The following is a 57671-nucleotide window of genomic DNA, read 5'->3' as shown; positions in this document are numbered from 1 at the left end:
GCTGAACACACAGGCTGGCGATGCATGGCCGACGCGGATGACCTGGTTCGGTTCGCCCTTGCCGCAGTTCGGCGTGCCAAGGACTTGCGAGGTGCTGGCGTCGCCCACGGCGCGCAGGCTTTTCCAGAATTGCGCGGAAATGCCTCGGTAGTTGGGGTTCTTCACCACGCCCTTGAGCTCGCCGTTCTCGATCAACTGGCCCCATTCGCAGCCGAACTGGAATTTGTTGCGGGCATCATCGATGGACCAGGAGCGGTTGGTGCGCATCAGCACGCCGTGCTCGATGCCCTGGATCAATTGTTCCAGGGATTGGTCGCCGGGCTCGATGTTCAGGTTCGCCATGCGGTCGATGGGCGGCCGATTCCAGCCGCAGGCGCGGCTGTTGGCGACACCGTCCAGGCCGGCACGGAATTGCGACAGTGCCCCGCCCAATGGACGCAGCAGCAGGCCTTCGCGAATCAGGAACTGCTTGCTGGCGGCGCTGCCGTCGTCGTCATGGCTGTAGCTTGCCAGTTCTTCGGGAATGTCCGGGTCGAAGGTTACGTTTAGCAGATCGGAGCCGTATTGCAGGTGGCCGAAATCGCTGGCCTTGACGAAGCTGGTACCGGCGTAATTGCGCTCATCCCCGAGGATGCGGTCCAGTTCCAGCGGATGGCCGATGGACTCGTGGATTTGCAGCATCATCTGGTCGGGCATCAGCAGCAGGTCGCGGGGACCTTGCGGGGTGTTCGGCGCCATCAGCAATTGCAAGGCCTGGTCGGCGATTTTCGGCCCGGCGCCGATCAGGCCGCAGCGGCTGATCACGTCGAAGCCGCCTTGTTGGCCGAAATTCTCCCGACCCAGGGTGCGGGTCTGGCTGTCGTGACCGTCGAAGGCGGTGACGTCCAGGGCCGGGTAGATGAAGCGTTGGGCCTGGCGCAGTTCAGCGCCGGCGCTGTTGAGGTAGATCTGCTCGACCTGGGTCAGGCCGATGCTGGCTTGCCAGTTCACCAGGCGTTCGTCCCGGGGCACCGCGGCCGATTCGTCGCCGAGCAGTTGGTAGCAGTCGCTCAACGGCGGGAAGGCCTGGTCGAAATGCGGCGAGAAGTAATCGGCGCGGTCGCTGGACACTGCTTGCCCGCGCAGGTCGAGCAGGGCATGGGGCTTGAGCTGGCGCGCGTGGTGCTCGGCGCGTTGCAGTGCTGCTTGCAGGCCGGCCTGGGACAGGTCGTTGGTGGCGGCATAGGCTTCGACCCCGTTGACCCGCACGGTGAGCATCGCACCTTCATCACGGTTCAGGCTGGGCGGTTCGGCGACGTTCTTGCGCACGGACAAATGCTGGCCGGATTCGCGCACATAACGCAGGGAAAAGAATTCGGCGCCCGTGCGCAAGGCAGCGAACCGCTGCTTGAGCCGGGGGTGGAAGTCGAACATGAAACCTCCTTGTCTGGAGTGGCGATGCAGCGAGGTGCGGCGCAGTGACGCGGTGGCTCTAGAGTAGGCCTGGGGTGGGGGAGGGATCAAGGCAGATGGGAATTTTGCGGTGTGGCAGTCAGAAAAAATAGGCTGAATGGGCTGGCCCCTTCGCGAGCAGGCTCGCTCTCACAGTGGGATTTTCAGTGGTCACAAAATCTGTGTTCGCCTCAGAACCCCTGTGGGAGCGGGCTTGCTCGCGAAGACGGCGGTACATTCAACATTGATGCAAGCTGACCCACCGCTTTCGCGAGCAAGCCCGCTCCCACAGTGGGTTTTTCAGTGGTCACAAAATCTGTGTCCACCACCCAACCCTTGTGGGAGCGAGCCTGCTCGCGAAGGCCGCGCCGCGGTCATGAGTCTTACTGCGTAGCGGTCGTCACTTCACGCAACGGCTTGCCGCGCACCGGCGCATTACCGGCCACGTAGTAAGGTGCGGTGCTGCGTGGCAGGGGCTTGCGACCGCGGATCTTGTCGGCGATTTTCTCGGCCATCATGATCGTCGGTGCGTTGAGGTTGCCGGTGGTGATGATCGGCATGATCGAGGCGTCGACCACGCGCAACCCTTCCATACCGTGCACGCGGCCTTCGCTGTCCACCACGGCCATGTCGTCGGTGCCCATCTTGCACGAGCAGGACGGGTGGAACGCGGTTTCGGCGTGCTCGCGAATGAACTGGTCCAGTTGTTCGTCCGTCTGCACCTCAATACCCGGGCTGATCTCGCGACCACGGAACGGATCGAGCGCCGGTTGCTGCATGATCTCGCGGGTCAGGCGGATGCCATCGCGAAATTCCTGCCAGTCCTGCTCGGTCGCCATGTAGTTGAACAGGATGCTCGGGTGCTGGCGCGGGTCCTTGGACTTGGCCTGGATCCGACCACGGCTGGGCGAACGCATGGAACCCATGTGTGCCTGGAAACCATGCTCCTTCACGCCATTGCTGCCGTTGTAGTTGATCGCCACCGGCAGGAAGTGGTACTGGATGTTCGGCCATTCGAAATCCGGGCGCGTGCGGATGAAACCGCCAGCCTCGAACTGGTTGCTGGCGCCGATGCCGGTGCCGTTGAACAGCCATTCGGCACCGATGGCTGGCTGGTTGTACCAGAGCAGCGACGGGTACAGCGAGACCGGTTGGGTGCAAGCGTATTGCAGGTACAACTCCAGGTGATCCTGGAGGTTTTCACCGACGCCCGGCAGATCGTGGACGACCGGGATGTCGAGGTTTTCCAGCAGCTTGGCCGGGCCGACGCCGGAGCGTTGCAGGATCTGCGGCGAGGCGATGGCGCCGGAGCACAGCAGCACTTCCTTGCGGGCCCGGGCTTCGACGCGCTCTTCAGCGGCGCCCACCAGGTAACGCACGCCGACCGCGCGCTTGCCTTCGAACAGGATCTTGTCGGTCAAGGCATGGGTGACAATGGTCAGTGTCGAGCGTTTCTTGGCGACGTCCAGGTAACCGCGGGCGGTGCTGGCGCGACGGCCGTTGGGCGTGACGGTACGGTCCATCGGGCCGAAACCTTCCTGCTGGTAGCCGTTGAGGTCCTCGGTACGGGGGTAACCGGCCTGCACGCCGGCTTCGACCATGGCGTGGAACAACGGGTTGTTGCCAGCCTTGGGCGTGGTCACGCTGACCGGGCCGTCGCCACCGTGGTAATCGTTCGGGCCGATGTCGCGGGTTTCGGCCTTGCGGAAATACGGCAGGCAATCGAGGTAGGTCCAGTCTTCCAGGCCCGGCAGCTTGGCCCAGTTGTCATAGTCCAGGGCGTTGCCGCGGATGTAGCACATGCCGTTGATCAGCGAAGAACCGCCCAGGCCCTTGCCGCGACCGCACTCCATGCGGCGGCCGTTCATGTGCGGCTCCGGGTCGGTCTCGTAGGCCCAGTTGTAGCGACGGCCCTGCAGGGGGAACGCCAGGGCAGCGGGCATTTGCGTGCGGAAGTCCAGGCGATAGTCCGGGCCGCCGGCTTCGAGCAGCAGGACGGTGACGCCTTCGTCTTCGGTCAGGCGGGTGGCCAGGGTATTACCGGCCGAGCCGGCACCGATGATGATGTAATCGAATTCTTGGGACATGAAATGCACCCTCTTTTTGAATTGGGTTCAGGTCGCGGTCATCGAGTGCCATATTCTCTGTGGCGAGGGAGCTTGCTCCCGCTCGGCTGCGTAGCAGTCGCAAACTGGGCGACCGTGTTCTATCTGGATGACCTTGAGGCCTGAGTCGGGGCCGCTTCGCGGCCCAGCGGGAGCAAGCTCCCTCGCCACAAAGGCCCCGGCCTCAGGCTCGGTGTCAGATCAGAACACCGACGTGTAATCGCCCAACTCGACCTGTACCGACTTGATGCGGGTGAAGTTGTTCAGCGAGCTGATACCGTTCTCACGGCCCACACCTGATTGCTTGTAGCCACCGACCGGCATTTCCGCTGCCGATTCGCCCCAGGCGTTGATCCAGCAGATGCCGGCTTCAAGCTGGTGGATCACGCGGTGGGCGCGGTTCAGGTCGCGGGTCACGACGCCGGCGGCCAGGCCGAAGTCGGTGTCGTTGGCACGGCGGATCACTTCTTCTTCGGTGTCGTAGGTGAGGATGCTCATCACCGGGCCGAAGATTTCTTCACGCACGATGGTCATGTCATCGGTGCAATCGGTGAAGACCGTCGGGGCGACAAATGCGCCCTTGGCGAATTCGCCTTCGGTCAGGCGACCGCCGCCGCACAGCAGGCGCGCGCCTTCGGCTTTGCCTTTCTCGATGTAGCCCAGCACGCTTTCCATGTGGGCGAAGCTCACCAGCGGGCCGAAATTGGTGTTTTCGTCTTCTGGGTTGCCGACGCGGATGCGCGCCACGCGCTCGGCGATCTTGGCTTCGAACGCGGCCTTGAGGTGGCTCGGCACGAACACGCGGGTGCCGTTGGTGCAGACCTGGCCGGAGCTGTAGAAGTTGGCCATCATCGCGGTGTCGGCGGCGCGATCCAGGTCGGCGTCGTCGAAGATGATCAGCGGCGACTTGCCGCCCAGCTCCATGGTCACGTCCTTGAGCGACGAGCTCGAGGCGCTGGCCATGACTTTCTTGCCGGTGTCGGTGCCGCCGGTGAAGGAAATTTTCTCGATGCGCGGATGCTCGGTCAGCCAGGTGCCGACTTCACGGCCGCTGCCGGTCAGGACGTTGAACACGCCCGCTGGAACGCCGGCTTCGGTGTAGATCTCGGCCAGTTTCAGCGTGGTCAGCGAGGTGACTTCGCTGGGCTTGAAGATCATCGCGTTGCCGGCGGCCAGGGCCGGTGCGGATTTCCACAGGGCGATCTGGATCGGGTAGTTCCACGCGCCGATACCGGCCACCACGCCCAGGGGCTCGCGGCGGGTGTAGACGAAGGATGTGGTGCGCAGCGGAACCTGCTCGCCTTCGATGGCAGGCACCAGGCCGGCGTAGTATTCCAGCACGTCGGCACCGGTGACGATGTCGACGTATTTGGTTTCGGAGAAGGATTTGCCGGTGTCCAGGGTTTCCAGGGCGGCCAGTTCATCGTTGCGCTCGCGCAGGATTTCCACGGCGCGACGCAGGATGCGCGAACGCTGCATGGCAGTCATGGCGGCCCAGACTTTCTGGCCCTTTTCGGCGCTGACCACGGCGCGCTCGACGTCTTCGAACGTTGCGCGCTGCACCAGGGCGAGTACTTCACCGTTGGCCGGGTTGATGGCTTCGAAAGTGGCGTCGCCGCTGGCATCGCTGTACGCGCCATCGATGTAGAGTTTTTGCAGTTCGAAACGGGCCATAAAGTCCTCGCAAGTGCATGAGTGGTTGGCTGGCCACCGAGCGTGTCGTTTATAGCTGACTACGCGCTGCGGTGACGGTTCAGGAGTCGAGCGGTTCTGTGTGCTCTGGCGCTCCTGTTTTGGCCAGTTGGAAATCCATGTATTCGTAAGCGATCTGGTGCGCCTGGGCGGTATCGAACGCGTCTCCCGACAGCGCGCCGCGCAGCCACAAACCGTCAATCAGCGCGGCCAGGCCCCGTGCCGCGCTGCGTGCCTGGTCAACGGGCAACACGCGGCGGAACTGGCAACACAGGTTGGAATACAGACGGTGATCGTTGATCCGCTGCAACCTGTGCAAAGACGGGTGATGCATGCTGGTGGCCCAGAAGGCCAGCCAGGTTTTCATTGCCGGGCCGTTGACCTGGCTGGCGTCGAAGTTGCCTTCGATGATCACCTTGAGGTGAGCCCGCGGACTCGAGTCCTCCAGCGCCTGCCGGCGCGCGGTGACGTTCTCGCTCAGGACGCTCATCAGGTACTGGGCCGTGGCCGCGATCAGGCCGTTCTTGTCCTGAAAGTAGTGACTGATGATGCCGTTCGAAACACCGGCCAAACGAGCGATCAGCGCAATGCTGGCGTCCCCCATGCCGACCTGATCGACCGCTTGCAACGTCGCTTCGATCAATTGTTGGCGGCGGATGGGTTGCATACCGACCTTGGGCATCTAGCACATCTCCTTAGGCCCGCAGGCGGACGAGTGCAGTCCGTCATGGCGAGGGCCAGTCTATTTTGTTTTGATTGAACGTTCAATCAACAAAAAATAAGTTCTATGACAAGTCGTCGCTATTTGCCGGGGCGAGGACTTTTGGGGATGTCTTTATAACACTCGTCGGTTGGCTGCCCACCCGTCGATTGGTTGAAATGAGGCGATGCAGCGAGCCCTTGTGGTGAGGGAGCTTGCTCCCGCTGGGTTGCGGAGCGACCCCAAACCGGCCAAGCACGATGTACCTGAAGGTTCGTGTCGCCTGGATTGCGACTGCTGCGCAGTCGAGCGGGAGCAAGCTCCCTCGCCACAGTTATCAGCATTCCAAGCCCAGTATCGGCATTCCAAGCTCAGTATCAGCATTCCAAGCCAGTACCAGCATTTCAAACCTGGTATGAGCATCAGCCTTGGAAGGCCCAAACAAAAAACGCCGCGATCATCTCGCGGCGTTTTTGTGTGCGGGGGGCTTAGCCCAGGTTCTTGCCGAGCAGTGCGTGGTACAGCTCGCTGTCGCCCAGGATCCCGACGACTTTCTGATTATCGTGGAGCACCAGTTTGTTGCCGGTCTGGTAGCGGATCTGCAACGCATCGCGCATGCCGATGTTGGAGTCCACCAGGGTCGGACGTCGGCCCAGGCCTTCGACCGCTTGGCCTGGAGCCCAGTTTTGCAGGTCCAGGGCCGCGCCGTTCTGCCGGGCGCCCTTGATGGTGTTGCCGTCGGCCAGGTCGAGCCAGGAGTCGCCGCCCGGGTCCAGGCACACCGAGCCGTTGATGCGCTTGCAGTTGTCCAGGGTGCGCATCAGGCTGCGGCCGCAGAGGACGTTGAGCGGGTTGGTGTGGGCGACGAAGGTGCGCACATAGTCGTCGGCCGGGTTCAGCACGATTTGTTCCGGCTTGCTGTACTGGATGATCCGGCCGTCTTTCATGATCGCGATACGGCTGCCCAGCTTCAGGGCTTCGTCGAGGTCGTGGCTGACGAACACGATGGTCTTGCTCAGCTTGCGTTGCAGCTCCAGCAGTTCGTCTTGCAGGCCTTGGCGGATCAAGGGGTCGAGGGCCGAGAACGGTTCGTCCATCAGCAGGATGTCGGCGTCCATCGCCAGGGCGCGGGCCAGGCCGACCCGTTGCTGCATGCCGCCGGACAATTCGTCGGGCTTCTTGTTGCGCCACTGGGTCAGGCCTACCAGCTCAAGCTTCTCATCCACCAGCTTCTTGCGTTCCTTCTCCGGTCGGCCCTGCATTTCCAGGCCGAAGCTGATGTTCTCGCGCACCGTCAGCCAAGGCATCAGGGCGAACTTCTGGAACACCATGGCGATGCGCTTGGTGCGCATCATCTTCAGCTCGGCGGGAGTGCAGGACGCAATGTCGATCTGCCGGCTTTCGTGCTCGACGAATAGCTTGCCGCGGCTGACGGTGTTCAAGCCGTTGATGCAGCGCAGCAGACTGGATTTGCCGGAGCCGGACAGGCCCATCAAGACACAGATTTCGCCTTTCTCGATGTCCAGGCTGGCTTTTTCCACGCCGACGATTTGCCCGGTTTTCTTCAGGATTTCGTTGCGGGTCATGCCCTGGTCGAGCAGCTTGAGGGCCTCGCGAGGGTCCCTGGCGAAGATCACGTCAACGTCTTCAAAGCGAATTATGCTCATGCGTCACCCCCTACTTTGGCGTCGGGTTGTTTGCAGATTCGGTCGAGCATGATCGCCAGCAGGACGATCGCCAGGCCGGCTTCGAAGCCCAGGGCGATATCGGCGGTGTTCAATGCGTTGACCACGGGTTTGCCCAGGCCATCGGCGCCCACCAGCGCGGCGATCACCACCATCGACAACGACAGCATGATGCACTGGGTGATACCGGCGGCGATGCTTGGCATGGCGTGGGGCAGTTCGATGCGCGACAGGAGCTGGCGACGGGAGCAGCCGAAGGCTTTACCGGCGTCCATCAGTTCGTCCGGAACGTCGCGGATGCCCAGGTAGGTCAGGCGGATGGGCGCGGCAATCGCGAACACCACCGTGGAGATCAGGCCCGGGACCACACCCAGACCGAACAGGGTCAGGGTAGGAATGAGGTAAACGAAGGTCGGTACGGTCTGCATCAGATCGAGCACCGGACGCATCATCGTGTAGAACATCGGCTTGTGCGCGGCAACGATGCCCAGCGGCACGCCGATCAGTACGCAGACCAGGGTCGCGAACAGCACCTGGGCGAGGGTTTCCATGGTCTCTTGCCAGTAACCCAGGTTGAGAATCAGTAGAAAGGACGCGATGACAAATACAGTCAGGCCCCATTTGCGCTGGATGAAGTGCGCCAATAGCGCAATGAGGCCGATCAGGGCCAGGGGGTTGAACCAGGTCAGCGCAAACGTCACGCCGTGAATCATCGTTTCCAGGAACAGCGCGATTGCGTCGAAGGTGTTGGCGCCGTTTTGCGTCAACCATTCGACAAAGCCCGCGATGTACTGGCCCAAGGGTATTTTCTGATCAATAAGCATGGTAGTGAACGTCCGCATGCAAGGGAATAAACAGCCCGGGCGAGCGAACTCGCCCGGCATAACATAAGCAGTTATTGCGCAAGCTTGGCTTTCACGGCCTCCAGGCCAGGTTTACCGTCAATGGTGGTCACGCCAGCGAGCCAGGTATCGAGTACCTGTGGGTTTTTCTTCAGCCAGGCCTTGGCGGCGGCCTCAGGTTTCATCTTGTCGTCGAGCACGTTGCCCATCAGCGTGCTTTCCATGTCGACGGTGAACTCCAGGTTTTTCAACAGCTGGCCAACGTTGCTGCATTCCTGGCTGTAGCCCTTGCGGGTGTTGGTCGCCACGGTCGCGGCACCGAAGTCGGGGCCGAAGAAATCGTCGCCGCCGGTCAGGTACTGGATCTTGAAACGGGTATTCATCGGGTGTGGCGCCCAGCCGAGGAACACCACGTCGGTGCCACGCTTGGCGGCGCGATCGACCTGCGAGAGCATGCCCGCTTCACTCGACTCGACGACTTTGAAGCCGGCGTCCTTCAGGCCGAAGGCGTTCTTTTCGATCATGCTCTGGATCAGGCGGTTGCCGTCGTTGCCCGGCTCGATGCCGTAGATCTTGCCGTCGAGTTCTTTCTTGAATTTGGGAATGTCGGCGAAGTCTTTCAGTCCCTTCTCATAAAGGCCCTGGGGCACTGCGAGGGTGTACTTGGCGCCCTTGAGGTTGGTGCGCACGGTTTCCACGGTGCCGGCTTCGCGGTAGGCCTTGATGTCGTTTTCCATGGTCGGCATCCAGTTGCCGAGGAACACGTCCATGTTCTTGCCATCGGCCAGGGACTTGTAGGTCACCGGCACGGAAATCATGGTGGTCTTGGTCTTGTAGCCCAGCGCATCCAGCACCACGCTGGTGGTCGCCGTGGTCACGGTAATGTCGGTCCAGCCGACATCGGAGAAGTTGACGGTGCTGCACTTTTCGGGTTCTGCGGCGTTGGCCAGCATCGGAAGACTCAGCATGGCGGCCAACAACAACGGCTTGGAACCTTTCATGGGTGGACTCCTGGTGTTTTATCGGCGGTGTCCGGTCAGGACAACCGCGCTTATGGATGTTGCGGTTGGTGGCGCGTGGGCACTCTTCTGACACGCGGCCTTGCAAACGAGCCGTAACCGATCATGTACCAGTGCAAATCTGACGCCTACAGGGTGGGTCGTATCCAGTACAGGGATGGTCGCATCCAGTGTCGGTGACGTCGTTTACAGATTTTTTCCGCCCCCGATGGACCTCTGACACGCAGAAAAACGCCGCAAAACCGGGGGCAGGGAGGGGCGGCGTTGCTGGGCATGATTGCGTCGGTGTCAGACGTCGGGCACCCAGGCAAAAACCGGATGATGCGGCCATCCCGGCGTTGAGCGTAGCAGCTCCGTCACCGGACGCTCCTGCGCCCGGATGTGCCTGTTCTGGAGGTTATCGGCAATGGCAATCAGCGTTTTCGACTTGTTCAAAATCGGTATCGGCCCGTCCAGTTCCCACACCGTGGGCCCCATGCGTGCCGCGGCGCTGTTCGTTGAAGCGCTGAAGGCCAAGGCCCTGCTCAATGATGTGCGTCGGGTCGAAGTGCAATTGTTCGGTTCGCTGTCGGCCACCGGCATCGGCCACGGCAGCGACAACGCCGTGATCATGGGCCTGATGGGGGAGTGGCCGGACGCAATCGACCCGTCGCAGATCGGCCCGCGCATCGAGTTGCTGCGTGAAACCCAGACCCTGCTGCTCGACGGTCGCCTGCCGGTACCGTTCGTATGGTCCCGGGACATGCGCTTGATCGACGAGAACCTGCCGTTCCACCCCAATGCGATGACCCTGGTGGCCGAGGGCGCCGACGGCGAGCTGCACCGTGACACGTATTACTCGGTCGGCGGGGGCTTTGTCGTCGATCAGGCCCAGGCCACCAGCGGCGTGGTGGACTTGGATCGCACTGAGCTGCCGTACGATTTTTCCAGCGCCGAAGAATTGCTCCAGTTGTGCCGCACTCACGACCTGCGGGTGGCCGAGTTGATGCTGGCCAACGAAAAGGTCTGGCGTTCCGAGGAAGAGATTCGCAGTGGCCTGATGAAACTGTGGCGGGCCATGCAGGACTGCGTCGAGCAGGGCCTCAAGCACGAGGGCATCCTGCCGGGCGGCTTGAATGTGCGTCGGCGCGCGGCCAAGTTGCACCGCAGCCTGCAAGAGCTGAACAAGCCCAATGTCATCGGCTCGACCCTGAGCGCCATGGAGTGGGTCAACCTATTCGCCCTGGCGGTCAACGAGGAGAACGCCGCCGGCGGGCGCATGGTCACCGCGCCGACCAACGGTGCGGCGGGAATCATCCCGGCGGTGCTGCATTACTTCATGAAATTCAGCGAAGCGGTCACCGACGCCAACGTCGTGGATTATTTCCTGGGTGCGGCGGCCGTCGGGATCCTGTGCAAGAAGAACGCCTCGATCTCCGGCGCCGAAGTCGGCTGCCAGGGCGAGGTGGGATCGGCTTGCGCCATGGCGGCGGCGGGCTTGGCGGAGATCCTCGGGGCCACGCCGGAGCAATTGTGCAACGCCGCGGAAATCGGCCTGGAGCACAACCTCGGCCTGACCTGCGACCCAGTCGGCGGCCTGGTGCAGGTGCCGTGCATCGAGCGCAACGCGATCGCCGCGGTCAAGGCCATCAACGCCGCCCAAATGGCCTTGCGCGGTGACGGCCAGCATTTCATCTCCCTGGACCGGGTGATCCGCACCATGCGCGATACCGGTGCCGACATGCATGACAAATATAAAGAGACTTCGCGCGGTGGCTTGGCGGTCAGTGCGGTGGAGTGCTGATTCGAAATCTCCACCGCACTCTGTGGCGAGGGAGCTTGCTCCCGCTGGGGCGCGAAGCGCCCCCAGGCGACGTCATGATGTCAGGAATATTTCGCAAGCCGGATTTGCGACCGCTTCGCGGTCGAGCGGGAGCAAGCTCCCTCGCCACAGATGAATGTAAAAACCGCTCGTAAAATGAACACCCATCCGCAAACGCGCCACCTTTTAGCGCGTCGCAAACAGATAAGGCGTGACTTGTCGGTCACGCCTTTGTACGCCGCCCCACCGTCCGTCCCCGCGCTTGCGGTGACAACCCTCGCGCAAACGGCGCAGCCCAGTTCCCACAAGTGCTACCGAACTGCTCACGGCCCTTTGTGACCGGTGCCTGCCGCCATGGATGGCAGCTAAAACCTGGACTTGATCCACCCCTTATATAGACAGGCCGCCATGTCGTTTTCAGGATTTATTGAACACACATTCAATTTTAGGCATGGCAATTGCTCTATCCCGATAAAGCCCCGTCTCACGCAAGAGAATGATGGGCAATAACAAGAGCCTCCGCCTGAGGCCATCACCCGCTTTGTGTGAGGAGATACCGCGATGACGACGTCCAACTCCGGGGCCCAACCCCAGAACCGTGCGCCTCAATCCATCGGCTTTTTGCTGCTGGACAATTTCACGCTGATTTCCCTGGCGTCCGCGGTGGAACCGCTACGCATGGCCAACCAACTGTCCGGTCGCGAGCTGTATCGCTGGACCACCCTGACCGTCGACGGCGGCCAGGTATGGGCCAGTGATGGCTTGCAGATCACCCCCGACGCCTCCATGCACAAGGCACCGCCCTTGGACACGGTCATCGTCTGTGGCGGTATCGGCATCCAGCGCACCGTAACCCGTGAACACGTGTCATGGCTGCAAGGCCAGGCCCGCCAGTCCCGTCGCCTCGGCGCGGTCTGCACCGGCAGCTGGGCCCTGGCCTGCGCCGGCCTGCTGGACGGTTTCGATTGCAGCGTGCACTGGGAATGCCTGGCGGCGATGCAGGAAGCTTTCCCGCGGGTATCGATGAGTACCCGCCTGTTCACCCTCGACCGCAACCGCTTCACCAGCTCCGGCGGCACCGCGCCGCTGGACATGATGCTGCATCTGATCAGCCGCGATCACGGTCGTGAGCTGTCGGCGGCGATCTCGGAAATGTTTGTCTACGAGCGTATCCGCAACGAGCAGGATCACCAGCGTGTGCCGCTCAAGCACATGCTTGGCACCAACCAGCCGAAGTTGCAGGAAATCGTCGCGTTGATGGAGGCCAACCTCGAAGAGCCGATCGACCTGGACGAATTGGCGGTGTACGTCGCTGTATCCAGGCGTCAGCTGGAGCGGTTGTTCCAGAAATACCTGCACTGCTCGCCGTCGCGCTATTACCTCAAGCTGCGGCTGATCCGTGCGCGGCAACTGCTCAAGCAGACGCCGATGTCGATCATCGAAGTGGCCTCGGTGTGCGGCTTCGTCTCCACCCCGCACTTCTCCAAATGCTACCGAGAGTACTTCGGCATTCCGCCGCGCGACGAGCGCGTCGGTTCCAACACCACGCAACAGGTGGCGATGATGCCGCTGCCGCAGGCGCTGGTGCTGTCGCCCTTGTCCGGGCCGCTGTCGGCGCTGAGCCAGGCGCGTAATGAGTCGACGTTTGCCAGTGTGAGGCTCTAAACCGCAGCGCTTTTGTGGCGAGGGAGCTTGCTCCCGCTGGACCGGGCTGGCGCTCCAGCGCGCAGCGGTCCCAAGCTTTTTGGGGCTGCTACGCAGCCCAGCGGGAGCAAGCTCCCTCGCCACAAGGTCAGGCGCTGTGGTTCTGCTGGTATTGCGTCAACGCCGGCAACAGCTGCTTATCGATCGCCTGGCGCACGGCCGGCAGGATGGTGGCGCTGCTGGTGTACATGTCCTTGACCATCCGCCGCAATTCATTGGCGCGGGCCCTGTCCAGCCCCCGCACGGCGCATTCGCATGCCTGCTCGGCGGTGGAGCCGCTGGGTATTTGCAGTCCCAGAGCCTTGAGGTGGCCCAGCAGGTCTTCCTGGTCGATCAAATCGGCGTGCATCATGACGCTTTTCCTTGTTCAGGGATTGGGGTCGTGTCTCGATTCTGGTAGCCACCCGAAGCGGCGGCAAGGGTAAATGGTCGCAATGTCATGAATGACTATGGAGGCGTCGTTTTCGGCTAACTTGCCCGGGCCTGGACTGGGCACACTGGCCCCAAGCTGAATCACGATGGTTTGGTCACCCTCGCGCGACGGCTCCTCCAGTAACGCTCCTGCCCCGATCCTGTCACGGCTTGATCGGGGATTTTTTTGCCTGTGAAAATCAGGGAAAAATTGGGTTGTTTGGTCGGGCGCCTTCGCGAGCAAGCCCGCTCCCACATGGGAATGCGGATTCCTGTGGGAGCGGGCTTGCTCGCGAATGGCCGTTACGCGGTCTAACGCTGCAACACCAGAATCCGCGACAACAGCTCATCCCGATCCACGTAACACCCCTGGAAATGCCGGGCCCCGGAGGCCGGGTCGAAGGCGTTGCGGGCATGGAGGGTGCGGCGGTTGTCGAAGCACCAGAGCTGGCCGGGTTCGAGGCGTTGCACCAGGCGAAATTGCGGCTCGCGGGTCAGGGCGATAAAGCGGCGGTAGGCGCGGTAGAGCCTGGGCATTTGCTCGACCGAGGTGTCGAAGGGCCCGCGCAGGAAGTTTGCCATGCGGATTTCCGCGACCTGCCCCAGCGCATCCAGCGCGATGATGGGCGCCAGGCAGCGGTAGTCGCTGTGGCGGTCCTTGTTGCGAAACTCCACCGGGATCTGGCACAGCGCGTCGAAGGCCTCGGGGTCTTCCTGGCGCAGCGTCTGGGCAATGGCAAAACCGTCGACAAAAATGCTCTCGCCGCCGTCGGCGTCGTTCACCAGGCAGTGCAGGAATTGCAAACCCGGTTGCAACTCACGGGTCGGCAGGTCGCTGTGCAGCGGCAGGTTGAAAGCGGTGTACGCGTTGCTGTCGGCATCGGCCTTGGACTGCACGTTGAACAACACGCCGAAGTTGCTCTCGCGGATAAAGGAAATGCGTTGGGCGATCTGTTTCAGCGAGCCGGGCTCGGTGGGCACGCCGCGTACTTGGGTCAGGCCGATGTCGCGCACCGCCAGAAGCCATTGCAGCAGCGCGTCGGCATCCGTCAGCAGTGCCTGGTATTCGAACACAGGCAGTTCCAGGTCATGCCGCCACAGCTGGCGGCGTGGCTTGTTTGCCAGGCGTTCGGCCCTGGATTGATCGTCATACGCATGGGCGCGCAACCAGCCCGGATCGAATAGGCTTCGGTGGCCATCCTGCCAAACCACACACAGGTGGCCCGCGTCGTCGATGTTGATGTGGCGGGGCGTCACGTCTTCCGGGACATCGACAATCTCTAGGACCTGCTCGCGGGTAACGCTGTAGACGCATTGCGGGCACGGGCAGTTGTCCCTTAGCCATTGATGATGGAACGGGCTGACCCGGCCGTCGGCCCACGTCACTTGCACCCGGTTGGTCAAGGGGGTCGCAGCGGTCAATGCCTGGACAAGCGGATAGCGTCGGAAGTCGGCAACAGCGGCAGCGGTGTTCATGGCGATCTCCTGGTCGAGGCTTATCGGGTGGGTGGCAGGGCGATGACTCGACCGATGCAGGTCGGTGTCGGCAGGTCGGCTTGGCTGTCCAACAGGGCTTTGAGTCGGTCCAGGGTCTGCTCGGTAAATGGCGCTGAGCGCGGGCCGGCCAGGTCGACATGCAGCAACATCTGTTCGTTGCCGGCCAGCTCTTTATCACCGCCGACCAGGTGCAGGCTGTGGTAGAGGTGCAAGCGTTTGGCGTCGTGGCCGATGAGCTGCGTATGCACCTCGACATCCGCGCCGAGCTTCACTTCGTGCAAGTAATTGAGGTGCAGTTCGAGGGTGAACAACGAGTGGCCGCTGGCTTCGCGGTTCTGGCTGTCCAGGCCGAGCCGGTCCATCAGCGCGTCGGTGGCGTAGCTGAAGATCAGCAAGTAGAAGGCATCGCGCAGATGGCCGTTGTAATCGACCCATTCGGGGAGGATGCGGGTTTGGTAGGTGGTGAGGGTGGGCATGACGACGATCCAACAGAAGAGAGGGATTCATGTGGGAGCGGGCTTGCTCGCGAAGACGGTGTATCTACCGCGCGATATTGAGCGGATGTACCGGCCTCTTCGCGAGCAAGCCCGCTCCCACGGGGGTTATTCAGTGAAAGACATTCCGTGCTTTTCCTTGGTGGTCTTCACAGCCTCCAGCACCGCCAGCAGGCAATCATCACGATAGCGCTCCAGGGCCGAGATGCTGTGGCTGCCCAATTGCTCGCTCGTGCCGTCCACTACATCATCGATCAACTTCTCGGTCAGCTCCGGCGCCGGCAGGTAGGTCCATGGCAGTTGCAGTGCCGGGCCGAACTGGGCCATGAAGTGCCGCATGCCGGCATCGCCGCCGGCCAGGGTGTAGGTCAGGAACGTACCCATGAATGACCAGCGCAGGCCGGCGCCAAAGCGGATCGCATCGTCGATTTCCCCGGTGGTGGCGACACCGTCGTTGACCAGGTGCAGGGCTTCGCGCCACAGCGCTTCGAGCAGGCGGTCGGCGATGAAGCCGGGGACTTCCTTGCGTACGTGCAATGGCCGCATGCCGAGGGATTCGTAGACTTCCATCGCTGCTTGCACCGCTTCGGGGGCGGTGTTTTTGCCGCCGACCACTTCCACCAGTGGCAACAAGTAGACCGGGTTGAACGGGTGCCCGACCACACAGCGTTCCGGGTGGGTGGCGTTCTCATAGAACTCGCTTGGCAGCAGGCCCGAGGTACTGGAACCGATCAACGCGTTTGGCTTGGCGGCGGCGCTGATCTGGGCGTGCAGTTCGAGCTTGAGTTCCAGTCGCTCGGGAGCGCTTTCCTGGATGAAATCAGCGTCGCGCACGCATTCTTCGATGGTGGCGACAAAGCGCAGCCGATCTTGCGAAGCGCCGGGAGCCAAGCCTTGTTTCTCCAGGGCGCCCCAGGCGTTGGCGACGCGTTTGCGCAGCGCCGCCTCGGCACCCGGCGCGGGGTCCCAGGCGACGACGTCGAGGCCATGGGCCAGGGCCCGGCTGACCCAGCCGCTGCCGATCACACCGCTGCCCAGGGCGGCGAAGGTCTTGATGTCGGTGATAAAGCTCATGGTGGTTTCCTGAAAAGGTCGGTGATCTAAAAAGTGTGGGAGCGGGCTTGCTCGCGAAGACGGCATTCCTTCCACAGGAGAACCATCGGATGTACCGGCCTCTTCGCGAGCAAGCCCGCTCCCACATTGGGTCAGTGGTGAATATGGAATCTGCCTTCACTGCAGATCCAAGGAATTGATTCGGTTCAGCCGCGCTGCACCAGGCCCATTTTCTTGCGACCTTCCGCCGGCGTGAGCACGCGGGCCCCAAGGCGGCTGAGGATTTCTCCGGCGCGCTCCACCAGTTGGCCGTTGGTGGCGAGCACGCCTTTGTCCAGCCAAAGGTTGTCTTCCAGCCCGACCCGCACGTTGCCCCCCAGCAGCACCGCCTGGGCGGCCATCGGCATTTGCATGCGACCGATGCCGAAGCCGGCCCACACCGCGTCGGCCGGCAGGTTGTCGACCATGGCTTTCATGGTAGTGGTGTCGGCCGGAGCCCCCCACGGGATGCCCAGGCAGAGCTGGAACAGCGGGTTGTCCAGCAGGCCTTCCTTGATCAGTTGCTTGGCGAACCACAGGTGACCGGTGTCGAAGATCTCCAGCTCGGCCTTGACCCCCAGCTCAGTGATGCGCTTGGCGCCGGCCCGCAGTTGTGCCGGGGTGGAAACGTAAATGGTGTCGCCGTCGCCGAAGTTCAGGGTGCCGCAATCCAATGTGCAGATTTCCGGCAACAGCTCCTCGACATGAGCCAGGCGGGTCAGCGGGCCTACCAGGTCGGTGTTGGGACCGAACTCCATCGGTCGTTCGCCGCCGCCGATCTCCAGGTCGCCGCCCATGCCGGCGGTGAGGTTGACGATGATGTCCACGTCCGCCTCACGGATGCGCTCCATCACTTCGCGGTACAACGCCACGTCGCGGCTGAACTTGCCGGTCTGCGGGTCACGGACGTGGCAATGGACCACCGTGGCCCCGGCTTTCGCCGCCTCCACGGCAGCGGCAGCGATCTGTTTCGGGGTGACCGGCACGTGGGGGCTCTTGGCGGTCGTGTCGCCAGCACCGGTGAGTGCGCAGGTGATGATGACGTCGTGGTTCATGGTGCGGGTTCCTTCAGGCGTGGTGAGTCACTGCGCAGCCCTTGTACTGCTGCGCAGATGGCGATCGGTTGATCAGTTGCTGGTGAGTTTCAGGTTGTCCGCGGCCGGTTTGCCGTCGAAGGTGGTCACGCCTTCGAGCCAACGTTGTTTGTCTTGCGGATGATCCTTGAGCCATTGCCGGGCCGATTCGAGCGGGTCCTTGTGATCGAGCAACGGTTGCATCATCCGGCTCTCGTCTTCGGCGCTGAAGGTCAGGTTGCTCAGCAAGCGACCGACGTTCGGACATTGCTCGGCGTAGTTCGGCGCGGTGACGGTCCACACGGTGGCCATGCCTTCGTTCGGGCCGAGGGCGTCTTCGCTGCCGGTGAGGTAGGTCATTTGCACGTTGACGTTCATCGGGTGCGGGGCCCAGCCGAAGAACACCACGGCTTCCTTGCGCCGCACGGCACGGTCCACGGCGGCGAGCATGCCGGCTTCGCTGGACTCCACCAGTTGGAATTTGCCCAGGCCGAACTGGTTCTTGGCGATCATCGCCTTGATCTGGGTATTGGCGCCGGAGCCGGGTTCGATGCCGTAGATCTTGCCGCCCAACTCTTTTTCGAATTTGGCGATGTCGGCGAAGGTCTTCAGGCCCTTGTCGGCCAGGTAGGTCGGCACGGCCAGGGTGGCGCGGGCGTCCTTGAGGCTGGGCTGCTCCAGCACCTTGACCTGCTTGGCCTCGACGAACGGGGTGATGGTCTGGGTCATCAACGGGTTCCAGTAGCCGAGGAACAGGTCCAGGCGCTGGTCGCGGATGCCGGCGAAGATGATTTGTTGGGAGGCGCTGGTTTGCTTGGTCTTGTAGCCGAGGCCGTCGAGCATCACTTGAGTCAGGGCGCTGGTGGCGATGACGTCGGTCCAGTTGACCACGCCCAGGCGTACGTTCTGGCAGGCGGCGGGCTCGGCGGCCATGGCGGCCGGGCTCAGGAGAGGCGTGGCGCTGAGTGCGAGAACGCAGTAGCTGATCAGTCGTTTCATTGTCAGGTTCCTCGGCAGCTTATTGTTATGGGGCCCGGTGTCTGTGCGCCGGTGATGCCACGTTACGCAGCCCCGGGCAGGGCAAAACGCACAGCGGCGACGTGCTCTTGCACTGCAGCGACTCTTGAACGGTTGTTGCAACTGGCGTATCAAGGTCCGCACGCTGCCCGTCAACCGAGTGCGCTCCATGTCCCAGGATTTCTACTTCTTGTTGATGCCGGGTTTCTCGGCCATCGGTTTCATCTCGGCCATCGAACCGTTGCGGGTCGCCAATCGCTTTCGCGGCGAGTTGTACCGCTGGCATGTGTTGAGCATCGATGGCGGGGCGGTGCTGGCGAGCAATGGCATGTCGGTCAACGCCGATGCCGCGCTGGAGCCCTTGAAGAAAGGCGCGACCCTTTGGGTGGTGGCGGGGTTCGAGCCGCTGAAGTTTGTCACCCCGGCACTGGAACGCTGGCTGCATCGGCTGGACAACGAAGGCGTGATCCTGGGCGGCATCGACACCGGCAGCGTGGTCCTGGCCGAGGCGGGGCTGCTGGAAGGGCACCGGGTGACGTTGCACTGGGAAGCCATCGAGGCATTCAAGGAGTCTTATCCGCAGCTTGGCGTGACCCAGGAACTGTTCGAAATCGACCGTCGCCGTATCACTTGTGCGGGCGGCACCGCGTCCATCGACCTGATGCTCGACCTGATCGGCCAGGCCCACGGTTCGGAACTGGCGATCCAGGTCAGCGAGCAATTTGTGCTCGGCCGCATCCGTCCACGCAAAGATCACCAGCGCATGGAAATCGCCAACCGCTACGGCATTCGCAACAAGAAGCTGGTGCACGTCATCGGCGAGATGGAAACCCACAGTGAACCACCACTGAGTACTTTGGCGCTGGCCGAGTCGATCAACGTCACTCGTCGCCAGCTCGAAAGGCTGTTCCGCCTGCACCTGAACGACACGCCGAGCAACTTCTACTTGCGCCTGCGCCTGGAAAAGGCCCGGCAGTTGCTGCGCCAGACCGACATGAGCGTGCTGGAAGTGAGCATCGCCTGCGGGTTTGAGTCGCCTTCGTATTTCACCCGCAGCTATCGGACCCGGTTCGCACGGTGTCCGCGGGAGGATCGGCGGCGGCAGGGGGATGGTCGGGAGCTGGTTTGACAGGCTTTTATACTCAATTATACTCGCGACTATAAATTATACCTGTCGCCATAATTGAGTATAAAACCATGTCCAAGCACCCCGGTTTTGTCTTCCGGCGTCCTGATCTGGCCCGCAATATTGTCGATGGGCTGGCCGGCGCCGGGATCCAGGATTACACCTCAGGCCTGTTCCTGGCCGCGCCAAGGCGTACCGGAAAAAGTACGTTCCTGCGCGAGGACTTGATTCCCGAATGCGAGACGCGAGGTTGGCTCGCGGTCTACGTCGACCTTTGGGCCAACAAGGAGAAGGACCCTGCCGACTTGATCGCTTCGGCCATCGCCGGAGCACTGGTGCCTTATGAGAAGGGCATCCGCAAGCTCGCCAAATCCATGGGCATCGACAAACTCAGCTTCTTGCGCACGTTGTCGTGGGATTTCAGCCAGCCGCAACTGCCCGAAGGGGCGACGCTGACCCAGGCACTGGAGCTGTTGCACCGTGCCGCGGATAAAACCGTGGTGCTGGTAATCGATGAAGCCCAGCATGCCTTGACCACCGAGGCCGGGGTCAACGCGATGTTTGGCCTCAAGGCGGCCCGTGACCAGCTCAACCAGGGGCGCGAGGGCGATACCAGTGGCCTGCGGCTGGTGTTCACCGGTTCCAATCGCGACAAGCTCGCCCACTTGGTGCTGAGTCGCAACCAACCGTTCTACGGATCCAGCATCACGCCGTTCCCTTTGCTGGGCAAAGCCTTCACCCAGGCCTACACCGCCCATTTGAACGCACACTTGGCCCAGACCAATCAGTTCAACGCCGATGACCTGGACCAGGCGTTCGAGTTGGTAGGGCGCCGTCCGGAGATGTTGCGCAGCGTCATCGGCGAAATTGCCCTGGAACTGGGCGAGGCGAGCCATTTGGGGGAGTTGCTGCGCAACAGCGCCGAAATGCTGCGCGCCGGCGTCTGGACCGAATTCGAGAGCGCCTGGAACGCCCTGACGGTGCCGCAACGGGCCGTGTTGCAGGTCATGGCCGAGCGCTCGCAGAACAACGAGCCCTTCGCGCCCTTCACCGATTCAACATTGGAGGCGGTGAGCAAGGCATTGAAGAGCATGGGAAGCGAAGTCGTGCCCGGTACCCAGACCATCCAATCGTGTATCGATGCGTTGCGTGAAAAGGAATTGGTGTGGAAATCCAATCGCGGTGGTTATGCGTTGGAGGACAAGGCGTTTGCGGAGTGGTTGAAGGGGTATCGCCAGCAACAGAATCGGTCCTGACCCGATTGGCGGTCGAGCATAGTGAGCTGTGTGGAGAGGGGATTTTATGGGAGCAAAGCTTGCTCGCGAAACAGTCGACTCGGTTTCTGAAGGACCGCATCGCTTTCATCGCGAGCAAGCTTTGCTCCCACAAAAAACTCCCCACAGGTGCCCGTTCGGCTGGGAAAGGTCTATTTCTTCATCAGCGCCGAGCAGGCTGCTTTATAGGCTTCATGCTGATACTTGTTCAGCGTCGCTGGCAGGGCGAAGTCATGTTTCTTGCTCTGGGCGTTGATGGTCTGCGGCGACAGCAGCGTTACCTCACAACCCTCCAGCAACTGGAAAACCCCTTCGATCTTGAACGTGGTCGGGCCACCGGCGAACTCGCCTTTCTTGCTGCGCTTCTTGATGGCGATGCGTTCGATGCCGTTGTCCGTCACGAACGTCCGCACCTGGGCGGCGAAAGCCTTGACGTTGGCGGCGTCGTCATCGTCGTCCAGGGCGATTTTCTTGGTGCTCAGCGCAACGTGGCTCAACGCTTGCTGGTCTAGCGAGGCAACGGCGATGATCGCTTCGCTGCCTTTGATTTCGATGCCGCAGATGATCATGGGTGGCCTTGGATTCCGGAGGTCTGGAGCGCCAGTCTATCCACCTTGCTCAATTCATGCTCGCTCGCAGGTCCAGCATGATCTTGTCGAAATAATCGACCCGGATCACGCCAAAGCGCGGGTATTCGAAATCCAGAATCACATACAGCACGCAGACCATTACCGCCGCGTAGCCGAGGCTGTGCAGCCAGTTGCGTTGCCGGGTGCCGGCCATGCCGTAGCCAATCAGCAGGGCGCTGATCAGGGTCATGGTCACCAGCATCAGGTAAATGGTCAGGGGCGGATGGGTTTCATGAGCCACGGCGCGCGTCGTGGTGATGTCGATCATTTCGTTTTGTGCTTGCAGCACGGGTGTGCCCAGGGTCGGTGTGGGCATCTGTTGCAGCGCTGCGACGGTATGTTTCCAGATGGCTTGCTGCAGGTCATTGGCTCGGTCATGGGCCGCTTCGTCGACTTCATCCTCGCGCAAGTCGCGGTAGTATTCGATGCGCGCATCGACATAGTCCCGGAATGCCTGGCGGATCTGCGGTTGTTCACTGGCGGGCAGAAGGTCCAGGCGCAACCAGGCGGTGCCCATGGCGTTGGTTTCGGCGACGATCAATGCACGGCGCTGATCCAGGCGCGAAGCCGCGCCGGAGAAGGTAAAGGCAATCAGCAGCGCCAGCAGGCCAAACACCGCGCCTTCGATGGCCCCGATGCCCTGGCGAGCGCCGTCCGGGTCCTGGGCCAGGTGACGGTTGCCGACCCGTCGACCGGCTTCGATGCCCAGCACGATGGCGATAAAGATGGTTAACCCATAAATGGGCAAGGCGGTAAGAGAGTGCATACGAAAATCCTCTGATCATCGTGTGTGACTCGTCTGTACAGCCCGGCTCGGACGGGTATGCAGCCAGTGTAGACGGCGCTGGCTGATTCATCCTTGGAGAGCGTGTTCTCTCGGGACTTATAGTTCCAGTTGGTCAGCGTGAATGCCAAAGGCAATAGCAATCTTTTCACGAGTGGCCCGGCGAGGTTTGGCCACAGATTCTTGCTGGGCAAACGCCGGTTGGGAAATACCCAGGCGCTTGGCGACTTCATCCTGAGTAAGATTCAAATGCTCGCGCCAGGCACGGACAGTGGTTGCGCCGTCAACGATATGGCTGACGACTTCATGGGGAATCAAGTGGTTATTCATAGAAGAGTTACTCCTGCCCAATCGACTCCAAAAACTCCGACCGATCGTCGCTCACCTGGGCCATGCAGTCGTTTTCGGCGATTTTGTAGGCGTCGCTGCCAGGTTTGGCCGGGAAGGCGGCGATGGCGCAGTCGGCGTCGCGCTGTTTTTGCCACAGTTGCTGCGCGGTCTTGACCTTGGCGGTGATGTCGTTGAGCTGGGCCTTGTCGCTGGCGTAGCGGGTTTGCAGGCGCTCCAAGAGGCTCTGCAGGTTTTCGCCCAGTAATTGTTCGGCGGCGGTTTTGCCATAGGCCGAGCAGGCCAGGGTCTGGACGTCGTTTTCAACTTCGTCGCAGGGGTTGGGCTCGGTGTCTTCGGTTGCGTGTGCCAGGGTGCTGATCAGTGCCAATGCCAGGAAAAGTGATTTCATCGCGTTGCCGCTCAAGTCCAGTGAAAACCAGTGATGCGGCGGATTCTGGCGCAAGCGTCGGGTAAAGAACAGACGGGCAGGGTGGGCCCGTTGTAGCCCATTGTCGTGGATTGACGCTTTCGGCAATTCCCCTGTCGTTTTTGCACCGGGTCGCGACGGCCCTCAGGCATATGCTGGCCCCAAAGCGCCGGCACACGATTCGGCGCATGAATCGCTAACAAGGGGACTGCCTGATGAGCCCAGCCGAATTGCACGCCGACAGCATCGTTATCGACGGGCTGATCATTGCCAAGTGGAACCGCGACCTGTTCGAAGACATGCGCAAGGGCGGCCTGACCGCAGCCAACTGCACCGTGTCGGTGTGGGAAGGTTTCCAGGCCACCATCAACAACATCGTCGCCAGCCAGAAACTGATCCGCGAGAACAGCGACCTGGTGATCCCGGTGAAAACCACCGCCGACATCCGTCGCGCCAAGGAGCAGGGCAAGACCGGCATCATCTTCGGCTTCCAGAACGCCCATGCCTTCGAAGACCAGCTCGGCTACGTCGAGATATTCAAGCAGCTCGGCGTCGGTGTGGTGCAGATGTGCTACAACACCCAGAACCTGGTGGGCACCGGCTGCTACGAGCGCGACGGCGGCCTGTCGGGCTTCGGTCGCGAGATCGTCGCCGAGATGAACCGCGTCGGCATCATGTGCGACCTGTCCCACGTCGGTTCCAAGACTTCCGAAGAAGTCATCCTCGAATCGAAAAAGCCGGTCTGCTACTCCCACTGCCTGCCGTCCGGCCTGAAAGAACACCCGCGCAACAAATCCGATGAAGAGCTGAAGTTCATTGCCGACCACGGTGGTTTCGTCGGCGTGACCATGTTCGCGCCGTTCCTGGCCAAGGGCATCGATTCGACCATCGACGACTACGCCGAAGCCATCGAATACACCATGAACATCGTCGGCGAGGACGCCATCGGCATCGGCACCGACTTCACCCAGGGCCATGGCCAGGATTTCTTCGAAATGCTGACCCACGACAAGGGCTACGCCCGTCGCCTGACCAGCTTCGGCAAGATCATCAACCCCCTGGGCATCCGCACCGTGGGCGAGTTCCCGAACCTCACCGAGACGCTGCTCAAGCGCGGCCATCCTGAGCGGGTAGTGCGCAAGATCATGGGCGAGAACTGGGTGAACGTCCTCAAGGACGTCTGGGGCGAGTAAACCCCGCTGCATCACTGAATCCTTACCTGCGGCCACTCGCGCCGCAGGCACATCACGAATTTCCGGAGTCAAGTTTTCATGGCCAAGATCGCCCCGCAACTGCCTATCGAAGTCGACAGCGAAACCGGTGTCTGGACCTCCGACGCCCTGCCGATGCTGTACGTGCCGCGTCACTTCTTCGTCAACAACCACATGGGCATCGAGGAAGTGCTGGGCGCCGACGCCTACGCCGAGATTCTCTACAAGGCCGGCTACAAATCCGCCTGGCACTGGTGCGAAAAAGAAGCCGAGTGCCACGGCCTGGAAGGCGTCGCGGTGTTCGAGCACTACATGAAGCGCCTGTCCCAGCGTGGCTGGGGCCTGTTCAAGATCCAGGACATCGACCTGGACAAAGGCACCGCCAGCGTCAAGCTCGAACACTCGGCGTTCGTCTATGTGTATGGCAAGGTCGGGCGCAAGGTCGACTACATGTTCACCGGCTGGTTCGCCGGCGCCATGGACCAGATCCTCGCCGCGCGCGGCAGCCAGATCCGCACCGTGGCCGAACAGGTCTACGGCGGTTCCGAAGAAGGCCACGACGACGGCCTGTTCATCGTCAAGCCGTTGTAAGTCGAGGATCGCGCCATGGCTTTTGAAGCAATGTTCCAGCCGATCCAGATCGGCAAGCTGACCATCCGCAACCGCGTGCTCAGCACCGCGCACGCCGAGGTCTACGCCACCGACGGCGGCATGACCACCGACCGGTACGTGAAGTATTACGAAGAGAAGGCCAAGGGCGGCATCGGCCTGGCGATCTGTGGTGGCTCGTCGGTGGTTGCCATCGACAGCCCCCAGGAATGGTGGAGCTCGGTGAACCTGTCCACCGACCGCATCATCCCGCACTTCCAGAACCTGGCCGACGCCATGCACAAGCATGGCGCCAAGATCATGATCCAGATTACCCACATGGGCCGTCGCTCGCGCTGGGACGGCTTCAACTGGCCGACCCTGATGTCGCCGTCCGGCGTGCGTGAGCCGGTACACCGTGCCACCTGCAAGACCATCGAGCCGGAAGAGATCTGGCGGGTGATCGGCAACTACGCCCAGGCCGCGCGCCGGGCCAAGGCCGGTGGCCTGGACGGCGTCGAATTGTCGGCGGTGCACCAGCACATGATCGACCAGTTCTGGAGCCCACGGGTCAACAAGCGTACCGACGAATGGGGCGGCAGCTTTGAAGGCCGCATGAAGTTCGGCCTGGAAGTGTTGAAGGCCGTGCGTGCCGAAGTGGGCGACGATTTCTGCGTGGGCATGCGCCTGTGTGGTGACGAGTTCCACCCGGACGGCTTGTCCCACGAGGACATGAAGCAGATCGCCAAGTACTACGACGACACCGGCATGCTCGATTTCATCGGCGTGGTGGGCTCGGGTTGCGACACCCACAACACCCTGGCCAACGTCATCCCGAACATGAGTTATCCACCGGAGCCGTTCCTGCACTTGGCCGCCGGTATCAAGGAAGTGGTCAAGGTCCCGGTGCTGCACGCGCAGAACATCAAGGACCCGAACCAGGCCACGCGGATCCTGGAGGGCGGTTACGTCGACATGGTCGGCATGACCCGTGCCCACATCGCCGACCCGCACCTGATCGCCAAGATCAAGATGGGCCAGATCGACCAGATCAAGCAGTGCGTCGGCGCCAACTACTGCATCGACCGCCAGTACCAAGGCTTGGACGTGCTGTGCATCCAGAACGCCGCGACTTCCCGTGAATACATGGGCGTGCCGCACATCATCGAGAAGTCCACCGGGCCCAAGCGCAAAGTCGTGGTGGTCGGTGCCGGCCCGGCCGGGATGGAAGCCGCGCGCGTGGCCGCCGAACGTGGGCACGATGTGACCCTGTTCGAGAAGAAGGAATTCATCGGCGGGCAGATCACCACCGCCTCGAAGGCCCCGCAACGGGACCAGATCGCCGGTATCACCCGTTGGTTCCAGCTGGAACTGGCGCGGCTGAAAGTCGACCTGCGCCTGGGCGTGGCGGCTGATGCGGCGACCATCATGGACCTGCGTCCGGACGTGGTCGTGCTGGCCGTTGGCGGCCATCCGAACCTGGAGCAGAACGAACACTGGGGCGCCGCCGAAGGGCTGGTGGTCAGCAGCTGGGACGTGCTCGACGGCAAGGTCGCGCCGGGCAAGAACGTGCTGGTCTACGACACCATCTGCGAGTTCACCGGCATGTCGGTGGCCGACTTCCTCGCCGACAAGGGCAGCCAGGTCGAGATCGTCACCGACGACATCAAGCCGGGCGTGGCCATTGGCGGGACGTCGTTCCCCACCTACTACCGCAGCATGTACCCCAAGGAAGTGATCATGACCGGGGACATGATGCTGGAGAAGGTCTACCGCGAAGGCGACAAGCTGGTGGCGGTGCTGGAGAACGAATACACCGGCGCCAAGGAAGAACGCGTGGTGGACCAGGTGGTGGTGGAGAACGGCGTGCGGCCGGACGAAGAAATCTACTACGCGCTCAAGGAGGGTTCGCGCAACAAGGGCCAGATCGACGTCGAAGCCCTGTTCGCGATCAAGCCCCAGCCATGCCTGGAACAGAGCGGCGATGGCTACCTGCTGTTCCGCATCGGCGACTGCGTGGCCCAGCGTAATACCCACGCGGCCATCTACGACGCCCTGCGGTTGTGCAAGGATTTCTAACGGCTTGCACCAAACCCCTGTGGGAGCGGGCTTGCTCGCGAATGCATTTTGTCAGCCACACATAAGCTGACTGTCACACCGCCTTCGCGAGCAAGCCCGCTCCCACAGTGACCGAGTAAGGCATCTCGACCTGCAAGACCCTGAGGTCTTTGGGAGCAACACCTATGTTGAACACCCTTCTTCCAATCCTGCTGTTCGCAGCCCTCGGCCTCGCGGCCCTAGGCGCCTTGCGGCGGATGAACATGTGGCGCCGGGGACGACCGGCCAAGGTCGACCTGATCGGTGGCCTCTTTGCCATGCCCAAGCGCTACATGGTGGATTTGCACCATGTGGTGGCGCGGGACAAATACATTGCCAACACCCACGTCGCCACGGCCGGTGGGGCGGTGGCGTCGATTGTGTTGGCGATCCTGGTCCACGGTTTTGGCCTGCATAACCGCTTCCTCGGCTATGCGTTGCTGCTGATGTCGGCGGTGATGTTCGTTGGCGCGATCTTCATGTACCTGCGTCGGCGCAACCCGCCAGCGCGTTTGTCGAAAGGCCCGTGGATGCGCCTGCCGAAAAGCCTGCTGGCCTTCTCGGCGTCGTTCTTCCTGGTGACCTTGCCGGTGGCGGGCATCCTGCCGGAAAACTTCGGTGGTTGGCTGGTGGCGGCGATCCTGGGTGTCGGCGTGTTGTGGGGCGTATCGGAATTGTTCTTCGGCATGACCTGGGGCGGGCCGATGAAGCACGCCTTCGCCGGTGCCCTGCACCTGGCCTGGCACCGCCGCGCCGAGCGCTTTGGTGGCGGTCGTTCCACCGGTCTGAAGCCGCTGGACCTGAATGATCCGACCGCACCGCTGGGTGTGGAAAAACCCAAGGATTTCACCTGGAACCAACTGCTCGGCTTCGACGCCTGTGTGCAGTGCGGCAAGTGCGAAGCGGCCTGCCCGGCGTTCGCCGCCGGCCAACCGCTGAACCCGAAGAAACTCATCCAGGACATGGTCGTCGGCCTGGCCGGCGGCACCGATGCGAAATTCGCCGGCAGTCCTTACCCAGGTAAACCTGTCGGTGAGCACAGCGGCAACCCGCACCAGCCCATCGTCAACGGCCTGGTGGATGCCGAGACCCTTTGGTCCTGCACCACCTGCCGGGCGTGCGTCGAGGAATGCCCGATGATGATCGAGCACGTCGATGCCATCGTCGACATGCGCCGCCACCTGACCCTGGAAAAAGGCGCCACGCCGAACAAGGGCGCCGAGGTGTTGGAAAACCTCATCGCCACCGACAACCCTGGCGGCTTCGCCCCGGGTGGGCGGATGAACTGGGCGGCGGACCTGAACCTGAACCTGCTCAGCGAGAAGAAATCCACCGACGTGCTGTTCTGGGTTGGCGATGGTGCCTTCGACATGCGCAACCAGCGGACCCTGCGCGCCTTCGTCAAAGTGCTCAAGGCGGCGAAGATCGACTTCGCCGTGCTCGGCCTCGAAGAACGCGACAGCGGCGACGTGGCCCGGCGCCTGGGTGACGAAGCGACGTTCCAACTGTTGGCCAAGCGCAACATCCAGACCCTGGCCAAATACAGCTTCAACCGCATCGTCACCTGCGACCCCCACAGCTTCCATGTGCTGAAAAACGAATACGGCGCCTTCGACGGCAACTATCTGGTGCAGCACCACAGCACCTACCTGGCGGAAATCATCGACGCCGGCGCGTTGAACCTTGGCCAGCACAAGGGCGACAGCGTGACTTATCACGACCCGTGCTACCTGGGCCGCTACAACGGCGAATACGAGGCGCCGCGCCAAGTGCTGCGGGCGCTGGGCATCGAGGTCAAGGAGATGCAGCGTTCCGGTTTCCGTTCCCGTTGCTGCGGCGGTGGCGGCGGCGCGCCGATCACCGACATCCCGGGCAAGCAGCGCATCCCGGACATGCGCATGGACGACATCCGCGAAACCGGTGCCGAACTGGTGGCCGTGGGTTGTCCACAATGCACCGCGATGCTGGAAGGTGTGGTCGAACCACGGCCGATGATCAAGGACATTGCCGAACTGGTAGCCGATGCGCTGCTGGAAGACGCGGCCCCGAGCAAGCCCGTGGCCCCGGCCAAACGTGAACCCGCGGAGGTGCATTAATGAGCGACATCATCCGCCGCGACCCTCGCGCCGAGTGGATCGCCCGCAACCGCCTGCATCCACTGCACGCAGCCATGCAACCGGTGCAGCACAGCTGGATGGGGCCCAACGGCGTCATTCGCAAAAACGTCCATGGCGTCGGTTTCATCGGCCCCAATGGGATCAAACGGATTGATCGCAGCGGTGCCCAGCAAGGTGGGGCGAGCAAACGCACCGCTGCCGTTGAAGTGCAATTGCCGCTGCATCAGGTGCCGCAACCGGCGTTCCACATCTGCGTCGTCCCGGACATGGTCGGTGGCCGCCTCAGCAGTCACGACCGCGATCTGCTGGGCCTGGCCCATCAGTTGGCCGGCAGCGACGGCTCGGTGTTGGCGGTGGTCTTCGGCGAGCACAAGGAAAGCACTTTCGCCACCGCAGGCGTGGACCGCTTGCTGGTGCTCGATGGCGAAGAGTTCAGCGGTTATGCACCGGAGCAACGCGTTCAGGGCTTGCGGGCTGTGGATAACCAGTTCAACCCACGCCATTGGCTGCTGCCTGACAGTCGCAGCGGCGGTGGTGAATTGGGCCGGCGCTTTGCCGCAGCCCTGGGCGAGCGCCCGGCCACGCGGGTCTGGCAGGTCAAGGGCGAAGAATGCATCGGCCGCGCCGGTGCGGGCCTGCAAGACTTGGCCCGGCCGTTGGCGCGCTTGATCCTGGCGGCGGCGGAATGCGCCGAGCCGGTCAGCGAAACCCGTCACGAAGCCTTGCCGGTGGAGTTATCCACAAGCGTGGCCCGCAGCTTGTCGCGCATCGAAGACCTTGGCGCGGTTGCCGTGGACCCGGGTGCGATCCCGATGGCCGAGGCCGAATTCATTTTCTCCGGCGGCAACGGGGTCAAGGACTGGGCGCTGTTCCACCAGACCGCCGCCGCCCTGGGCGCCACCGAAGGCGCTTCGCGGGTGGCGGTGGACGATGGTTTCATGGCCCGGGATCGCCAGGTTGGTGCGTCCGGCACCTGGGTCACGGCGCGGGTCTACGTGGCCGTGGGGATATCCGGGGCAATCCAGCACCTGCAAGGCATTGGCGCCTGCGACAAGGTGGTGGCGATCAACCTCGATCCGGGCTGCGACATGATCAAACGGGCAGACCTGTCGGTGATTGGTGACAGCGCGGCGATTCTCCAGGCCTTGATCGCGGCGGTAGAGGCTTACCGCAACGAAGCCAAGCGCGATGCGGCTTAAGCTAAGGAAACGTTCATGAGTACCCAAGTGATCAGCCTCGTCTCCATCGGCGCCCACCCGACCTCTGGCCGACCTCGACGGGCCGAGCAGGACGCCCGGGCCGTGGAGCTGGGCCTGCAACTGGCCGGCAACGACTTGCAAGTGCTGCACGCCGGCGACGTGGCCGAACCGGCCCTGCGCGCCTACCTGGGCATGGGCCTGGAGGAACTCCACGTTCTGGAAAATCCCGATGGGGCCGACGCCCTGCCGGCCTTGACCGACTACCTGCGTGACGCTGGCGCCCAAGTGGTGCTCACCGGCAGCCAGGCGGAAACCGGCGAGGGCTCGGGCATGTTGCCGTTTTTGCTGGCGGAAAACCTCGGCTGGCCGCTGGTGGTGGGGCTGGCCCAGGTCGAGTCCATCGAAAACGGCGCGGCCCTGGTGCTGCAAGCCTTGCCTCGCGGCCAACGGCGACGTCTCAAAGTGCGCCTGCCGTTCCTGGCCACTGTGGATAACGCTGCGCCAAAACCTCGGCAAAGCGCCTACGGCCCGGCCCGGCGTGGAGCGTTGCATGCCGAGGAGGTCGAAGTGATCGACGACACGCTGCTGGCGGTAGCCACCCTGCAACCGGCCAAGCCACGGCCCAAGCGCTTGAAAGTGATCAAGGCCAAGAGCGGCGCCGACCGCATGAAAGCCGCCACGGCCAAGGCCAGCGGCGGAGGCGGACAAGTGCTCAAGGACGTGAGCCCGGAGGCAGGGGCCGAGGCGATTCTCAAGTTGTTGGTGGAGGAAGGGGTGGTTCGCTAGACCCAGGCTCAACACAAAACCTGTGGGAGCGGGCTTGCTCGCGAAGGGGAGCATCAGTCAACGAAAAAGGTTGCCTGATACACCGCTTTCGCGAGCAAGCCCGCTCCCACAAGTGAAATATGTGTTGCCCACAATCCTTGTGGGCCCCTTTGTGGATAACCGCCGTCAGCCAAATGGAGCCTATCAATGGAAGTTGAATTTCGTCCGGCCTTGCCCATGGATGCACGGGAGATCGCCCGTCTGTTCCGGATTTCTTCGGAGGGTGCGTCGGATTACATCTGGAGCCAATTGGCGGAGCCAGGGCAGGACCTATTGGAAGTAGGGGCCGCTCGTTATGCCCGGGAGAATGTCGATTTTTCTTACCAGAACTGTTTTGTCGCCCAGGCGGATGGCCGGGTCATCGGCATGATGCACTGTTATGTCACGCGCGAAGATCCGCTGGCGGCGCCGGTGACGGATCCGGTCCTGGCACCCTACGCCGACATGGAAGTGCCCGACACCCTCTATATTTCAAGCCTGGCCCTGCATGAAGGCTGGCGTAACAAGGGGCTCGGCGTGCGCTTTCTCGAGTTGGCGCAACAGCGTGCCGACCAACTGGCGCTCAAAGGCCTGAGCCTGATCGACTACGCCGCCAATACCGGCGCCCGGCGTTTCTATGAGCGCCAGGGCTTTGATATCGTCAAAACCTGTCAGGTTTTCCCGCATCCGTTGATTCGGGTGACGGGGGAGGCGTACCTCATGCATCGGCCTTGATCGCCGTGGCGGCTTCACCAGAAACCCCTTGTGGGAGCGGGCTTGCTCGCGAAGGCGGTGTGTCAGTCGGCGATGGGTTATCTGACACACCGCCTTCGCGAGCAAGCCCGCTCCCACATAGGATTGATGGTGTATGTGAATTTTGTATCTGCCCAAACATTATGGGAGCGAGTGTTACCCACAATCCCTGTGCGCGCCTCTGTGGATAACCTGTTCGCCCCTCGCGGCACCCCAGGCAAACCAGGCACTCCAGGCCTGCGATCAAAAAACAGCCAACCTAACCAACGGTTTTTATTGGCTTTTGTTTGTGAATAACGATCCCTTTCAGCCGAAACTTGCCCCCAATCTCTGTTGGCGCTTCTGTGGATAAGATGTTCGCTCTACGCTGCAAGCCAGACAGGCCGGGCTGTTCAGTGAATTGATCATAAACTGATCAAACGATCTTTTTTATCAGGAAAACCTCGGGAAAACCTTGATTTACATGCCGTCCGAAGGGTTTTCCACAGAATCGTCAAATTTACCCCCAAACACTGTTGGCGCTTCTGTGGATAAGGTGTTCGCTCACCGCTACAGCCCAGGCATTACAGGGCTTACAGGGTATTGGTCAAAAAACAACCGATAGCGTCGGCAAACCGTCGTTTTCCATAAGTCACGGTTTTTATTCACTTTGCGGCTGAAAGAATTCCCGACCTATCCCACTTGTCCCCATTTGCTGTGGGTGGTCATGTGGATAACTTGTTCGCCAAACGCTGCAAGCCACGGCTGGCCTAGCGCACATCGCTATAGGTCAAATTTCATACAGTTCTAAGGAACTGCCTTGACGCAAGCCTGTCACCTGTCTTCACTTCCATGGCACAAGGACATCGCGACTTTATCCACATCAGGTTCAGGGAGAACACATGATGGATAGCAAGGTTCCCCGCTCACACCCGCTCCCCCGACAGACCTGCGTCCCGGCATCGCCCACTTCGTTGCACAAGCGCATCCATCGTCGCGCCACCAATCAGCGTGCGCGTCTATAGCGAGTACCCGATTTTCCCCCTGTAACACCGTTGACTGCCGCTGGACCCTGCACGGGACAGTGGCCAGGCGTTTGTGCGCCTGTGGATTTGCAGGCAACCGCAGAGTTGCCCCTTCTGCCTGAGAGGACTTGAACATGACACGGATCTCAACCCCCATCAGTGATATCCAGGAGCACTACGACGTGGTCGTCATCGGTTCCGGCTACGGTGGCGGCATTGCTGCCTCGCGCCTGTCCCGGGCCGGACGCAAGGTGTGCCTGCTGGAGCGTGGCCGGGAAATCCAGCCTGGCGAATACCCCAACACCCTGCTCGCGGCTACCGAGGAACTGCAGGTCCATGACCCCGACGGTCACATCGGCTCGCGCACCGGCCTGTTCGACCTGCACGTCAACGCCCAGCAGAACGTGGTGGTCGGTTGTGGGCTGGGCGGCACGTCGCTGATCAATGCCAACGTCGCGTTGGAGCCCGAGCCTGGCGTGTTCGAGGACCCGCGTTGGCCCCAGGCGGTACGGGACCACCAGGACACGTTGCTCAAGGACGGCTACGCTCGGGCTCGGGAGATGCTCAAGCCCAATCCCTACCCGGCGTCGGCACCGAACCTGCCCAAGCTCGACGCCCACAAGAAATCAGCCGATTACCTCAAGCAAGGCGCGCACTTCTACACACCCCCCATCAACGTGACCTTCGACAAGCTGCCCAACAACCTCAACCACGTCGGCGTTGAACAGTTGCCCTGCAATGGCTGTGGCGATTGCGTCTCGGGCTGTAACAACAAGGCCAAGAACACTACGCTGATGAACTACCTGCCGGATGCCTGGAACCACGGCACGGAGATTTTCTGCCAGGCCGAGGTGCGGCACTTGGAGCGCGACGGTGACGGCTGGATCGTGCATTTTCAGTACCTGGACAGCGGCCGCGAGCTGTTTTCGGCGCCCACGTTGTTCGTGCGGGCCGATGTCGTCGTGGTCTCCGCCGGCACTCTGGGCTCCACCGAAATCATGCTGCGCTCGCGGGACAAGGGCTTGGCCATGTCCAGCCAGTTGGGCGAGCACATGAGCGGCAACGGCGACATCCTCGGGTTCGGCCACAACTGCGACCAAGTGATCAACGGCATCGGCTTCGGCGCCCATTCGGCCAAGGAACTGGAACCGGTAGGGCCGTGCATCACCTCGATCATCGACATGCGCACTGAAGGCGACTGGCGCAGCCGCATGGTCATCGAGGAAGGTTCGATTCCCGGTGCCCTCGGCCGGGCCATGGTGCCGAGCATGGCGGCGTTTGCAGAGATGATCGGCGTGCCCACCGACACCGGTTTCGGCGCCAGCCTCAAGTACAAGGGCCGGGAGGCCGAGAGCTTTCTGCGCGGGCCGTATTACGGCGCGCTGCACAACATGCAGACCTACTTGATCATGAGCCATGACAACGCCAAGGGCCGCATGTTGCTCGACCACAAGGACCAGTTGCGCATCGACTGGCCTGGCGTCGGCGAACAGGAAAACGTCACCCTCGGCAACGAGCGCCTGCACCAGAGCACCAAGGCCCTGGGCGGAATCTGGGTCGAGAACCCGATCTGGACCAAGCTGCTCAAGCACAGCATCGTCTCGGTCCATCCCCTGGGCGGTTGCGTGATGGGCGAGGATGCGACGCAAGGCGTGGTCAACCACAAGGGCCAGGTGTTCAGTGGCGCCAGCGGCACCGAGGTCTACCCGGGCCTGTACGTGACCGACGGCGCAGTGATCCCCACCTCCCTGGCGGTCAATCCGCTGCTGACCATTTCGGCGGTGAGCGAACGCAACATGGGGCTGCTGGCGGCCGACCGTGGCTGGATCATCGACTGCACGCTGCCCTCGGCCCCGCGCAAAGCGGTGGCGGCGCCGACCCTCGGCGTGCAGTTCACCGAAACCATGAAGGGCTTCTTTTCCACAGCCTTCACCCAGGCCCAGGGCACCGATCTGAGCCTGTACGAAGCGTCGGCCAAGCGTGGCAAGGCCGACAACTCGCCCATCGAATTTACCCTGACCATTACCGCCGCCGACCTCAATCGCTTGATCAAGGAGCCGGAACACGCCGCGACCCTGGTGGGCACCCTCGATGCGCCGCTGCTGTCGCCCAAGCCACTGGTCGCCAGCAACGGGGTGTTCAATCTGTTCGAGCAGTACCAGGGACAGGTCGGCGTGCGGCACATGAACTACGACATGAAGCTGACCGCCGAAGACGGCAGCGACTATTACTTCAGCGCCTTCAAGACCGTGCCCGAGGACAACGGCGTGCTGAACATCTGGCCTGACACCAGCACCTTGTACGTCACGCTGTATCGCGGACCGGACAAGACCGGCGCAGTGCTCGGCTGCGGCGTGATGCACATCCTGCCGGCCGACTTCGCCAAGCAGATGACCACCATGAAAGTGCTCAACGCCCGCAATGAACGTGAGCGCGTGGAGGCACTGGCGCGGTTCGGCAAGTTCTTCGCCGGGATCCTGTGGGAGAGCTACGGAGGCGTCTTCGCAGGCGACGTCTACTTCAACCCGGACGCGCCGCCCCGGTTGAAACGGCCATTGGATGCACCGGCGCCGGTGGTGCATTTCTTCCCGACCGAAGACAACGTCGAGCTGCGCCTGACCCGCTATCAGGCCGGCAAAAAAGGCCCGGTGATGTTGGTCCATGGCTTGGGGGTGGGCTCGAACATCTTTTCCACCGACACCATCCACACCAACCTGCTGGAGTATCTGTGCAAGCACGAGTACGACGTCTGGCTGCTGGATCTACGGGTGAGCATCCTGCTGCCGGCCAGCAAGAACGAATGGAACGGCGACCAGGTGGCCCAGTACGATTTCAAGGCGGCCATCGAGCAGATCCGGCAAGCGACGCTGGCCCGTGACGTGCAATGCGTGGTGCATTGCTACGGCGCGACGACCTTCTTCATGTCGATGCTGGCGGGGCTGCAAGGGGTGCGCTCGGTGGTCTGCTCGCAGATCGCCGCCGACACGGTGGTCGCCACCGCCACCGGTCTGAAGGCCGGTTTGCATTTGCCGGGAATGCTCGATGCCATCGGCATCAAGTCCATGACGGCCTACGCCGACACCAAGGAAAGCTGGTTCAACAAACTCTACGACAAGGCCCTTAACGGCTATGCCCGGATCGAGGCCCAGGGCTATTGCACCAACCCGGTCTGCCATCGCATCACGTTCATGTATGCGTCGCTGTACCGCCACGACACCCTCAACGAAACCCTGCACGACAACCTGCATGAGCTGTTCGGCGAGTCGAACATCCAGACCTTCGAGCACCTGGCGCTGATCGTGCGCAAGGGGCACCTGGTGGACTTCAAGGGCAACGACGTCTACATGCCGCATTTCGATCGGTTGAAGTTGCCGATCTGCTTCATCAGCGGCGCCGACAACCAGTGCTACCTGCCGCAAAGCACCCTCAAGACCTACGAGCGGTTGTGCGAGATGCACGGCCCGCATTTGTTCAGCCGCCATGAAGTGAAGGGTTACGGTCATATCGACTGCATGTTCGGCAAGGACGCGGTGGTGGATGTGTATCCGATCATTCTTGAGCACCTGGAGAAGACGGCGTTGGGCTAGCTGACTGCCCTCCGTGGCGAGGGAGCTTGCTCCCGCTCGGCTGCGAAGCAGTCGTCGCTTTTGAAGTCTTGGGGGCCGCTACGCGGCCCAGCGGGAGCAAGCTCCCTCGCCACATGGGTTTTGTGGTGAGTCAAGAATAAGGAAAAGGATGCCATGAACACTTACATCCGCTGGTTCCAACGCATCATCTGGGTCGGGATTGTCATGAACATGTTCTTCGCGATCCCGGCGCTGTTCGCGCCGGCGTTGCTGACGTCCATGATCGGCCTGCCCCCCGTATTGTCCGATCCCTGGCTGGGAAACGCCGGCATGTTGCTGGTGGGGATCAGCCTGTTCTACATGCCCTCGGGGTTCAACGCGCCGCATTTCGTCGTGCACTCATGGTTGTGCGTGCTGTCGCGGCTGGTGGCGGTGGTGTTCTGGATTTACCTGATCAACACCAACAACCAGGGCCAGCTGTTCGTGCCGATGCTGATGGGCGACCTGAGCATGTTCCTGATCCTGGGCGTGCTGCTGTACCTGGGCAGCCCAGCGGCCAATCGTCCGCTGGCCTTGCTCTGCGCCGGTTGGCGGGAGTGGCGCGCCGGCTGGGCGCTGCGCTGGCAGAGCCACGGGTTCAAGGTCGGCACGTTGGTGGTGGTGTTGCTGTTGGGGTTCATCGGCTACCAGACCTGGTACCAGATGATCCGGGAGGTGCCACAGCCGGACTTCGCCTCCGACGAAGACCATTACAAATACGCCGCCATCGGCCTGGGCATCGAGGCGCGGATTCCCTACTACCTGTTCGCCGTGCTGCCGCAGATGTGCCCGGAAAAACTGCCCAAGCCGGGTGGCTACGAGGTATTCGGTTTTCTCTATGAAAACGGCAACGACCTACCCATCGGCATGGCCAAGCGGCAGCTCGGTTACCCCACCGTGGAGCCGAACTGTGCCCTGTGCCACACCGGTTCCTACCGGGCCAATGCCAGTGACGTCGCGGTGCCGGTCGCCGCCGCGCCGGCCAATACCTTGCAACTGCAAGCCTTCCAATGGTTCGCCTACGAATGCGCCAGCGACCCGAAATTCACCCCCGACGCGGTGATGGCGGCAATCAACGGCAAGTTCCAGCTGGGCTTTTTTGAAAAGCTCTACAACCGTTACCTGATCATCCCGATGGCCAAGAGCGCGTTGCTCAAGCAGAAACAGGCCTACGCCTGGCAGAAGCTGCGTCCGGCCCAGGGGCCAGGGCGGACCGACACCTTCAACCCGACCAAAATGGTGGTGTTCGGCTTCCCGGATGACTCCACCATCGGCACCGTGGACCTGCCCCAGGTCTGGAACCAGAAACCTCGCGAATCCATGTACCTGCATTGGGACGGCAACAACAACAAGATCCACGAACGCAACTACGCAGCGGCCATGGCCGTGGGCGCGACGCCGGAATCGGTATTACCGCCGAGTTTCAACCGGGTGACCAACTGGCTGCTGGGCCACAAGGCGCCGGCTTGGCCGTTCGCCCTGGACCAGGCGAAAGTCGCCCAGGGCAAACCGATCTGGGAGAAAAACTGCGCCAGCTGCCATGATTTCGGCCGCAGCGACACCGGCCAGGTCACCACCAACATCGACCAGTTGGGCACCGACCCCCATCGCCTGAATTCCTTCACCACGGGCCTGGTGTCGGCGTTCCACGGCTTCAAGAAACCGCCGTTCGACTTTGGCGCCTATCGCAAGACCCAGAGCTACAGCAACACGCCGACCGACGGCATCTGGTTGCGGGCGCCGTACCTGCATAACGGTTCGGTGCCAACCCTGTGGGATCTGCTGCAAGCGCCGGAGCAGCGTCCGCAGGTGTTCTACACCGGCTCCGACATTTACGACCCGCAGAAGGTCGGCTTCGTCACCAGCGGCGCGCAGATGAAGGCGTCGGCGGATTTCAAATACGACACCCGCCTGGAAGGCAATCACAACGGCGGCCATTTGTACGGCACGCAGTTGTCGGACGTCGACAAACGGGCCCTGATCGAATTCATGAAAACCCTGTAGCCCAGGGCAAAACGAAGGAGCGTTCACATGTCATTACTGCACCATTGGGAACATGAGTTCGACAAGGTCAAGGTCCGCCTGCACGGGTTGGTTACTCGGCTGGAGATGTCCTGGAAGAAACTCATCAACGACCTGGAGCCCGAGGAGTTCCAGGCCATCGTCAAGTTGCTGCAGCGAGGCCACGACCAGGCCCGGCACGTCATCGACCACGGGGATTTGCCGGACGACGAACCGGCCGTGCCCTGGGAACTGGCCCACGGCTTGTCGATCCTGAAGATCGGCAACGCCACGCCGCTGCCGCAAAGCGAAGACGAGTTGCCGACCCGCGTGCTCAAGGACGGCACGTTACTGGGCTGTCGCAAATGGGAACTGTTGGATCTGCTGTGGAGCGAGGCGCTGCTCAAATGGATCGAAAACCTGCGCCACCACGCGCCGTTCGCCACTACTCCGGCGCTGGTGAAGATGGACAACGACGTTGTGCTCGCCATTGCCGGCGACTGGGGCACCGGGCCGTTCGACAGTCACGCCCCGGCGGTGGCGGTGGCCAACCAGATGCAATTGGCCCTGGCCGATTTCACCATCCACCTGGGCGATGTGTATTACGCCGGCACCCACTCCCAGGAAGACGTCGACATGGCCGGTTGGCCCCAGGGCAAGCACGGCTCGTTCACCCTCAACTCCAACCATGAGATGTACAGCGGCGCCCATGGTTACTTCAAGGAACTGGCGGCGCGTTTTCCGGTGCAGCAGGGCACCAGTTATTTCGCCTTGTACAACGATGACTGGCTGGTGGTCGGCCTGGACAGTGCGTACGCCTCGGACGCCATGAACCTGTACATGGACGGCACCCTCAACACCCAGCAGATCGAGTGGATGAAAACCCTGCCCAAGCGCAAGAAGCTCATGGTCCTCAGTCATCACCAGGGCTTCGATATTTCCGGGCACAACAAGACTGCGCTCTACCAACCGGTCTGTGACGCCCTGGGGCGTGAGCCGGATTACTGGTACTGGGGGCATTTGCACAATGGCATCTGCTACGCGCCACAAGGCGGGCTGCACGCGCGCTGCGCCGGGCATGGGGCGATCCCCTATGGCACCACCAGCGAGCTGAATGGGCATGCGCGGGTGCTGTGGTCGGAAACTGAATTGGCGGGGGACGAGGCGTATCCGGAGCGGGTGTTGAATGGGTATGTGAAGGTGCAGTTGAGGGGGGAGGAGATTGTCGAGACGTTTTATGGGGAGGATGGCAGTGTGCGGTGGTCTTCACATTAGTCGTCGGCTGTTAGACCGCCTTCGCGAGCAAGCCCGCTCCCACATTCGATCTCATTCCTTCTGAAGAAACTCGGTCAACTGTGGGAGCGGGCTTGCTCCGGGCGGCGATCCGACGAAGCTTTTAGTTTTTAGCCCTGGACTGGAACACCTTTGAGGTACGGCGCCGGTTCAGCGCCCAGGTTGTTGAGCATGCGCTCGCTGTACCAGTCCACGAAGTTCACCACGCCGAACTCATAGGTCTTGGAGTACGGGCCAGGCTGGTAGGCGGTGGAGTTGATGCCGCGCTGGTTTTCCTCGGCCAGGCGACGGTCCTGGTCGTTGGTGGCGTCCCAGACTTCGCGCATGCGCGCCACGTCGTAGTCCACGCCTTCGACCGCGTCCTTGTGCACCAGCCACTTGGTGGTGACCATGGTTTCCTGGGCGCTGATCGGCCACACGGTGAACACGATGATGTGGTCGCCCATGCAGTGGTTCCACGAATGCGGCAGGTGCAGGATGCGCATCGAGCCCAGGTCCGGGTTCTTGATGCGGCCCATCAGCTTGGCGCAGCCTTGCTTGCCGTCCATGGTCATCGACACGGTGCCCTTGAGCAACGGCATGCGCACGATGCGGTTGCGCAGGCCGAAGCTGGCGTGGGCGTAAGGAATCTTCTCGGCGTCCCAGGCGGCGGCGGAAGCGGCCACGTGGTCCTTGAAGGCCTGGTCGGCCCGTGGGTCGGTGACGTCGTCCCATTCCAGCAGGGTCTTGAGCAATTCGGGGTGCGAGGCGTTGCAGTGGTAGCACTCGCGGTTGTTCTCCAGCACCAGCTTCCAGTTGGCTTTTTCCATCAAGGTGGTTTGCACCGCCACCTTGGTGTTTTCCATGTCGTAGGGTTCCATGTAATGGTTCAGGGTCGACAGGAAGTCATCGATGGCCGGCGGGTTCTCGGCCAGGCTGATGAAAATGTAGCCGCCAGCGGTCTTCACATTCACCGGCTTGAGGCCGTACTGCTTCATGTCGAAGTCGGCGCCCATCTCGGTGCCGGCGAACAGCAGGCGACCGTCCAGCTCGTAGGTCCACTGGTGGTAGTGGCAGACCAGTTTGGCGACTTTGCCTTTTTCGCTGGTGCACAGCCGCGAACCGCGGTGGCGGCAGACGTTATGGAACGCGTGCACCACACCGTCGGCGCCGCGAATCACGATGATCGGGTTCTTGCCGACTTGCAGGGTCAGGTAGTTGCCCTTGGCCGGGATCTCGCAAGTCATGCCGGCGATCAACCATTCTTTCTGGAAGATTTCCTGCATGTCGATATCAAACAGGCGCTCATCACTGTAGAACGGTTGCGGCAGCGAAAAGGTACGCTCGCGCTCCTGCAGCATTTGCGCGGTGGCCTTGCGTGCGGGTTCCAGCGGATCGCCCAGGCTCAGGGTAGTGGTGACGTCCATCGTTTTATCCTCATGGCCATCTTTGTGGCCGGCGAAAAATGACTAATCGGTTGTGCTACGCAAGGCAGAAAACTTTGTTTATCTGTTGGGGCGAGTGTGGGGCCGCGCAGGGGCGCAACCTTATCCATGGGCGACATGGCCCAATCTGTTCCCGACGCGCTAGCCCCGGTCGTTGGGGGCTGGTCGCGATAAGTATGTGAATGTCGCAGATAGGTAAATGGTCACCCAGGCGCCTGCGCACAATCGCCCTCATGAAGGCCGACAGTCGGCCGTGGAGATCAGCATGTCCAATAACTTCCTGAACCCGGTCACTACCCAGACCTGGGCCAATGGCCGACATATCGTACGTTGCGTCAAAGTCATCCAGGAAACCTGGGATGTGCGCACCTTCTGCTTCATGGCCGACCAGCCGATCATGTTCTTTTTCAAGCCCGGGCAGTTCGTCACCCTGGAGCTGGAAATCGAAGGCCAGCCGATCATGCGCTCCTACACCATCTCCAGCTCGCCGTCGGTGCCCTACAGTTTCTCGGTGACCATCAAGCGCGTGCCGGGGGGCAAGGTCTCCAACTGGTTGCACGACACCCTGCACGAAGGCCAGGAACTGGCGGTGCACGGGCCGGTGGGGTTGTTCAACGCCATCGATTTCCCGAGTCCGAAAGTGCTTTACCTGAGCGGTGGCGTGGGGATCACGCCGTGCATGTCCATGGCCCGCTGGTTCTACGACACCAACGCCAATGTCGACATGACCTTTATCCACAGCGCCCGCTCGCCCAAGGACATCATCTACCACCGCGAGCTGGAACACATGGCGTCGCGGATCGACAACTTCAGCTTGCACCTGATCTGTGAAAGGCATGGTCTGGGCGAGCCCTGGGCCGGGTATCGCGGTTACCTGAACCACAAGATGCTGGAATTGATGGTGCCCGACTTTCTCGAGCGCGAGGTGTTCTGTTGCGGGCCGACCCCGTACATGACCGCGGTCAAGCGCCTGCTGGAAGCGGCCGGCTACGACATGAAGCGTTACCACGAGGAATCCTTCGGCGCCACGCCACCGGAAGCCCGTGCCGACGCCGTGGAACAGGCCGAACAGGCAGCCGATGCTCCGGAAGTCGATGCGGCGGACCTGCACCTGGTGGAGTTCACCTCTACTGGCAAGAGCATTCGCGTGGGGCCGGGAGAAACCGTCCACGCCGCCGCCGCCAAGCTCGGCATGATGATCCCCAAGGCCTGCGGCATGGGCATCTGCGGCACCTGCAAGGTGCTGAAGCTGGGCGGGGAAGTGGAGATGGAGCACAACGGCGGGATTACCGAGGACGACGAGGCCGAGGGTTATATCCTGTCGTGCTGCAGCGTGCCGAAGGGGGATGTGCGGATCGATTTCTGATTTGCTCGCTCAGGCAGGTGTAAATCCCTCTGTACCTGGAGGGATTTACTTTTACTGGGAGGGATTTATCTGTGGCGAGGGAGCTTGCTCCCGCTCGGCTGCGCAGCAGTCGTCATCTGGTAAACACGAGCTACCTGATACACCGCATGGGGGCTGCTGCGCAGCCCAGCGGGAGCAAGCTCCCTCGCCACAAAAGCTTAAAAGCCCCAGAGCCCAAAAAACCGAAGATATCGGTCGTTGCTTCAGGCGCTCATCACTTCCCGAATATCCGCCGCCAATTCCCGCACCCGCGCTTCCTCGGTGTCCCACGAGCACATGAAGCGTGCGCCGCCCTTGCCGATGAAGGTGTAGAAGCGCCAGCCCTTGGCCGTCAGTGCAGCGATGGCCGGTTCCGAGAGTTGCAGGAACACGCCGTTGGCCTGGACCGGGAACATCAGTTCCACGCCGGGAATGTCGCTGACCAGTTCTGCCAGCAATTGCGCGCAGCGGTTGGCGTGGCGGGCGTGCTTGAGCCAGGCGTCGTTTTGCAACAGGCCGACCCAGGGCGCGGAGAGGAAGCGCATTTTCGACGCCAGCTGCCCGGCCTGTTTGCAGCGGTAGTCGAAGTCTTCGGCCAGGTCGTGGTTGAAGAACAGGATCGCTTCACCGACCGCCATGCCGTTTTTCGTCCCGCCGAAGCACAACACGTCCACGCCGGCCTTCCAGGTCAGGTCGGCTGGAGTACAGCCGAGGAAAGCGCAGGCATTGGAAAACCGTGCGCCGTCCATGTGCAGGTTCAACCCCAGTTCCTTGCAGGTGACGCTGATGGCGCGGATTTCATCCGGCGTGTAGACGCTGCCGACTTCCGTGGCTTGGGTCAGGGTCACGACTCGGGGCTTGGGATAGTGAATGTCCTGGCGCTTGAGCGCGATCTCGCGGATCGACTCGGGGGTCAGCTTGCCGTTTTCGGTGCGAGCCACCAGCAGCTTTGAACCGTTGGAGAAGAACTCCGGGGCGCCGCATTCATCGGTTTCGACGTGGGCGGTTTCCGAGCAGATCACGCTGTGGTAACTCTGGCACAGTGACGACAGTGCCAAAGAGTTGGCCGCGGTGCCGTTGAACGCAAAAAAAACTTCGCAGTCGGTTTCGAACAAGGACCGGAAATCATCCGCCGCGCGGTGGGTCCATTCGTCGTCGCCATAGGCGCGCTGGTGGCCCTGGTTGGCTTTTTCCATGAACGCCCAGGCTTCGGGGCAAATGCCGGAATAGTTGTCGCTGGCGAATTGTTGGCTCTTGTCGGTCATGGCCTTGCTCCTTGAATAGAGAGTCCTGGGTAAGAGATCCCTGGCGGAATTCCCGGGTGGGGGTTCCTTGGTTCGACGTGCTTGAGTCCGCAACGTCGTGGTCTATGTTGGTGCGCACTTTACCCAAGATTAGCGAGGGAACATAAGTGATGTTTCTGTCAGAAAATCACAACGCCCCAGGACCGACGCACACATGAATCGGCGCGACGGTGCCTTGGACCTGCTCAAATGGCTGGCATTGTTGTCGATGGTGCTCGATCACCTGCGATATGTCGGTTTTTCCGCCGATTGGCTCTACGTGCCTGGACGGTTGGCGTTCCCGTGGTTCTGCCTGGCGATGGCGGCGAACCTGGCGCGCAGCGGCGCCGATGATGCGCGATGGCGTTACCTGGGTTGGCTGTTGCTGTTCAGTGCTGTCAGCGAAATTCCTTATCGCTTGTTCATTCCCGACCCCGCCACCTTGAATGTCATGCCTACGTTGGTGCTTGGGTTATTGGTGGCGCGCTGTTGGCAGACGCCCACCTTGGAAGCGCGCTGCCTGGCCGCGACGGCATTGCTGCTGGCGGCGCTGTTTTCGTCGCGGCTGATGTTCGGTTTCTTTGGTGTATTGCTGCCGCTGGTGATGTTGCTGGTGTTTCGCCGGCCCTGGTATTTCGCGCTATTGCCGGGGTTGGTGTGCCTGGCAGCCAATCAATGGCGGGTTTTATGTGGCGCGGCGTGGCTGGGGGAGACCGTGGCGATCTGGGGCCTGGTGGCTTGCCTGATCGCGCCAGGGTTGGGGCTGGTGCTTTTGCGACACGCGGGTCGTTTTCATCCATTGCCGATGCGGCGCTGGGCTTATGCGCTGTACCCCGCACATTTTTTGGCTCTGCTCGCGGTTCGCCAGATCGTCGCATAACCCATTGTGGCGAGGGAGCTTGCTCCCGCTGGGCTACGAAGTAGCCCCAAGACCAAACACCTGGGTTTATCAGGCAGATCTGCGTGGGCCTTTTTGGGAGGGCTTCGCCCTCCAGCGGGAGCAAGCTCCCTCGCCACAGGGGGGAGTGTTCCATTCCATTTGATCCCATGTCGTAAACGCACCTTTGCGTGGCGTCCATAGGCATTTGACATGCCTGCGCCAGCCATACCATCGCATCCAAAGGGCACGACCGAAACGGTCCGTGCCTCACCGAGACGAAAGGCGCACCGCCGCCGCTGGGAGAGACGCGATGTTCAGCAAGCAAGACCAAATCCAAGGCTACGATGATGCACTGCTGGCGGCGATGAACGCCGAGGAGCAACGCCAGGAAGATCACATCGAGCTGATCGCGTCAGAGAACTACACCAGCAAGCGCGTGATGGAGGCCCAGGGCAGCGGCCTGACCAACAAGTACGCCGAAGGCTATCCGGGCAAGCGCTACTACGGTGGTTGCGAACACGTCGACAAAGTCGAAGCCCTGGCCATCGAGCGCGCCAAGCAGTTGTTCGGTGCCGATTACGCCAACGTCCAGCCGCACTCCGGTTCGTCGGCCAACAGCGCCGTGTACCTGGCCCTGCTGCAAGCCGGCGACACGATCCTGGGCATGAGCCTGGCCCACGGCGGTCACTTGACCCATGGCGCTAAGGTGTCGTCCTCGGGCAAGCTTTATAACGCGGTGCAATACGGCATCGACACCACCACCGGCCTGATCGACTACGACGAAGTCGAGCGCCTGGCGGTCGAGCACAAGCCGAAGATGATCGTTGCCGGCTTCTCCGCCTACTCCAAGACCCTGGATTTCCCACGTTTCCGCCAGATCGCCGACAAGGTCGGTGCCCTGTTGTTCGTCGACATGGCCCACGTCGCTGGCTTGGTTGCCGCTGGCCTGTATCCGAACCCACTGCCGTACGCCGACGTGGTCACCACCACCACCCACAAGACCCTGCGCGGTCCACGTGGCGGCCTGATCCTGGCCAAGGCCAACGAAGAAATCGAGAAAAAGCTCAACGCCGCGGTATTCCCTGGCGCCCAGGGCGGCCCGCTGATGCACGTGATCGCCGGCAAGGCGGTGTGCTTCAAGGAAGCGGCGGAGCCTGGCTTCAAGGCTTACCAGCAGCAAGTGATCGATAACGCCCAGGCCATGGCTGGCGTGTTCATCAAGCGCGGCTACGATGTAGTGTCCGGTGGTACCGATAACCACCTGTTCCTGGTCAGCCTGATCCGTCAGGGCCTGACCGGCAAGGACGCCGATGCCGCACTGGGCCGCGCCCACATCACCGTCAACAAGAACGCCGTGCCGAACGACCCGCAATCGCCGTTCGTGACTTCGGGCCTGCGCATCGGCACCCCAGCGGTGACCACCCGTGGCTTCAAGGTGACTCAATGCGTCACGCTGGCCGGCTGGATCTGCGACATCCTCGACAACCTCGGCGATGCCGATGTCGAGGCCAATGTCGCGCAGCAAGTGGCGGCCCTGTGCGCGGACTTCCCGGTTTATCGCTGAGTCGGTTTTGGAGTAAATGACTATGCAACGCTATTCGGGCTTCGGCCTCTTCAAACACTCACTCAGCCATCATGAAAACTGGCAGCGGATGTGGCGCACGCCGACCCCGAAAAAGGTCTACGACGTGGTCATCGTCGGCGGCGGCGGGCATGGCCTGGCGACCGCCTACTACCTGGCCAAGGAACACGGCATCACCAACGTGGCCGTGGTCGAGAAGGGCTGGTTGGGCGGCGGTAACACCGCGCGCAACACCACCATCGTGCGCTCCAACTACCTGTGGGACGAATCGGCCCACCTGTACGAACACGCGATGAAACTCTGGGAAGGCCTGTCCCAAGACCTGAACTACAACGTGATGTTCTCCCAGCGTGGCGTCTACAACCTGTGCCACACCCTGCAGGACATCCGTGATTCCGAGCGTCGCGTCAGTGCCAACCGCCTCAACGGCGTGGACGGCGAGCTGCTCAACGCCAAGCAAGTGGCCGACGAGATCCCGTACCTGGATTGCTCGAAGAACACCCGCTACCCGGTGATGGGCGCCACCGTCCAGCGTCGCGGCGGCGTGGCCCGTCACGATGCCGTGGCCTGGGGCTTCGCCCGGGCGGCGGACGCCTTGGGCGTGGACCTGATCCAGCAGACCGAAGTGATCGGTTTCCGCAAGGAAAACGGCGTGTGCATCGGCGTGGAAACCAACAAGGGCTTCATTGGCGCCAAGCGCGTCGGCGTGGTCACTGCCGGTAACTCCGGGCACATGGCCAAGCTCGCCGGCTTCCGCCTGCCGATCGAATCCCACCCGCTGCAAGCGCTGGTGTCCGAGCCGATCAAGCCCATCATCGACAGCGTGATCATGTCCAACGCCGTGCACGGCTACATCAGCCAGTCCGACAAGGGCGACCTGGTGATCGGCGCCGGTATCGACGGCTACAACGGCTACGGCCAGCGTGGCTCGTACCCGGTGATCGAACACACGGTCCAGGCCATCGTCGAGATGTTCCCGGTGTTGTCCCGCGTGCGCATGAACCGTCAGTGGGGCGGCATCGTCGACACCACCCCGGACGCCTGCCCGATCATCTCCAAGACCCCGGTGCCGAACATGTTCTTCAACTGCGGTTGGGGCACCGGTGGCTTCAAGGCCACCCCGGGCTCGGGCAACGTCTTCGCTGCAAGCCTGGCCAAGGGTGAAATGCACCCACTGGCCGCACCGTTTTCCATCGACCGTTTCCACAACGGCGCACTGATCGACGAACACGGCGCTGCTGCCGTCGCCCACTAACAGGAGAAATCCCTATGTTGCACATCTTCTGTCCTCACTGCGGCGAACTGCGCTCCGAAGAGGAATTCCATGCATCCGGCCAGGCGCATATCCCGCGTCCACTGGATCCGAACGCCTGCACCGACGAGGAGTGGGGCGACTACATGTTCTTCCGTGACAACCCTCGCGGGTTGCACCATGAACTGTGGGACCACGTCGCCGGTTGCCGCCAGTACTTCAACGCGACCCGTGACACCGTGACCTACGAGATTCTCGAAACCTACAAGATCGGCCAAAAGCCGCAGTTCACCGACAAGGCTGACAGTCCGAAAGCGGCTGCACAGGCTCTGGGAGAGAAGGTATGAGCCAGATCAATCGCCTGTCCAACGGCGGACGGATCGACCGCAACAAAGTGCTGAGCTTCACCTTCAACGGCCAGACCTACAAAGGCTTCGAGGGCGATTCCCTGGCCGCTGCGCTGCTGGCCAACGGTGTCGACATCATTGGCCGCAGCTTCAAGTATTCGCGGCCGCGAGGCATTTACGCCGCCGGTGCCGAAGAGCCGAACGCGGTGCTGCAGATCGGTGCCACCGAAGCCACGCAAATCCCGAACGTGCGCGCCACGCAACAGGCGCTGTACCAGGGCCTGGTCGCCACCAGCACCAACGGCTGGCCGAACGTGAACAACGACATGATGGGGATTCTCGGCAAGGTCGGCGGCAAGCTGATGCCGCCGGGCTTCTACTACAAAACCTTCATGTACCCGCAATCGTTCTGGATGACTTACGAGAAGTACATCCGCAAGGCCGCGGGCCTGGGTCGCTCGCCGACCGAGAACGATCCGGACACCTACGACTACATGAACCGTCACTGCGACGTGCTGATCGTTGGCGCTGGCCCGTCCGGCCTGGCTGCCGCGTTGGCTGCCGGCCGCAGCGGTGCCCGCGTGATCCTGGCCGATGAGCAGGAAGAGTTCGGCGGCAGCCTGCTCGACTCCCGCGAGAGCCTGGACGGCAAGCCGGCGACCGAATGGGTCGCGGCTGCGGTGGCTGAACTGCGCTCAATGCCCGAAGTGGTGTTGCTGCCTCGCGCCACCGTGAATGGCTACCACGACCATAACTTCCTGACCATCCACGAGCGCCTCACCGACCACCTCGGCGACCGCGCACCGATCGGCCAGGTTCGCCAGCGCATCAACCGCGTTCGTGCCAAGCGCGTGGTGTTGGCGACCGGCGCCTGCGAGCGTCCGCTGGTCTACGGCAACAACGACGTGCCGGGCAACATGCTGGCTGGCGCGGTTTCTACTTACATCCGCCGCTACGGTGTGGCGCCGGGCAAGAAACTGGTGCTGAGCACCAACAACGACCACGCCTATCGCGTGGCCCTGGACTGGTTCGACGCCGGCCTGCAAGTGATCGCCGTGGCCGACGCCCGCAGCAACCCACGGGGTGCGCTGGTGGAAGAAGCCCGCGCCAAGGGCATTCGTATCCTCACCGGCAGCGCCGTGATCGAGGCCCGTGGCAGCAAGCGCGTCACCGGGGCACGTGTCGCCGCGATCGACGTTCGCGCCCACAAAGTCACCAGCCCCGGCGAATGGCTGGACTGCGACCTGGTGGCCAGCTCCGGCGGCTACAGCCCGGTGGTCCACCTGGCGTCGCACCTGGGCGGCAAGCCGATCTGGCGCGAAGACATCCTCGGTTTCGTACCGGGCGAAGCGCCGCAAAAGCGTGTCTGCGTCGGCGGTGTGAACGGCGTCTACAGCCTCGGCGATAGCTTGGCCGACGGTTTCGAAGGCGGCGTGCGCGCGGCCAGCGAAGCCGGCTTCAAGGCGGTGGAGGGCGTGCTGCCCAAAGCCCTGAGCCGTCATGAAGAACCGACCCTGGCGCTGTTCCAGGTGCCTCACGAAAAATCCACTGCCCGGGCGCCGAAGCAATTCGTCGACCTGCAGAACGACGTCACGGCCGCCGCCATCGAACTCGCCACCCGCGAAGGCTTCGAGTCGGTGGAACACGTCAAGCGCTACACCGCACTGGGCTTCGGCACCGACCAGGGCAAGCTGGGCAACGTCAACGGCCTGGCCATCGCGGCCCGCTCGCTGAACGTGAGCATCCCGCAGATGGGCACCACCATGTTCCGTCCGAACTACACGCCGGTGACCTTCGGCGCGGTGGCGGGCCGGCACTGTGGGCACATCTTCGAGCCGGTGCGTTTCACCGCGCTGCATGCCTGGCATGTGAAAAACGGTGCCGAGTTCGAAGATGTCGGCCAGTGGAAGCGCCCTTGGTACTTCCCGAAGAATGGCGAAGACATGCATGCCGCGGTCAAGCGCGAATGCAAGGCCGTGCGTGACAGCGTCGGCCTGCTGGACGCCTCGACCCTGGGCAAGATCGACATCCAGGGTCCGGACGCCCGCGAATTCCTCAACCGCGTCTACACCAACGCCTGGACCAAGCTCGACGTGGGCAAGGCCCGCTACGGCCTGATGTGCAAGGAAGACGGCATGGTCTTCGACGACGGCGTGACGGCTTGTCTGGCGGACAACCATTTCCTGATGACCACCACCACCGGCGGCGCGGCGCGCGTACTGCAATGGCTGGAGATCTATCACCAGACCGAATGGCCGGACCTGAAGGTGTACTTCACCTCGGTCACCGACCACTGGGCGACCATGACCCTGTCGGGCCCCAACAGCCGCAAGCTGCTGAGCCACGTCACCGACATCGACCTGGACAAGGACGCGTTCCCGTTCATGACCTGGAAGGAAGGCTTGGTGGGCGGCGTGCCGGCGCGGGTGTTCCGGATCTCGTTCACCGGTGAACTGTCGTACGAAATCAACGTGCAGGCCGACTACGCCATGGGCGTGCTCGAACAAATCGTCGAGGCCGGGAAGCAGTACAACCTGACCCCGTATGGCACCGAGACCATGCACGTGCTGCGGGCCGAGAAGGGCTTCATCATCGTCGGCCAGGACACGGACAGCTCGATGACCCCGGACGACCTGAACATGGGCTGGTGCGTCGGCCGGACCAAGCCGTTCTCGTGGATCGGCTGGCGCGGCATGAATCGCGAAGATTGCGTGCGTGAAGACCGCAAGCAACTGGTGGGCCTCAAGCCGATCGACCCGAATGTCTGGCTGCCGGAAGGCGCGCAACTGGTATTCAACACCAAGCAGGCGATCCCGATGACCATGGTTGGCCACGTGACCTCCAGCTATGCCCACAACTCCCTGGGTTATTCATTTGCCATGGGCGTGGTCAAGGGCGGCCTCAAGCGGATGGGCGAGCGCGTGTTCGCGCCATTGGCCGACGGCAGCGTGATCGAGGCAGAGATCGTTTCTTCGGTGTTCTTCGATCCGAAGGGGGATCGGCAGAATATCTAAAGGGACTTTGGTCCTGTGGGTGGGCAGCTTCACCGAGTCGCCTGATTCGCGAGCAAGCCCGCTCCCACAGGATCGAAGTCGCCAAAGGAATTTGAGCCAGGCATCAATCCAATGTGGGAGCGGGCTTGCTCGCGATGGCGGCAGAACAGCCACCACAAAGGCCGGAATCATAGAATTCAAGACAGGTGCTCCATATGACCGCAGTCAACGTGTACCAACAACGCCCAACCACCGGGGCCAAGGCCGAGTCGTCGCTGCATCATGCCGACCTCGCCAGCCTGGTGGGCAAGGGCCGCAAGAACGCCGGTGTGACCGTGCGCGAGAAAAAACTCCTGGGCCATTTGACCCTTCGTGGCGACGGCCACGACCCGGCGTTCGCCGCCGGTGTCCACAAGGCCCTGGGCCTGGAATTGCCAGGTGCCCTGGCCGTCGTCATCAAGGGCGAGACCAGTCTGCAATGGCTCGGCCCGGACGAATGGCTGCTGGTGGTGCCCACCGGCGAAGAGTTCGCCGCCGAGCAGAAGCTGCGTGAAGCCCTGGGCGACTTGCACATCCAGATCGTCAACGTCAGCGGCGGCCAGCAGATCCTCGAACTGTCCGGCCCGAACGTGCGCGACGTGTTGATGAAATCCACCAGCTACGATGTTCACCCCAGCAATTTCCCGGTGGGCAAGGCCGTGGGCACGGTGTTCGCCAAGTCGCAACTGGTGATCCGCCACACCGCTGAAGACACCTGGGAACTGGTGATCCGCCGCAGCTTCTCGGATTACTGGTGGCTGTGGTTGCAGGATGCCGCGGCGGAGTATGGGTTGAGCGTGCAGGCGTAAGGACTAAAGCCGACCACGGCTTTTGTGGCGAGGGAGCTTGCTCCCGCTGGGCTGCGCAGCGGCCCTCGCTTTTGGCGGTTGCTGCGCAACCGAGCGGGAGCAAGCTCCCTCGCCACGGGGTTCTGCGTCGCTTCGTTAATTTTGAACAGGAGTCACCGCAATGAGCCGCGCCCCAGACACATGGATCTTGACTGCCGACTGCCCCAGCGTGCTCGGCACGGTGGACGCGGTGACCCGCTTTCTGTTCGAGCAGGGCTGCTACGTCACCGAGCACCACTCCTTCGACGACCGGCTCTCGGCGCGTTTCTTCATTCGCGTGGAGTTTCGCCAGCCCGACGGTTTTGACGAGCAGAACTTCCGTGCCGGCCTGGCCGAGCGCGCGCAAGCCTTCGGCATGGTCTTCGAACTGACGCCGCCCAACTACCGGCCCAAAGTGGTGATCATGGTCTCCAAGGCCGATCACTGCCTCAACGACTTGCTCTACCGCCAACGCATCGGCCAATTGTCCATGGACGTGGTGGCCGTGGTCTCCAACCACCCCGACCTCAAGCCGCTGGCCGACTGGCACCAGATTCCCTACTACCATTTCCCCCTGGACCCGAACGACAAACCCGCCCAGGAGCGACAGGTGTGGCAGGTGATCGAAGACACCGGCGCCGAACTGGTGATCCTTGCCCGCTACATGCAAGTGCTGTCGCCGGAACTGTGCCGCAAGCTCGACGGCAAGGCGATCAATATCCATCACTCGCTGTTGCCGGGTTTCAAGGGCGCCAAACCGTACCACCAGGCCTACAACAAAGGCGTGAAGCTGGTGGGCGCCACGGCGCACTACATCAACAACGACCTGGACGAAGGCCCGATCATCGCCCAGGGCGTGGAAGTGGTGGATCACAGCCACTATCCCGAAGACCTGATCGCCAAAGGCCGGGACATCGAAGGGCTGACCTTGGCCCGGGCGGTGGGGTATCACATTGAGCGAAGGGTGTTCTTGAACGCCAATCGTACTGTGGTGCTCTGATGGGCGCCTTCGCGAGCAAGCCCGCTCCCACATTCGATCGGGTTCCAACTTTGGAATGCAGCCGAATGTGGGAGCGGGCTTGCTCGCGAAGAGGCCATCACTAACAACGCAAAACAGCATCTACAACCCGAGCAATCAACGCGCTGCCTGCCTGGGCAACGCAGTTCCACAAAAACAACAGCGAGGTGAAAGCATGTCTGGTAATCGTGGTGTCGTGTATCTCGGCAACGGCAAGGTCGAAGTACAGAAAATCGACTATCCAAAAATGCAGGACCCGCGCGGCAGGAAGATTGAGCACGGTGTCATCCTGCGCGTGGTCTCCACCAACATCTGCGGCTCCGACCAGCACATGGTCCGCGGCCGTACCACTGCCCAGACCGGCCTGGTCCTGGGTCACGAAATCACCGGTGAAGTGATCGAGAAGGGCAGCGACGTCGAGAACCTGAAAATCGGTGACCTGGTGTCGGTGCCATTCAACGTGGCTTGCGGGCGCTGCCGTTCCTGCAAGGAGCAACACACCGGTGTGTGCCTGACCGTCAACCCGGCCCGTGCCGGCGGTGCCTACGGTTACGTGGACATGGGCGACTGGACCGGCGGCCAGGCCGAATACGTGCTGGTGCCGTACGCCGACTTCAACCTGCTGAAACTGCCGGACCGCGACAAGGCCATGGAGAAAATCCGTGACCTGACCTGCCTGTCCGACATCCTGCCCACCGGCTACCACGGCGCCGTCACCGCCGGCGTTGGTCCTGGCAGCACCGTCTACATCGCCGGTGCCGGCCCGGTTGGCCTGGCGGCCGCCGCTTCCGCTCGCCTGCTGGGCGCGGCCGTGGTCATCATCGGCGACGTCAACCCGGTTCGCCTGGCCCACGCCAAGGCCCAGGGTTTCGAAATTGCCGACCTGTCCACCGACACGCCGTTGCACGAACAGATCGCCGCACTGCTGGGCGAGCCGGAAGTCGACTGCGCCGTCGATGCGGTCGGCTTCGAAGCCCGCGGCCACGGCCATGACGGCGTCAAGCACGAAGCCCCGGCCACCGTGCTCAACTCCTTGATGGGTGTAGTCCGCGTGGCCGGCAAAATCGGCATTCCCGGCCTCTACGTCACCGAAGACCCGGGCGCCGTCGATGCAGCTGCGAAAATGGGCAGCCTGAGCATCCGCTTCGGCCTGGGCTGGGCCAAATCCCACAGCTTCCATACCGGCCAGACCCCGGTGATGAAGTACAACCGCCAGCTGATGCAGGCGATCATGTGGGACCGCATCAACATCGCTGAAATCGTTGGCGTGCAGGTGATCAGCCTGGATGATGCGCCGAAGGGGTACGGCGAGTTTGATGCGGGTGTGCCGAAGAAGTTTGTGATTGATCCGCATAAGTTGTTTAGTGCGGCGTAAGTGGTAAAGGGTTAGACGGGGAAAGGGCGACTGTGATGTCGCCCTTTTTATTCATCTCAGCGCAGTGGTTGATGTGCGGCTGTTCTAAAAGCTACGTCGCCTACCTATTTCTTTCCCTATCGCATCGACATAAGTTGGAGGGTCCATGATCTCGTTGGTCAGGTTATCAAGATCTGCCTTGAACTTTTTTAGGTTTTGTTCGTGGTATTGTCTTTTGGTTTGCAAGTTGGAAAGCGATTCGCGGTACACGGGGATTTCAAGGTTTGGTTTTTTTGTGCCTGCTATCATGTGGGCTGTTGATTTTTCAAGGTTGATTAACTGTTCGCTTTCTTTTGTGAGAGCTTCTAAACGGTTGCGAATGGGTAGCGTGTCTTGTTCAGGTTTCAAAACGAACCCTGGCTCTGGATATTTCTTCGTGGGTGCTGTGAAAATGACTGCATCTAATCTGTCGCTAGGGGCGCGGTATTGCACGCCATGGACATCAATCGTTATTTTAGGTTTCTTGATCCTCAATGCTAATTTAATTGATTTAGGTAGCCCAAAATGGCCAGAAGGATCTACCGTGTTAACTGGGTTTCCATGCGTATATGCATAAGCGTTAACCCCCCCCCTTCCGAATGGGCTCATCGAGTCTGGGCTGTTAAACCGCATCAACACCGGATTGAACGCCCGATACCCATTACCCAACAAATAATGCCCCGTCACCGGGTCCGGCCGTTCGCCGTTGAAGCCGAGCAGGCTGAGTAAACCGTTTTCCGCAGGGCGATGACCGTAGGGTGTGTAGGCGAGGGGGGGACGCTGCGTGGCATCGAGCGCGTGCAACACCGAGCGTTGCTGATCGGTGGCGAGCAAGGTGGTTTCGATGCCGCCATCCTGGCGCTGTTGTTGCGCCAGGAGTCGGTCGCCCTGCTGGAATATCGAGCGCCGTACCGAGCCTTGGATTTCGCTGGTCAGGCGCTCCTTCAGGTAGAAGCGCTGGGTGTGGGCCTGGGCCGAGGGGGTGCAGTCGGCCAGGCGATCCAGTGGATCGTAGTGGTAACGGCAGAGCAAGGTTTCATCAGGGGAGGGCATGGGCTTTGCTCTGTGGGAAATACAGATAGCGCTATCATGTTCAGGGGGAAGGGCGGTTGTCTAGCTAGCAGAAGTGTTAGGTTTGATTGCCCAGGCTGGCCACGACCCGGGGGTACTGCCAACTGATGCAGGCGATCACGTGTGACCGTATCAACATTGCTGAAATCATTGGCGTGCAGGTGATCAGCCTGGATGACGCGCCGAAGGGTTACGGGGAGTTCGATGCGGGCGTGCCGAAGAAGTTTGTGATTGATCCGCATAAGTTGTTCAGTGCGGCGTAAGCGGCAAAGGGCAAGACGGAAAAAGGGCGACGGTAATGTCGCCCTTTTTAGAGGGGCAGTGGTAACGTAGCAACTAATAAAAAAACGATTCCATTTTGCTTGGTAAGATAAAGTTTAAATTTGATTGCGTATTTGTTGTGAGTGCTGCTTTGCCCACTCGTAAGTGGGAGGGCCGCCAAGATAGGTAAGATAGAATGATGTTGGTTTGAAGGTGTCGTCAGTCATCTGCTTGATTTCCGTTTCATACATGTGCAGATTGGCTTTGTGAACCGCTCTAGATTTTAGTGTTTTTTGAATGTTTTTGTGAAAATCTTCTATTTTGGATGTGGGTTTGTTGGAATTTTTTAGTTGTCGAGCTAAAAATTTTTCGGCTTTGATTATGTCGTTGCTATCTGTCCATAGTTTGAGTTCGAAGCTGGAGATGTATGAAATTTCATGTTCCGGGCCTATAGGTGATATTAGAAATTCCTTTGTAGGAGATTTGAATATATCTATGTTTTTTATGTCGGTCGATGCAGGAAGTGATATGCCATGAACGTCTAGGGTCGGTCTTCCTATGATTTTCAGGTGTCTTAATACAGGCATTAAAAAGTTAGGTAAATGTCCCGTCGGATCGCTTCGATTCACCGGGTCCCCAACGCAGTATCCATACGCATTCAACCCACCCTTTCCAAATGGACTCAAACTGTCCGGGCTGTTAAACCGCATCAACCCCGGATTGAACGCCCGATACCCATTACCCAGCAAATAATGTCCCGTCACCGGGTCCGGCCGTTCGCCGTTGAAGCCGAGCAGGCTGAGTAAGCCGTTTTCCGCAGGGCGATGGCCGTAGGGTGTATAGGCGAGGGGATGAGGCCGGGTGGCATCGAGCGCATGCAATACCGAGCGTTGCAGGTCGGTGGCAAGCAAGGTGGTTTCGACGGCGTCGTCCTGGCGCTGTTGTTGCGCCAGGAGTTGGTCGGCCTGCTGGAAAATCGAGCGCTGTACCGAGCCTTGGATCTCGCTGGTCAGGCGTTCTTTCAGGTAGAAGCGCTGGGTGCGCGCCTGGGCCGAGGGTGTGCAGTCGGCAAGGCGATCCAGTGGGTCGTAGTGGTAACGGCAGAGCAGCGTTTTGCGGTTCGCCGACATGGGGTCGTTTCCTGAATGGAAGGGTCTTTATTCCGGCGTCACTCTCGTGGCCTGCATGCCTTTGTCGCCCTTTTCGATTTCAAAGAAGACCGTTTGCTTCTGCTTTAATGTTTTATAACCCTCGCCGGCGATGGCCGAGTAATGAACGAACAATTCCTCGCCTCCTTTGCCGCACGTGATGAAGCCATAGCCCTTTGCATCGTTAAACCACTTCACGGTTCCTTTGATTCGGTCGCTCATTTTTATTCTTCCTGCTTGCCCGAATGAAGAAAGGCACAGGGATTGTGGGTTGCCCAGAGCCTTGTTTGTCGTTGTCACGGCTGAGCTTAGAGCCCGTATAAGTGGGCTGCCTACTGTCAAGGTTGACAGTAGGCAATACCGAGAGGAAATAACGGCTTGCGCCTTGATAGTCGAATGACTGCCGCAGCGGTCAGGCCATGGCGTGTGCCTGCAAGCGGCGGCCGATCACGTCCAGCACGTCGCAGCCATCGCGCAACGGAATCGCCAGGAGCAGGGCGAAGTCGTGGAGGACGACGGCGTCGGAGCTGAGTTCTTCGCGAAAGGCGATGTTTTCCAACAATTGGGTGACGGCGCGGATGCGGTAGGCGGCGGTTTCGTGGAGGACGTCGAGGGGGGCTTGGGTGTCGATGAGCAAGGCGGCGGGGGAGCAGTCGACGCCGGTGAGGGGCATGTATCGGTTCATGGCTAGAGCCTTTATTGATTAATAAAATTAGGACTTCAGGCCGTGGTGTATCGAGTCGCCAAACCCGAGTCGCCATGTGGACGACGGGACAAACTATAGGCATTGCGGATTGGCTTGGGCAAGGCTCGCTGTTGCGGGTGATTTCCCAAGTAGTTGTAAGATTTTTAGTCGACGGTGATCGAGCGCTGTTGTGGCGAGGGAGCTTGCTCCCGCTGGGCTGCGAAGCGGCCCCAAAGCCAGTCACCGGGGTGTATCAGAAAGAATGCCATCCGCTTCATT

45 protein-coding genes and 2 pseudogenes (1 of these 47 running past the window's edge) are annotated in these 57671 nt (G+C 61.6%); 24 read left to right on the top strand and 23 right to left on the bottom strand.

All coding sequences use genetic code 11. The features are described from left to right. From HU767_RS07975 to HU767_RS07945, 7 genes are all read right to left on the bottom strand, one after another. Positions 1–1413 carry the 5' portion of a TldD/PmbA family protein gene (locus tag HU767_RS07975; protein ID WP_186729178.1) on the bottom strand. 30 nt of this gene lie to the left of the window's left edge, so the window shows 1413 of its 1443 coding nt (coding positions 1–1413); its start codon is at positions 1411–1413; its stop codon lies beyond the left edge, outside the window. A gap of 401 nt (positions 1414–1814) precedes the next feature. After that, positions 1815–3518, bottom strand: a complete 1704-nt coding sequence (gene betA, locus HU767_RS07970; RefSeq protein ID WP_186707118.1) for a choline dehydrogenase — start codon at positions 3516–3518, stop codon at positions 1815–1817. A 219-nt stretch (positions 3519–3737) separates the two neighbouring features. Next, a complete protein-coding gene (gene betB, locus HU767_RS07965) occupies positions 3738–5210 on the bottom strand; it encodes a betaine-aldehyde dehydrogenase (protein ID WP_186729176.1) in 1473 nt (490 codons plus the stop codon). Between the two features lie 79 nt (positions 5211–5289). After that, a complete protein-coding gene (gene betI, locus HU767_RS07960) occupies positions 5290–5910 on the bottom strand; it encodes a transcriptional regulator BetI (RefSeq protein ID WP_186707120.1) in 621 nt (206 codons plus the stop codon). 506 nt (positions 5911–6416) lie between these two features. Further along, positions 6417–7595 carry a choline ABC transporter ATP-binding protein gene (gene choV / locus HU767_RS07955; RefSeq protein WP_186707121.1) on the bottom strand — a complete coding sequence of 393 codons (1179 nt, stop codon included), beginning with the start codon at positions 7593–7595 and terminating at the stop codon, positions 6417–6419. Continuing rightward, positions 7592–8437, bottom strand: a complete 846-nt coding sequence (gene choW, locus HU767_RS07950; protein ID WP_014340605.1) for a choline ABC transporter permease subunit — start codon at positions 8435–8437, stop codon at positions 7592–7594. Before choW ends, choV begins: the two co-directional genes overlap by 4 nt. A gap of 71 nt (positions 8438–8508) precedes the next feature. Beyond that, complete coding sequence (locus HU767_RS07945; RefSeq protein ID WP_186707122.1) at positions 8509–9456, bottom strand: choline ABC transporter substrate-binding protein; 948 nt, start codon at positions 9454–9456, stop codon at positions 8509–8511. 424 nt (positions 9457–9880) lie between these two features. Between HU767_RS07945 and HU767_RS07940 the strand changes: the two genes are divergently transcribed. Next, complete coding sequence (locus HU767_RS07940) at positions 9881–11257, top strand: L-serine ammonia-lyase (RefSeq protein ID WP_186707123.1); 1377 nt, start codon at positions 9881–9883, stop codon at positions 11255–11257. A 579-nt stretch (positions 11258–11836) separates the two neighbouring features. Then, positions 11837–12940, top strand: coding sequence for a GlxA family transcriptional regulator (locus HU767_RS07935; RefSeq protein WP_042731607.1), 1104 nt, complete (start codon positions 11837–11839; stop codon positions 12938–12940). 127 nt (positions 12941–13067) lie between these two features. Here the strand turns inward: HU767_RS07935 and HU767_RS07930 are convergent, their stop codons facing one another. The 6 genes from HU767_RS07930 to choX form a co-directional block, all read right to left on the bottom strand. Continuing rightward, a complete protein-coding gene (locus HU767_RS07930) occupies positions 13068–13331 on the bottom strand; it encodes a hypothetical protein (RefSeq protein ID WP_186707124.1) in 264 nt (87 codons plus the stop codon). Positions 13332–13702: 371 nt separating this feature from the next. Continuing rightward, on the bottom strand, positions 13703–14866 hold the full coding sequence (locus tag HU767_RS07925; protein ID WP_186729174.1) for a gamma-butyrobetaine dioxygenase: 1164 nt from the start codon (positions 14864–14866) through the stop codon (positions 13703–13705). 20 nt (positions 14867–14886) lie between these two features. Beyond that, positions 14887–15363: a thioesterase family protein gene (locus HU767_RS07920; RefSeq protein WP_186729172.1), complete on the bottom strand. Its 477-nt coding sequence runs from the start codon at positions 15361–15363 to the stop codon at positions 14887–14889. 126 nt (positions 15364–15489) lie between these two features. Next, positions 15490–16455 (bottom strand): L-carnitine dehydrogenase, encoded by a 966-nt coding sequence (locus tag HU767_RS07915; protein WP_186707127.1) that lies wholly within the window; start codon positions 16453–16455, stop codon positions 15490–15492. Between the two features lie 185 nt (positions 16456–16640). Then, positions 16641–17528, bottom strand: a complete 888-nt coding sequence (locus tag HU767_RS07910) for a 3-keto-5-aminohexanoate cleavage protein (RefSeq protein WP_186707128.1) — start codon at positions 17526–17528, stop codon at positions 16641–16643. Between the two features lie 72 nt (positions 17529–17600). Beyond that, on the bottom strand, positions 17601–18545 hold the full coding sequence (gene choX, locus HU767_RS07905; protein WP_186707129.1) for a choline ABC transporter substrate-binding protein: 945 nt from the start codon (positions 18543–18545) through the stop codon (positions 17601–17603). 187 nt (positions 18546–18732) lie between these two features. Here choX and HU767_RS07900 point away from each other — a divergent pair, with 187 nt between their 5' ends. Further along, the gene (locus HU767_RS07900) at positions 18733–19692 is read left to right on the top strand and encodes a GlxA family transcriptional regulator (protein WP_186707130.1); all 960 of its coding nucleotides are present in this window, start codon (positions 18733–18735) and stop codon (positions 19690–19692) included. Between the two features lie 68 nt (positions 19693–19760). Then, positions 19761–20945 carry a hypothetical protein gene (locus HU767_RS07895; RefSeq protein WP_186729169.1) on the top strand — a complete coding sequence of 395 codons (1185 nt, stop codon included), beginning with the start codon at positions 19761–19763 and terminating at the stop codon, positions 20943–20945. A 170-nt stretch (positions 20946–21115) separates the two neighbouring features. On the opposite strand, the gene HU767_RS07890 is transcribed toward HU767_RS07895, so the two are convergent. The 4 genes and pseudogenes from HU767_RS07890 to HU767_RS07875 all read right to left on the bottom strand — a co-directional run bounded on the left by HU767_RS07890 (position 21116) and on the right by HU767_RS07875 (position 23115). Next, entirely contained in the window at positions 21116–21532 is a 417-nt protein-coding gene (locus tag HU767_RS07890; protein ID WP_186729167.1) for a DUF3010 family protein, read from the bottom strand. Positions 21533–21581: 49 nt separating this feature from the next. Next, complete coding sequence (locus HU767_RS07885; protein ID WP_186729165.1) at positions 21582–22358, bottom strand: DUF4239 domain-containing protein; 777 nt, start codon at positions 22356–22358, stop codon at positions 21582–21584. A gap of 117 nt (positions 22359–22475) precedes the next feature. Beyond that, positions 22476–22694: pseudogene (locus tag HU767_RS07880) on the bottom strand (helix-turn-helix transcriptional regulator); the annotation flags it as partial. 19 nt (positions 22695–22713) lie between these two features. After that, complete coding sequence (locus HU767_RS07875) at positions 22714–23115, bottom strand: lysozyme inhibitor LprI family protein (protein ID WP_186729243.1); 402 nt, start codon at positions 23113–23115, stop codon at positions 22714–22716. 233 nt (positions 23116–23348) lie between these two features. On the opposite strand from HU767_RS07875, the gene HU767_RS07870 reads away from it, so the two are divergent. The 10 genes from HU767_RS07870 to HU767_RS07825 all read left to right on the top strand — a co-directional run bounded on the left by HU767_RS07870 (position 23349) and on the right by HU767_RS07825 (position 39787). Next, on the top strand, positions 23349–24326 hold the full coding sequence (locus tag HU767_RS07870) for a dipeptidase (protein WP_030139307.1): 978 nt from the start codon (positions 23349–23351) through the stop codon (positions 24324–24326). A gap of 78 nt (positions 24327–24404) precedes the next feature. Then, positions 24405–24935: a DUF5943 domain-containing protein gene (locus HU767_RS07865; RefSeq protein ID WP_018612374.1), complete on the top strand. Its 531-nt coding sequence runs from the start codon at positions 24405–24407 to the stop codon at positions 24933–24935. 15 nt (positions 24936–24950) lie between these two features. After that, positions 24951–27011 carry a dimethylglycine demethylation protein DgcA gene (dgcA, locus tag HU767_RS07860; protein ID WP_045157161.1) on the top strand — a complete coding sequence of 687 codons (2061 nt, stop codon included), beginning with the start codon at positions 24951–24953 and terminating at the stop codon, positions 27009–27011. Between the two features lie 164 nt (positions 27012–27175). After that, positions 27176–29125: a dimethylglycine demethylation protein DgcB gene (gene dgcB, locus HU767_RS07855; RefSeq protein ID WP_186729161.1), complete on the top strand. Its 1950-nt coding sequence runs from the start codon at positions 27176–27178 to the stop codon at positions 29123–29125. Then, complete coding sequence (locus HU767_RS07850; protein ID WP_186729159.1) at positions 29125–30345, top strand: electron transfer flavoprotein subunit alpha/FixB family protein; 1221 nt, start codon at positions 29125–29127, stop codon at positions 30343–30345. Before dgcB ends, HU767_RS07850 begins: the two co-directional genes overlap by 1 nt. Before the next feature lie 15 nt (positions 30346–30360). Further along, positions 30361–31131 (top strand): electron transfer flavoprotein subunit beta, encoded by a 771-nt coding sequence (locus HU767_RS07845; protein WP_186707136.1) that lies wholly within the window; start codon positions 30361–30363, stop codon positions 31129–31131. 186 nt (positions 31132–31317) lie between these two features. Continuing rightward, positions 31318–31884 (top strand): GNAT family N-acetyltransferase, encoded by a 567-nt coding sequence (locus tag HU767_RS07840; protein ID WP_186707137.1) that lies wholly within the window; start codon positions 31318–31320, stop codon positions 31882–31884. Positions 31885–33040: 1156 nt separating this feature from the next. Continuing rightward, the gene (locus tag HU767_RS07835) at positions 33041–36493 is read left to right on the top strand and encodes a GMC oxidoreductase (RefSeq protein WP_186729157.1); all 3453 of its coding nucleotides are present in this window, start codon (positions 33041–33043) and stop codon (positions 36491–36493) included. A 153-nt stretch (positions 36494–36646) separates the two neighbouring features. Next, entirely contained in the window at positions 36647–38515 is a 1869-nt protein-coding gene (locus HU767_RS07830) for a hypothetical protein (RefSeq protein WP_186729155.1), read from the top strand. A 27-nt stretch (positions 38516–38542) separates the two neighbouring features. Beyond that, positions 38543–39787, top strand: a complete 1245-nt coding sequence (locus HU767_RS07825) for a metallophosphoesterase (protein ID WP_186729153.1) — start codon at positions 38543–38545, stop codon at positions 39785–39787. 128 nt (positions 39788–39915) lie between these two features. Here the strand turns inward: HU767_RS07825 and gbcA are convergent, their stop codons facing one another. Further along, the gene (gene gbcA / locus HU767_RS07820; protein ID WP_186729152.1) at positions 39916–41211 is read right to left on the bottom strand and encodes a glycine-betaine demethylase subunit GbcA; all 1296 of its coding nucleotides are present in this window, start codon (positions 41209–41211) and stop codon (positions 39916–39918) included. Between the two features lie 283 nt (positions 41212–41494). Here gbcA and gbcB point away from each other — a divergent pair, with 283 nt between their 5' ends. Next, positions 41495–42595 (top strand): glycine-betaine demethylase subunit GbcB, encoded by a 1101-nt coding sequence (gene gbcB, locus HU767_RS07815; protein WP_186707142.1) that lies wholly within the window; start codon positions 41495–41497, stop codon positions 42593–42595. Between the two features lie 242 nt (positions 42596–42837). On the opposite strand, the gene HU767_RS07810 is transcribed toward gbcB, so the two are convergent. Then, positions 42838–43878, bottom strand: a complete 1041-nt coding sequence (locus HU767_RS07810) for a low specificity L-threonine aldolase (RefSeq protein WP_186729150.1) — start codon at positions 43876–43878, stop codon at positions 42838–42840. 193 nt (positions 43879–44071) lie between these two features. Between HU767_RS07810 and HU767_RS07805 the strand changes: the two genes are divergently transcribed. The 8 genes from HU767_RS07805 to fdhA all read left to right on the top strand — a co-directional run bounded on the left by HU767_RS07805 (position 44072) and on the right by fdhA (position 54209). Beyond that, positions 44072–44776: a TraX family protein gene (locus HU767_RS07805; RefSeq protein WP_186729148.1), complete on the top strand. Its 705-nt coding sequence runs from the start codon at positions 44072–44074 to the stop codon at positions 44774–44776. Positions 44777–45086: 310 nt separating this feature from the next. After that, positions 45087–46340, top strand: a complete 1254-nt coding sequence (gene glyA, locus HU767_RS07800; protein WP_003206308.1) for a serine hydroxymethyltransferase — start codon at positions 45087–45089, stop codon at positions 46338–46340. 22 nt (positions 46341–46362) lie between these two features. Beyond that, the gene (locus HU767_RS07795) at positions 46363–47613 is read left to right on the top strand and encodes a sarcosine oxidase subunit beta (protein WP_003177603.1); all 1251 of its coding nucleotides are present in this window, start codon (positions 46363–46365) and stop codon (positions 47611–47613) included. A 14-nt stretch (positions 47614–47627) separates the two neighbouring features. Continuing rightward, positions 47628–47957 carry a sarcosine oxidase subunit delta gene (locus tag HU767_RS07790; RefSeq protein ID WP_186707145.1) on the top strand — a complete coding sequence of 110 codons (330 nt, stop codon included), beginning with the start codon at positions 47628–47630 and terminating at the stop codon, positions 47955–47957. Further along, positions 47954–50971 (top strand): sarcosine oxidase subunit alpha, encoded by a 3018-nt coding sequence (locus tag HU767_RS07785; protein WP_186729146.1) that lies wholly within the window; start codon positions 47954–47956, stop codon positions 50969–50971. Before HU767_RS07790 ends, HU767_RS07785 begins: the two co-directional genes overlap by 4 nt. 194 nt (positions 50972–51165) lie before the next feature. Beyond that, positions 51166–51798: a sarcosine oxidase subunit gamma family protein gene (soxG, locus tag HU767_RS07780; protein WP_186729144.1), complete on the top strand. Its 633-nt coding sequence runs from the start codon at positions 51166–51168 to the stop codon at positions 51796–51798. A gap of 160 nt (positions 51799–51958) precedes the next feature. After that, positions 51959–52816 (top strand): formyltetrahydrofolate deformylase, encoded by an 858-nt coding sequence (gene purU, locus HU767_RS07775; RefSeq protein WP_039590651.1) that lies wholly within the window; start codon positions 51959–51961, stop codon positions 52814–52816. A gap of 193 nt (positions 52817–53009) precedes the next feature. Further along, on the top strand, positions 53010–54209 hold the full coding sequence (fdhA, locus tag HU767_RS07770) for a formaldehyde dehydrogenase, glutathione-independent (RefSeq protein ID WP_122566627.1): 1200 nt from the start codon (positions 53010–53012) through the stop codon (positions 54207–54209). A gap of 84 nt (positions 54210–54293) precedes the next feature. Here fdhA and HU767_RS28760 read toward each other — a convergent pair whose 3' ends face one another. Then, positions 54294–55280, bottom strand: coding sequence for an RHS repeat-associated core domain-containing protein (locus HU767_RS28760; protein WP_238349430.1), 987 nt, complete (start codon positions 55278–55280; stop codon positions 54294–54296). A 119-nt stretch (positions 55281–55399) separates the two neighbouring features. Here HU767_RS28760 and HU767_RS07760 point away from each other — a divergent pair. After that, positions 55400–55561: pseudogene (locus HU767_RS07760) on the top strand (formaldehyde dehydrogenase, glutathione-independent); the annotation flags it as partial. Between the two features lie 114 nt (positions 55562–55675). On the opposite strand, the gene HU767_RS07755 reads toward HU767_RS07760, so the two are convergent. The 3 genes from HU767_RS07755 to HU767_RS07745 form a co-directional block, all read right to left on the bottom strand. Further along, complete coding sequence (locus HU767_RS07755) at positions 55676–56689, bottom strand: RHS repeat-associated core domain-containing protein (protein WP_186729142.1); 1014 nt, start codon at positions 56687–56689, stop codon at positions 55676–55678. A gap of 27 nt (positions 56690–56716) precedes the next feature. Continuing rightward, positions 56717–56929 carry a cold shock domain-containing protein gene (locus HU767_RS07750; RefSeq protein WP_053182603.1) on the bottom strand — a complete coding sequence of 71 codons (213 nt, stop codon included), beginning with the start codon at positions 56927–56929 and terminating at the stop codon, positions 56717–56719. 190 nt (positions 56930–57119) lie between these two features. Further along, the gene (locus HU767_RS07745) at positions 57120–57392 is read right to left on the bottom strand and encodes a hypothetical protein (protein WP_053182600.1); all 273 of its coding nucleotides are present in this window, start codon (positions 57390–57392) and stop codon (positions 57120–57122) included. Positions 57393–57671: the final 279 nt, after the last annotated feature.

The sequence above is a fragment of the Pseudomonas sp. SWRI179 genome, assembly GCF_014268705.1.
Lineage (GTDB): Bacteria > Pseudomonadota > Gammaproteobacteria > Pseudomonadales > Pseudomonadaceae > Aquipseudomonas > Aquipseudomonas zanjanensis.
The sequence above is the reverse complement of the archived record's forward strand: the minus strand, read 5'-3'. Positions and strand labels throughout refer to the sequence as shown.

Coding starts and splice junctions, on each gene's coding strand:
- HU767_RS07850 (WP_186729159.1), top strand. CDS start 29,125: ATGAGCGACATCATCCGCCGCGACCCTCGCGCCGAGTGGATCGCCCGC.
- HU767_RS07885 (WP_186729165.1), bottom strand. CDS start 22,358: ATGCACTCTCTTACCGCCTTGCCCATTTATGGGTTAACCATCTTTATC.
- HU767_RS07810 (WP_186729150.1), bottom strand. CDS start 43,878: ATGACCGACAAGAGCCAACAATTCGCCAGCGACAACTATTCCGGCATT.
- dgcA (WP_045157161.1), top strand. CDS start 24,951: ATGGCTTTTGAAGCAATGTTCCAGCCGATCCAGATCGGCAAGCTGACC.
- HU767_RS07795 (WP_003177603.1), top strand. CDS start 46,363: ATGCAACGCTATTCGGGCTTCGGCCTCTTCAAACACTCACTCAGCCAT.
- purU (WP_039590651.1), top strand. CDS start 51,959: ATGAGCCGCGCCCCAGACACATGGATCTTGACTGCCGACTGCCCCAGC.
- HU767_RS07840 (WP_186707137.1), top strand. CDS start 31,318: ATGGAAGTTGAATTTCGTCCGGCCTTGCCCATGGATGCACGGGAGATC.
- HU767_RS07940 (WP_186707123.1), top strand. CDS start 9,881: ATGGCAATCAGCGTTTTCGACTTGTTCAAAATCGGTATCGGCCCGTCC.
- choV (WP_186707121.1), bottom strand. CDS start 7,595: ATGAGCATAATTCGCTTTGAAGACGTTGACGTGATCTTCGCCAGGGAC.
- gbcB (WP_186707142.1), top strand. CDS start 41,495: ATGTCCAATAACTTCCTGAACCCGGTCACTACCCAGACCTGGGCCAAT.
- HU767_RS07755 (WP_186729142.1), bottom strand. CDS start 56,689: ATGTCGGCGAACCGCAAAACGCTGCTCTGCCGTTACCACTACGACCCA.
- choX (WP_186707129.1), bottom strand. CDS start 18,545: ATGAAACGACTGATCAGCTACTGCGTTCTCGCACTCAGCGCCACGCCT.
- HU767_RS07825 (WP_186729153.1), top strand. CDS start 38,543: ATGTCATTACTGCACCATTGGGAACATGAGTTCGACAAGGTCAAGGTC.
- HU767_RS07870 (WP_030139307.1), top strand. CDS start 23,349: ATGAGCCCAGCCGAATTGCACGCCGACAGCATCGTTATCGACGGGCTG.
- HU767_RS07790 (WP_186707145.1), top strand. CDS start 47,628: ATGTTGCACATCTTCTGTCCTCACTGCGGCGAACTGCGCTCCGAAGAG.
- HU767_RS07930 (WP_186707124.1), bottom strand. CDS start 13,331: ATGATGCACGCCGATTTGATCGACCAGGAAGACCTGCTGGGCCACCTC.
- HU767_RS07805 (WP_186729148.1), top strand. CDS start 44,072: ATGAATCGGCGCGACGGTGCCTTGGACCTGCTCAAATGGCTGGCATTG.
- glyA (WP_003206308.1), top strand. CDS start 45,087: ATGTTCAGCAAGCAAGACCAAATCCAAGGCTACGATGATGCACTGCTG.
- HU767_RS07925 (WP_186729174.1), bottom strand. CDS start 14,866: ATGAACACCGCTGCCGCTGTTGCCGACTTCCGACGCTATCCGCTTGTC.
- gbcA (WP_186729152.1), bottom strand. CDS start 41,211: ATGGACGTCACCACTACCCTGAGCCTGGGCGATCCGCTGGAACCCGCA.
- soxG (WP_186729144.1), top strand. CDS start 51,166: ATGACCGCAGTCAACGTGTACCAACAACGCCCAACCACCGGGGCCAAG.
- HU767_RS07920 (WP_186729172.1), bottom strand. CDS start 15,363: ATGCCCACCCTCACCACCTACCAAACCCGCATCCTCCCCGAATGGGTC.
- HU767_RS07875 (WP_186729243.1), bottom strand. CDS start 23,115: ATGAAATCACTTTTCCTGGCATTGGCACTGATCAGCACCCTGGCACAC.
- betB (WP_186729176.1), bottom strand. CDS start 5,210: ATGGCCCGTTTCGAACTGCAAAAACTCTACATCGATGGCGCGTACAGC.
- betA (WP_186707118.1), bottom strand. CDS start 3,518: ATGTCCCAAGAATTCGATTACATCATCATCGGTGCCGGCTCGGCCGGT.
- HU767_RS07745 (WP_053182600.1), bottom strand. CDS start 57,392: ATGAACCGATACATGCCCCTCACCGGCGTCGACTGCTCCCCCGCCGCC.
- HU767_RS07900 (WP_186707130.1), top strand. CDS start 18,733: ATGTCCCAGGATTTCTACTTCTTGTTGATGCCGGGTTTCTCGGCCATC.
- HU767_RS07945 (WP_186707122.1), bottom strand. CDS start 9,456: ATGAAAGGTTCCAAGCCGTTGTTGTTGGCCGCCATGCTGAGTCTTCCG.
- HU767_RS07865 (WP_018612374.1), top strand. CDS start 24,405: ATGGCCAAGATCGCCCCGCAACTGCCTATCGAAGTCGACAGCGAAACC.
- fdhA (WP_122566627.1), top strand. CDS start 53,010: ATGTCTGGTAATCGTGGTGTCGTGTATCTCGGCAACGGCAAGGTCGAA.
- HU767_RS07910 (WP_186707128.1), bottom strand. CDS start 17,528: ATGAACCACGACGTCATCATCACCTGCGCACTCACCGGTGCTGGCGAC.
- HU767_RS07835 (WP_186729157.1), top strand. CDS start 33,041: ATGACACGGATCTCAACCCCCATCAGTGATATCCAGGAGCACTACGAC.
- HU767_RS07890 (WP_186729167.1), bottom strand. CDS start 21,532: ATGATCATCTGCGGCATCGAAATCAAAGGCAGCGAAGCGATCATCGCC.
- HU767_RS28760 (WP_238349430.1), bottom strand. CDS start 55,280: ATGCCCTCCCCTGATGAAACCTTGCTCTGCCGTTACCACTACGATCCA.
- HU767_RS07895 (WP_186729169.1), top strand. CDS start 19,761: ATGTCCAAGCACCCCGGTTTTGTCTTCCGGCGTCCTGATCTGGCCCGC.
- HU767_RS07845 (WP_186707136.1), top strand. CDS start 30,361: ATGAGTACCCAAGTGATCAGCCTCGTCTCCATCGGCGCCCACCCGACC.
- betI (WP_186707120.1), bottom strand. CDS start 5,910: ATGCCCAAGGTCGGTATGCAACCCATCCGCCGCCAACAATTGATCGAA.
- choW (WP_014340605.1), bottom strand. CDS start 8,437: ATGCTTATTGATCAGAAAATACCCTTGGGCCAGTACATCGCGGGCTTT.
- HU767_RS07785 (WP_186729146.1), top strand. CDS start 47,954: ATGAGCCAGATCAATCGCCTGTCCAACGGCGGACGGATCGACCGCAAC.
- HU767_RS07935 (WP_042731607.1), top strand. CDS start 11,837: ATGACGACGTCCAACTCCGGGGCCCAACCCCAGAACCGTGCGCCTCAA.
- HU767_RS07750 (WP_053182603.1), bottom strand. CDS start 56,929: ATGAGCGACCGAATCAAAGGAACCGTGAAGTGGTTTAACGATGCAAAG.
- HU767_RS07915 (WP_186707127.1), bottom strand. CDS start 16,455: ATGAGCTTTATCACCGACATCAAGACCTTCGCCGCCCTGGGCAGCGGT.
- dgcB (WP_186729161.1), top strand. CDS start 27,176: ATGTTGAACACCCTTCTTCCAATCCTGCTGTTCGCAGCCCTCGGCCTC.
- HU767_RS07830 (WP_186729155.1), top strand. CDS start 36,647: ATGAACACTTACATCCGCTGGTTCCAACGCATCATCTGGGTCGGGATT.